52 protein-coding genes and 7 tRNA genes (2 of these 59 only partly in view) are annotated in these 55335 nt (G+C 74.7%); 18 read left to right on the top strand and 41 right to left on the bottom strand.

Going from position 1 to position 55335, the window contains the following annotated elements; all coding sequences use genetic code 11:
* Together NPS70_RS14060 and pgsA are read right to left on the bottom strand one after the other, a co-directional pair.
* On the bottom strand, nt 1–872 hold the 5' portion of the coding sequence (locus tag NPS70_RS14060; protein ID WP_256524543.1) for a phosphatidylinositol mannoside acyltransferase. The gene continues 28 nt to the left of window position 1, outside the view; only the first 872 of its 900 coding nucleotides appear in the window; its start codon is at nt 870–872; the stop codon falls past the left edge of the window.
* Nucleotides 872–1540, bottom strand: coding sequence for a phosphatidylinositol phosphate synthase (gene pgsA, locus NPS70_RS14055; protein WP_256524542.1), 669 nt, complete (start codon nt 1538–1540; stop codon nt 872–874). Before pgsA ends, NPS70_RS14060 begins: the two co-directional genes overlap by 1 nt.
* Before the next feature lie 290 nt (nt 1541–1830).
* Between pgsA and NPS70_RS14050 the strand changes: the two genes are divergently transcribed.
* Together NPS70_RS14050 and NPS70_RS14045 are read left to right on the top strand one after the other, a co-directional pair.
* A complete protein-coding gene (locus tag NPS70_RS14050; protein WP_256524541.1) occupies nt 1831–4032 on the top strand; it encodes an elongation factor G-like protein EF-G2 in 2202 nt (733 codons plus the stop codon).
* Between the two features lie 181 nt (nt 4033–4213).
* Complete coding sequence (locus NPS70_RS14045; RefSeq protein ID WP_256524540.1) at nt 4214–5878, top strand: hypothetical protein; 1665 nt, start codon at nt 4214–4216, stop codon at nt 5876–5878.
* Between the two features lie 62 nt (nt 5879–5940).
* On the opposite strand, the gene NPS70_RS14040 is transcribed toward NPS70_RS14045, so the two are convergent.
* The 4 genes from NPS70_RS14040 to NPS70_RS14025 form a co-directional block, all read right to left on the bottom strand.
* Entirely contained in the window at nt 5941–6498 is a 558-nt protein-coding gene (locus NPS70_RS14040; RefSeq protein WP_256524539.1) for an HIT domain-containing protein, read from the bottom strand.
* A gap of 111 nt (nt 6499–6609) precedes the next feature.
* Nucleotides 6610–8586, bottom strand: coding sequence for a threonine--tRNA ligase (gene thrS / locus NPS70_RS14035; RefSeq protein WP_256524538.1), 1977 nt, complete (start codon nt 8584–8586; stop codon nt 6610–6612).
* A 175-nt stretch (nt 8587–8761) separates the two neighbouring features.
* On the bottom strand, nt 8762–10021 hold the full coding sequence (locus tag NPS70_RS14030; RefSeq protein WP_256524537.1) for a hypothetical protein: 1260 nt from the start codon (nt 10019–10021) through the stop codon (nt 8762–8764).
* Nucleotides 10021–10587, bottom strand: coding sequence for a DUF4365 domain-containing protein (locus NPS70_RS14025; RefSeq protein WP_256524536.1), 567 nt, complete (start codon nt 10585–10587; stop codon nt 10021–10023). Before NPS70_RS14025 ends, NPS70_RS14030 begins: the two co-directional genes overlap by 1 nt.
* A gap of 121 nt (nt 10588–10708) precedes the next feature.
* Here NPS70_RS14025 and NPS70_RS14020 point away from each other — a divergent pair, with 121 nt between their 5' ends.
* Nucleotides 10709–11437, top strand: a complete 729-nt coding sequence (locus tag NPS70_RS14020) for a 3'-5' exonuclease (RefSeq protein ID WP_256524535.1) — start codon at nt 10709–10711, stop codon at nt 11435–11437.
* Between the two features lie 58 nt (nt 11438–11495).
* On the opposite strand, the gene NPS70_RS14015 is transcribed toward NPS70_RS14020, so the two are convergent.
* Both NPS70_RS14015 and NPS70_RS14010 read right to left on the bottom strand, forming a co-directional pair.
* Nucleotides 11496–11567 (bottom strand) — tRNA-Val (locus NPS70_RS14015).
* 39 nt (nt 11568–11606) lie between these two features.
* Nucleotides 11607–12053, bottom strand: a complete 447-nt coding sequence (locus NPS70_RS14010; protein ID WP_256524534.1) for an SRPBCC family protein — start codon at nt 12051–12053, stop codon at nt 11607–11609.
* 117 nt (nt 12054–12170) lie between these two features.
* Between NPS70_RS14010 and NPS70_RS14005 the strand changes: the two genes are divergently transcribed.
* Entirely contained in the window at nt 12171–14615 is a 2445-nt protein-coding gene (locus tag NPS70_RS14005) for an SCO7613 C-terminal domain-containing membrane protein (RefSeq protein WP_256524533.1), read from the top strand.
* 46 nt (nt 14616–14661) lie between these two features.
* Here the strand turns inward: NPS70_RS14005 and NPS70_RS14000 are convergent.
* Both NPS70_RS14000 and NPS70_RS13995 read right to left on the bottom strand, forming a co-directional pair.
* Nucleotides 14662–14733, bottom strand: a tRNA-Val gene (locus NPS70_RS14000).
* A gap of 76 nt (nt 14734–14809) precedes the next feature.
* The gene (locus tag NPS70_RS13995; RefSeq protein ID WP_256524532.1) at nt 14810–15301 is read right to left on the bottom strand and encodes a TIGR02611 family protein; all 492 of its coding nucleotides are present in this window, start codon (nt 15299–15301) and stop codon (nt 14810–14812) included.
* 190 nt (nt 15302–15491) lie between these two features.
* On the opposite strand from NPS70_RS13995, the gene NPS70_RS13990 reads away from it, so the two are divergent.
* Complete coding sequence (locus NPS70_RS13990; RefSeq protein WP_003987206.1) at nt 15492–15905, top strand: SsgA family sporulation/cell division regulator; 414 nt, start codon at nt 15492–15494, stop codon at nt 15903–15905.
* A gap of 193 nt (nt 15906–16098) precedes the next feature.
* Nucleotides 16099–16656: a CGNR zinc finger domain-containing protein gene (locus tag NPS70_RS13985; RefSeq protein WP_256524531.1), complete on the top strand. Its 558-nt coding sequence runs from the start codon at nt 16099–16101 to the stop codon at nt 16654–16656.
* Between the two features lie 15 nt (nt 16657–16671).
* On the opposite strand, the gene NPS70_RS13980 is transcribed toward NPS70_RS13985, so the two are convergent.
* Both NPS70_RS13980 and NPS70_RS13975 read right to left on the bottom strand, forming a co-directional pair.
* Nucleotides 16672–16824 (bottom strand): hypothetical protein, encoded by a 153-nt coding sequence (locus NPS70_RS13980; RefSeq protein WP_256524530.1) that lies wholly within the window; start codon nt 16822–16824, stop codon nt 16672–16674.
* 150 nt (nt 16825–16974) lie between these two features.
* Nucleotides 16975–17409, bottom strand: a complete 435-nt coding sequence (locus NPS70_RS13975) for a hypothetical protein (RefSeq protein ID WP_256524529.1) — start codon at nt 17407–17409, stop codon at nt 16975–16977.
* A gap of 213 nt (nt 17410–17622) precedes the next feature.
* On the opposite strand from NPS70_RS13975, the gene NPS70_RS13970 reads away from it, so the two are divergent.
* Nucleotides 17623–18144 (top strand): DsbA family protein, encoded by a 522-nt coding sequence (locus tag NPS70_RS13970; RefSeq protein WP_256524528.1) that lies wholly within the window; start codon nt 17623–17625, stop codon nt 18142–18144.
* 201 nt (nt 18145–18345) lie between these two features.
* Nucleotides 18346–18834 carry a hypothetical protein gene (locus tag NPS70_RS13965; RefSeq protein WP_374211997.1) on the top strand — a complete coding sequence of 163 codons (489 nt, stop codon included), beginning with the start codon at nt 18346–18348 and terminating at the stop codon, nt 18832–18834.
* Between the two features lie 109 nt (nt 18835–18943).
* Here the strand turns inward: NPS70_RS13965 and NPS70_RS13960 are convergent, their stop codons facing one another.
* The 3 genes from NPS70_RS13960 to NPS70_RS13950 form a co-directional block, all read right to left on the bottom strand.
* Nucleotides 18944–19780 (bottom strand): GNAT family N-acetyltransferase, encoded by an 837-nt coding sequence (locus NPS70_RS13960; RefSeq protein WP_256524526.1) that lies wholly within the window; start codon nt 19778–19780, stop codon nt 18944–18946.
* Between the two features lie 67 nt (nt 19781–19847).
* Complete coding sequence (locus NPS70_RS13955) at nt 19848–20672, bottom strand: aminotransferase class IV (protein ID WP_256524525.1); 825 nt, start codon at nt 20670–20672, stop codon at nt 19848–19850.
* The gene (locus NPS70_RS13950) at nt 20669–21727 is read right to left on the bottom strand and encodes a chorismate-binding protein (RefSeq protein ID WP_256524524.1); all 1059 of its coding nucleotides are present in this window, start codon (nt 21725–21727) and stop codon (nt 20669–20671) included. Before NPS70_RS13950 ends, NPS70_RS13955 begins: the two co-directional genes overlap by 4 nt.
* Before the next feature lie 189 nt (nt 21728–21916).
* Here NPS70_RS13950 and NPS70_RS13945 point away from each other — a divergent pair.
* From NPS70_RS13945 to NPS70_RS13925, 5 genes are all read left to right on the top strand, one after another.
* Nucleotides 21917–21989 (top strand) — tRNA-Gly (locus NPS70_RS13945).
* Nucleotides 21990–22029: 40 nt separating this feature from the next.
* Nucleotides 22030–22103, top strand: a tRNA-Cys gene (locus tag NPS70_RS13940).
* Between the two features lies 1 nt (nt 22104).
* A tRNA-Val gene (locus NPS70_RS13935) sits at nt 22105–22176 on the top strand.
* A 19-nt stretch (nt 22177–22195) separates the two neighbouring features.
* Nucleotides 22196–22267: transfer RNA gene (locus NPS70_RS13930), tRNA-Val, on the top strand.
* Between the two features lie 40 nt (nt 22268–22307).
* Nucleotides 22308–22379, top strand: a tRNA-Val gene (locus NPS70_RS13925).
* 73 nt (nt 22380–22452) lie between these two features.
* Here NPS70_RS13925 and NPS70_RS13920 read toward each other — a convergent pair.
* The 4 genes from NPS70_RS13920 to NPS70_RS13905 form a co-directional block, all read right to left on the bottom strand.
* Nucleotides 22453–22737, bottom strand: coding sequence for a zf-TFIIB domain-containing protein (locus NPS70_RS13920; RefSeq protein ID WP_256524523.1), 285 nt, complete (start codon nt 22735–22737; stop codon nt 22453–22455).
* Between the two features lie 79 nt (nt 22738–22816).
* The gene (locus NPS70_RS13915; protein WP_256524522.1) at nt 22817–23779 is read right to left on the bottom strand and encodes an aminoglycoside phosphotransferase family protein; all 963 of its coding nucleotides are present in this window, start codon (nt 23777–23779) and stop codon (nt 22817–22819) included.
* 174 nt (nt 23780–23953) lie between these two features.
* Nucleotides 23954–24136 carry a hypothetical protein gene (locus NPS70_RS13910; RefSeq protein ID WP_256524521.1) on the bottom strand — a complete coding sequence of 61 codons (183 nt, stop codon included), beginning with the start codon at nt 24134–24136 and terminating at the stop codon, nt 23954–23956.
* A 164-nt stretch (nt 24137–24300) separates the two neighbouring features.
* Nucleotides 24301–24579, bottom strand: coding sequence for a hypothetical protein (locus NPS70_RS13905; RefSeq protein ID WP_256524520.1), 279 nt, complete (start codon nt 24577–24579; stop codon nt 24301–24303).
* A 230-nt stretch (nt 24580–24809) separates the two neighbouring features.
* Between NPS70_RS13905 and NPS70_RS13900 the strand changes: the two genes are divergently transcribed.
* The gene (locus tag NPS70_RS13900) at nt 24810–25985 is read left to right on the top strand and encodes a serine/threonine-protein kinase (protein WP_256524519.1); all 1176 of its coding nucleotides are present in this window, start codon (nt 24810–24812) and stop codon (nt 25983–25985) included.
* 46 nt (nt 25986–26031) lie between these two features.
* On the opposite strand, the gene NPS70_RS13895 is transcribed toward NPS70_RS13900, so the two are convergent.
* The 8 genes from NPS70_RS13895 to NPS70_RS13860 all read right to left on the bottom strand — a co-directional run bounded on the left by NPS70_RS13895 (nt 26032) and on the right by NPS70_RS13860 (nt 37378).
* On the bottom strand, nt 26032–26850 hold the full coding sequence (locus NPS70_RS13895; protein ID WP_256524518.1) for an RNA methyltransferase: 819 nt from the start codon (nt 26848–26850) through the stop codon (nt 26032–26034).
* 55 nt (nt 26851–26905) lie between these two features.
* Entirely contained in the window at nt 26906–28135 is a 1230-nt protein-coding gene (cobA, locus tag NPS70_RS13890; protein ID WP_256524517.1) for a uroporphyrinogen-III C-methyltransferase, read from the bottom strand.
* Between the two features lie 185 nt (nt 28136–28320).
* Nucleotides 28321–32076, bottom strand: a complete 3756-nt coding sequence (cobT, locus tag NPS70_RS13885; RefSeq protein WP_256524516.1) for a nicotinate-nucleotide--dimethylbenzimidazole phosphoribosyltransferase — start codon at nt 32074–32076, stop codon at nt 28321–28323.
* Nucleotides 32077–32434: 358 nt separating this feature from the next.
* Complete coding sequence (gene cbiE, locus NPS70_RS13880) at nt 32435–33685, bottom strand: precorrin-6y C5,15-methyltransferase (decarboxylating) subunit CbiE (protein ID WP_256524515.1); 1251 nt, start codon at nt 33683–33685, stop codon at nt 32435–32437.
* A gap of 177 nt (nt 33686–33862) precedes the next feature.
* The gene (locus NPS70_RS13875) at nt 33863–34492 is read right to left on the bottom strand and encodes a GNAT family N-acetyltransferase (RefSeq protein ID WP_256524514.1); all 630 of its coding nucleotides are present in this window, start codon (nt 34490–34492) and stop codon (nt 33863–33865) included.
* A 211-nt stretch (nt 34493–34703) separates the two neighbouring features.
* Nucleotides 34704–35558, bottom strand: coding sequence for a MetQ/NlpA family ABC transporter substrate-binding protein (locus NPS70_RS13870; RefSeq protein ID WP_256524513.1), 855 nt, complete (start codon nt 35556–35558; stop codon nt 34704–34706).
* 78 nt (nt 35559–35636) lie between these two features.
* A complete protein-coding gene (locus NPS70_RS13865; protein ID WP_256524512.1) occupies nt 35637–36308 on the bottom strand; it encodes a methionine ABC transporter permease in 672 nt (223 codons plus the stop codon).
* Complete coding sequence (locus NPS70_RS13860; protein WP_256524511.1) at nt 36305–37378, bottom strand: methionine ABC transporter ATP-binding protein; 1074 nt, start codon at nt 37376–37378, stop codon at nt 36305–36307. The genes NPS70_RS13865 and NPS70_RS13860 overlap by 4 nt, the downstream gene beginning before the upstream one ends.
* Nucleotides 37379–37950: 572 nt before the next feature.
* On the opposite strand from NPS70_RS13860, the gene NPS70_RS13855 reads away from it, so the two are divergent.
* Nucleotides 37951–38310, top strand: a complete 360-nt coding sequence (locus NPS70_RS13855) for a hypothetical protein (protein WP_256524510.1) — start codon at nt 37951–37953, stop codon at nt 38308–38310.
* A 2-nt stretch (nt 38311–38312) separates the two neighbouring features.
* Complete coding sequence (locus tag NPS70_RS13850; RefSeq protein WP_256524509.1) at nt 38313–38768, top strand: hypothetical protein; 456 nt, start codon at nt 38313–38315, stop codon at nt 38766–38768.
* Nucleotides 38769–38855: 87 nt separating this feature from the next.
* Here the strand turns inward: NPS70_RS13850 and NPS70_RS13845 are convergent, their stop codons facing one another.
* The 4 genes from NPS70_RS13845 to NPS70_RS13830 all read right to left on the bottom strand — a co-directional run bounded on the left by NPS70_RS13845 (nt 38856) and on the right by NPS70_RS13830 (nt 42232).
* On the bottom strand, nt 38856–39359 hold the full coding sequence (locus NPS70_RS13845) for a GNAT family N-acetyltransferase (RefSeq protein WP_256524508.1): 504 nt from the start codon (nt 39357–39359) through the stop codon (nt 38856–38858).
* A 37-nt stretch (nt 39360–39396) separates the two neighbouring features.
* Complete coding sequence (locus NPS70_RS13840) at nt 39397–39963, bottom strand: sigma-70 family RNA polymerase sigma factor (protein WP_256524507.1); 567 nt, start codon at nt 39961–39963, stop codon at nt 39397–39399.
* A 208-nt stretch (nt 39964–40171) separates the two neighbouring features.
* Nucleotides 40172–40876, bottom strand: coding sequence for a hypothetical protein (locus NPS70_RS13835; RefSeq protein WP_256524506.1), 705 nt, complete (start codon nt 40874–40876; stop codon nt 40172–40174).
* A 201-nt stretch (nt 40877–41077) separates the two neighbouring features.
* Nucleotides 41078–42232: a glycerophosphodiester phosphodiesterase gene (locus NPS70_RS13830; RefSeq protein WP_256524505.1), complete on the bottom strand. Its 1155-nt coding sequence runs from the start codon at nt 42230–42232 to the stop codon at nt 41078–41080.
* 283 nt (nt 42233–42515) lie between these two features.
* On the opposite strand from NPS70_RS13830, the gene NPS70_RS13825 reads away from it, so the two are divergent.
* Nucleotides 42516–43187: a 1-acyl-sn-glycerol-3-phosphate acyltransferase gene (locus NPS70_RS13825; RefSeq protein ID WP_256524504.1), complete on the top strand. Its 672-nt coding sequence runs from the start codon at nt 42516–42518 to the stop codon at nt 43185–43187.
* Nucleotides 43188–43302: 115 nt separating this feature from the next.
* Here the strand turns inward: NPS70_RS13825 and NPS70_RS13820 are convergent, their stop codons facing one another.
* The 4 genes from NPS70_RS13820 to NPS70_RS13805 form a co-directional block, all read right to left on the bottom strand.
* Nucleotides 43303–44847, bottom strand: coding sequence for an MFS transporter (locus NPS70_RS13820; protein ID WP_256524503.1), 1545 nt, complete (start codon nt 44845–44847; stop codon nt 43303–43305).
* A complete protein-coding gene (locus NPS70_RS13815; RefSeq protein WP_256524502.1) occupies nt 44844–45395 on the bottom strand; it encodes a TetR/AcrR family transcriptional regulator in 552 nt (183 codons plus the stop codon). Before NPS70_RS13815 ends, NPS70_RS13820 begins: the two co-directional genes overlap by 4 nt.
* Before the next feature lie 171 nt (nt 45396–45566).
* Nucleotides 45567–46994: an argininosuccinate lyase gene (argH, locus tag NPS70_RS13810; protein WP_256524501.1), complete on the bottom strand. Its 1428-nt coding sequence runs from the start codon at nt 46992–46994 to the stop codon at nt 45567–45569.
* A 105-nt stretch (nt 46995–47099) separates the two neighbouring features.
* The gene (locus tag NPS70_RS13805) at nt 47100–48293 is read right to left on the bottom strand and encodes an argininosuccinate synthase (protein ID WP_256524500.1); all 1194 of its coding nucleotides are present in this window, start codon (nt 48291–48293) and stop codon (nt 47100–47102) included.
* 230 nt (nt 48294–48523) lie between these two features.
* Between NPS70_RS13805 and NPS70_RS13800 the strand changes: the two genes are divergently transcribed.
* Nucleotides 48524–49135: a pyridoxamine 5'-phosphate oxidase family protein gene (locus tag NPS70_RS13800; protein ID WP_256524499.1), complete on the top strand. Its 612-nt coding sequence runs from the start codon at nt 48524–48526 to the stop codon at nt 49133–49135.
* 87 nt (nt 49136–49222) lie between these two features.
* On the opposite strand, the gene NPS70_RS13795 is transcribed toward NPS70_RS13800, so the two are convergent.
* From NPS70_RS13795 to NPS70_RS13770, 6 genes are all read right to left on the bottom strand, one after another.
* Entirely contained in the window at nt 49223–49759 is a 537-nt protein-coding gene (locus NPS70_RS13795) for an arginine repressor (protein WP_256524498.1), read from the bottom strand.
* A 7-nt stretch (nt 49760–49766) separates the two neighbouring features.
* Nucleotides 49767–50975 carry an acetylornithine transaminase gene (locus NPS70_RS13790; protein WP_256524497.1) on the bottom strand — a complete coding sequence of 403 codons (1209 nt, stop codon included), beginning with the start codon at nt 50973–50975 and terminating at the stop codon, nt 49767–49769.
* The gene (gene argB / locus NPS70_RS13785; protein WP_256524496.1) at nt 50972–51877 is read right to left on the bottom strand and encodes an acetylglutamate kinase; all 906 of its coding nucleotides are present in this window, start codon (nt 51875–51877) and stop codon (nt 50972–50974) included. Before argB ends, NPS70_RS13790 begins: the two co-directional genes overlap by 4 nt.
* A complete protein-coding gene (argJ, locus tag NPS70_RS13780) occupies nt 51874–53025 on the bottom strand; it encodes a bifunctional glutamate N-acetyltransferase/amino-acid acetyltransferase ArgJ (protein WP_256524495.1) in 1152 nt (383 codons plus the stop codon). Before argJ ends, argB begins: the two co-directional genes overlap by 4 nt.
* Nucleotides 53022–54050, bottom strand: a complete 1029-nt coding sequence (gene argC / locus NPS70_RS13775) for an N-acetyl-gamma-glutamyl-phosphate reductase (protein ID WP_256524494.1) — start codon at nt 54048–54050, stop codon at nt 53022–53024. Before argC ends, argJ begins: the two co-directional genes overlap by 4 nt.
* Nucleotides 54051–54276: 226 nt before the next feature.
* A protein-coding gene (locus NPS70_RS13770; RefSeq protein ID WP_256524493.1) for a barstar family protein crosses the window boundary here: on the bottom strand, nt 54277–55335 show its 3' portion. 36 nt of this gene lie beyond the right edge of the window; 1059 of the gene's 1095 nt are visible here — the last part of the coding sequence; its start codon lies beyond the right edge, outside the window — the gene reads right to left on this strand; its stop codon occupies nt 54277–54279.

Here is a 55335-nt window from a genome sequence, read left to right as displayed (position 1 = left end):
AGCCAGAGACGCTGGAGCATGTGCCAGTCCTCCGGGTGCTCGGCGATGCCGCCCGCGAAGACGTCCGCGAGGGCCTGGGTCATGGCGGCGGTCCGCTCGGCCCGGGTGCCCGACGCGGGCACCTCGACGGCGGGGTGGACGCGGCCCTGTATCACGGGCGTCCCGTCGTACCAGAGGGTGACCGGGAGCAGCAGGGCCCCGGTCTGCTGGGCGAGCAGGGCGGGCCCGGCGGGCATCCGGGCGGTGGCGCCGAAGAAGTCCACCTCGACGCCGGAGGAGGACAGGTCCCGGTCGGCGACCAGGCAGACCAGGCCCCCGTCGCGCAGGCGCCGGGCCAGGGTGCCGAAGGCGGAGCCCCCCGTGTGCGGGAGGACCTCCATGCCGAGGCTCTCCCGGTAGGCCACGAAGCGGTCGTAGAGGCTGTCGGGCTTCAGGCGCTCGGCCACGGTGGTGAAGGGGATGCCGAGCGCGCGGGTCACCCAGACCCCGGCGACGTCCCAGTTGGCCAGGTGGGGCAGGGCCAGGATCACGCCCCGGCCCGAGGCGAGTCCGTCGGTGAGGTGGTGGACGTCCTTGGGGTCGAAGCTGCTGCGGGCCCGCTCCTCGTCCCAGGCGGGCAGCCGGAAGGACTCCATCCAGTAGCGCATGTAGGAGCGCATCCCGGCGCGCGAGAGCTCGGCGAGACGCTCGGGCGAGGCGTCCGGGACCACCCGGGCGAGGTTGGACTCCAGCCGCAGCACGCCCTTGCCGCGCCGTTTCCAGACGGTGTCGGCGATGCGGCGGCCCAGCCGGGCGGCGGCGGGCTCGGGAAGCTTCTTGACGGCGCTCCAGCCCAGTTGGTAGAGGCCGTCGGTCAGGCGGTCGCGCAGCATCAGGCCTCCGCTCCGTCCCGGTGGGCGGGGCCCTCCGCGGCCTCCGCCTCGGCGGACTCCCGGCGGACGGTGACCACCCGCTGGGCGAGGGTGACCAGGCTGCCCAGGGCGACCACCCACAGGGCGACGGGCAGCAGGACGTCGATGCCGGGCACCCCGAAGGCGTGCAGTCCGGCGAGGCCGGCGGCGACCAGCGAGATCACCAGGCGCTCGGCGCGCTCCACCAGGCCGTTGACCGCGACCGGCAGGCCGATCGACTCCCCGCGGGCCTTGGTGTAGGAGACGACCTGGCCGCTGGCGAGGCAGAAGATGGCCACGGCGCACATCAGGTCGTTGTCGCCCGTGCCCGCGTACCAGAGCGCGAAGCCGCCGAAGATCGCCCCGTCGGCCACCCGGTCGAGGGTCGAGTCGAGGAAGGCCCCCCAGCGGCTGGAGGTCCCGGCCTGGCGGGCCATGTTGCCGTCGACCAGGTCCGAGAAGACGAACAGCGTGATGACGACGGTGCCCCAGAAGAACTCGCCCCGGGGGAAGAAGACCAGGGCCCCCGCCACCACGCCGGCCGTGCCGACGAGGGTGACCGCGTCGGGACTCACCCCGCGGCGGAGGAGGAACGCGGCGAAGGGTGTGAGGACACGCGTGAAGAATGCACGCGCGTACTTGTTCAGCATGGTCTTCCCGAGGTCCGGTATGCCGTGTGGCCCCTACGGCCACCGGGTGGACCATCGTAGTCACGCCCCGGGCGGCCCGGTGGCGGGACCCGGGCGCCGCGTCCCCGGGACCGCGGAGGGGCCCGGACCCGGCCCGTCCGCGGGCGCGACCGATGGACGCGGCACGGCGGGGGTGGAAAGCTCGAAGGGACGACCGCGGGCACCGCCGGGACCGCCGCGGACCCACGCCCCGGGCAGGGCCCCGGCCTCCCGCACCCTGCTCGGCGTGCGACGGATCGGGAGGCACGATCATGGGCGACAAGTCGCGGACACACACCGGGGCCGCCGGAAGGGCACCGGCGGCCGACCACCCCGCGTCGGTGCGCAACGTGGTGCTGGTCGGCCACAGCGGTTCCGGCAAGACGACACTGGTCGAGGCCTTGGCGCTGACGGCGGGGGCGGTCGGCCGGGCGGGCCGGGTCGAGGACGGGGCCAGCGTCTCCGACCACGATCCGATCGAGCACCGGCAGGGGCGCTCGGTGCAGCTCTCCCTCGTCCCCGTGGAGTGGGAGGGCGTCAAGGTGAACCTCCTGGACACCCCGGGGTACGCCGACTTCGTCGGCGAGCTGCGGGCGGGCCTGAGGGCGGCGGACGCCGCCCTCTTCGTCGTCTCGGCCGCCCAGGAGGCGGACGCCGTCGACGCCTCGACCCGGGCGGTGTGGGAGGAGTGCGCGGCGGTCGGCATGCCGCGGGCGATCGTGGTCACGCACCTGGAGACGGCCCGCACCGGGTTCGAGGAGCTGACCGGCGTCTGCGCGCGGCTGTTCGGCGGGGACGACCCGGACGCGGTCCTGCCGCTGCACCTGCCCCGCCACGGGCCGCGGAACCCGGACGGCCACAGCCCGGTCACCGGCCTTCTGGGACTGCTCACCCGCCAGGAGCTGGACTACTCCTCGGGGGAGCGCCGCGAGCGCGAGCCGGACGAGGCGCTCGCGGCGCTGATCGAACCGGCCCGCGGCCGGCTGATCGAGGGGATCATCGCGGAGAGCGAGGACGAGACCCTGATGGACCGGTACCTCGGGGGCGAGCAGGTCGACACGGACACGCTCGTCGGCGATCTGGAGAAGGCCGTCGCACGGGGGACCTTCCACCCCGTACTGGCCGCCGCTCCCCCGGCGGAGGGCGGCCGCCAGGGGCTGGGGACGGTGGAGCTGCTGGAGCTGGTCACCCGCGGCTTCCCGACACCGCTGGAGCGTCCGGTGCCCGCGGTGACCGGACCGGACGGCTCGGCGCGGCCCCGGCTGGACTGCGACCCCGACGGTCCGCTGGCGGCCGAGGTCGTCAAGACCTCCTCCGACCCCTACGTGGGACGGATCTCGCTGGTGCGGGTCTTCTCGGGGACGCTGCGCCCGGACGACACGGTGCACGTCTCGGGGCACGGCCTCGCCGACCGGGGCCACGAGGACCACGACGTGGACGAGCGGGTCGGCGCGCTCACCTCCCCGCTCGGCCGGCAGCAGCGGCCGGTGCCGCACGCGGTGGCGGGCGACCTGGCGTGTGTGGCGAAGCTGTCCCGCGCGGAGACCGGCGACACGCTCTCGGCGAGGGGCGCCCCGCTGCTGATGGAGGCGTGGGCGATGCCGGACCCGCTGCTGCCGCTGGCGGTGCGGGCCCACAGCAAGACCGACGAGGACCGGCTCTCCCAGGGGCTGGCCAGGCTGTCGGCCGAGGATCCCACCCTGCGGCTGGAGCAGAACCCGGACACCGGCCAGGTCGTGCTCTGGTGCATGGGCGAGGCGCATGCGGAGGTGGCGCTGGAGCGTCTGCGCGAGCGCTACGGGGTGCAGGTCGACGTCGTGCCGCACCGGGTGGCGCTGCGCGAGACCTTCGGCCGCGGCTCCTCGGGCCGGGGGCGCCATGTGAAGCAGTCCGGCGGCCACGGGCAGTTCGCCGTCTGCGAGATCGACGTCGAGCCGCTTCCGGCGGGTTCGGGCGTCGAGTTCGTGGACAAGGTGGTGGGCGGCGCGGTTCCCCGGCAGTTCGTGTCCTCGGTGGAGAAGGGGGTGCGGGCGCAGGCGGCGCGGGGGGTGCTGGCCGGGCACCCCCTGGTGGACGTCAGGGTCACGCTGCGCGACGGCAAGGCGCACTCGGTGGACTCCTCCGACGCGGCGTTCCAGACGGCGGGGGCGCTGGCGCTCAGGGAGGCCGCGGCCGAGGCGTCCGTGGAACTGCTGGAGCCGGTGGCCGAGGTGCGGGTGGTGGTGACGGACGACTGCGTCGGGGCGGTGCTCAGCGACCTGTCGGGACGCCGGGGCCGGGTGGTCGGAACCGAACAGGAGGACGGCGCCCGCACGGTGGTCCGTGCGGAGGTGCCCGAGATGGAGATCGGCCGGTACGCGGTCGACCTGCGCTCGCTCTCGCACGGCACCGGCAGCTTCAGCCGGTCCTACCTGCGCCACGAGCCGATGCCCCAGCAGGTCGCGGACCGGGTGCGCGCGGCGGCGGCGGACTGAGGGGGCGCCTCCCCGGGGGCACCGCCCGCCGAGGACCCGTCCGGGGGTGCGCCGTGCCGCCCCGGCGCGCCCCCCGCTGTGCACTGACGCGCCGGTGCTGCCCCCGATACGCTGAGGTGCCCAGCTCACCAGGTGTGCGGGGCGCGGCAGTTGGGAACAGGCCGCTGGGAGGCGTGCGGCGATGGGGGCGGCAGTGACAGACGGATTCGATTTCACACCCGGTGCCCAGGTCCCGCTCATGGGGACGGCCGGTCAGACGGCGGCCACCCATGCGCTGGCCTCCGCGGCCTACCGGGACAGCCCGGTGGAGGACATTCTCAAGGCGAACAGCGAGTGGCACTCCTCGGACGTGAAGAAGGGCAGGTTCTCGCTCTTCGAGCCCAACCTGGGCGAGGCGTTCTCGCGCGCGGTGCAGAACCGCATGCTCGGCGGCGGCCGCGGCGCGCTGATCCAGTCCTTCGGCATGGACCCGCAGGTGGTCGTCGAGCACTGCCTGGCCGCGAACCGCATCCGCCGCGAACGGGACGCCAGGCTGACCGTGATCACGCTGCTGTGCGGGGTGCTGTTCCTGCCCGGGCTGCTGCTGTGGATGGGCGTCTTCCAGCTCCGCCGCACGATCGCGGGCGGGCAGAACAAGCGGGCGGGGGCCATGGGCACCGCGCTGCTGGTGGGGCTGGGCGCACTGGCGGTGATCCTGCTGTGGCGGCTGCCGTTCACCGGTTTCTGGGGGCTGTACCTGCGCGGCATGATCGTGGCCCCCGTGCTGGGCTGGGTGCTGGCCCGGCGGATCTGCGAGGCCGGGGCCAAGGACATGCGCGAGCGGTGGAGCAGCCTGCTCTCCGGAGGCGGCCTCGGCGCGAAGGTCCCCGAGGCCGTGCCCGGCAACCCCAACGACGCGGCGCGCGAGCAGCTGCGCCAGGGCCTGCACAAGCTCACCGCCGAGCAGCACTCCAACGTGGTCTTCTACGCCGGGCCCAAGGGGATACTCGGCATGGGCACCCGGTGGGGCAGCTGGCAGATGGCCGAGGAGCTGGTCTCACGGGAACCGGGCAAGGAGATCAACCAGTTCCGCAGCTGGGACGTGGTCCGCGCGATCCACGACCGGCTCAAGCTGCTGGAGCGCGGCCCGCTGAACTCCGGCGGCTTCCCCACGCCGTCCGTCAAGCACTGGGTCGTCTCCCCCGTCGGCGAGAACGCGGGCGCGGTCTCCCGGCCCGAGGGCCAGGAGGTGGAGGCGTACCAGGTCAAGGGCCACGAGATCCAGCGGATCTGCAACCATCAGCAGTTCGGCGGCGGCAACCGCCACTACCTCGGGGTCCAGTTCACCCTGTGGGACGGGCAGCTGGTGATCACCATGATGATCACGGTAACGGTGCTCCACGAGACGCTGCGGGTGGAGGTCACCGGCCATGCGCTGGGCCCGGTGCACTCGCTGTTCACCAGCAAGCCCGAGCCGAAGACGGTGACGGTGAGCAAGACGGTGCGCTTCTGGGAGACGGTGGACCGCACGCTGCCCCTGGTCGACGCCAAGGAGGTCGTGCGGCTGGCCGTGCGGGCCCCGCTCACCTGGTATCCGCCGCTGCTGGACTACCTGGGCGGCAAGCTGGTGCTCCCGGAGCCCTTCGGCCTGCGCCATGCCTGGGCGGACCAGCCGTGGCGGCACCGCTTCATGGCCGACGACGCCCTGCGCGCCGCGACCCCGGTCCTGCGCACGGCGCACGCGGCCGCTCTGAAGGTGCTGGAGGAGAACGGCGTGGACACCGAGCGGTTCGGCAGCCGCTCGCTCCTGGTCGGCGGCGCCGTCCAGGATCCCTCACCCGGCAAGGCGGACGTCTACGACGCCTGAGCGCCACCGCCCCGGGGCCCGTCCCGACCGGGCCGCGGGGCGGGCCGGGGCCCGGTCGGGGCTCAGGCGGGCCAGGCGTCGGCGAGCATCCGCCGGGTGTCCCCGAGCAGCTGCGGCAGCACCTTGGTCGACCCGATCACCGGCATGAAGTTGGTGTCGCCGCCCCACCGGGGGACGATGTGCTGGTGCAGGTGGGCGGCGATCCCGGCACCGGCGGCGGCGCCCTGGTTGATGCCGATGTTGAAGCCGTGGGCCCCCGAGGCGGAGCGCAGCGCCGTCATCGCCTCCTTGGTCAGCCTGGCGAGTTCCACCGTCTCGGCGTCGTCCAGCTCGGTGTAGTCGGCGACGTGCCGGTACGGGACGACCATCAGGTGCCCGCCGTTGTACGGGTAGAGGTTGAGCACCGCGTAGACGCTCCGGCCCCGCGCGACGACCAGCCCGTCCTCGTCGGACTTGGACGGGATGAGACAGAACGGGCAGCCGTCGCCGGACCCGGGGCCGGTGGGCTTGTTCTCGCCCTGGATGTACGCCATGCGGTGAGGCGTCCACAGGCGCTGGAACGCGTCAGGCGTCCCCACTCCGATCTGCTGCTCCGGCTCAGTCGTCATGCGGGCCAGCATATTCGCCGCCGGCGGGGCCGCGGAGCGAGGGCGCCTCCCGCCGCCGGGAGGCGCCCTCGTGCGCCTCCCGGGGACCGGAGCGGCAGGCCCCGGCCCCCGGGGACCGGCGCCTCAGACCTGGACGCGGCGCTCCACCACGTCGGCCAGCTTGGCGAGGGCCTCCTCGCGCGGGATGCCGTTCTCCTGGGAACCGTCGCGGTAGCGGAAGGAGACGGTGCCGGCGTTCATGTCCTCGTCGCCGACGATCACCATGAAGGGGACCTTGGTCCTCTGGTGGTTGCGGATCTTCTTCTGCATCCGGTCCGCGGAGGCGTCGACGTCGACGCGCAGGCCCTTGCGGCGGGCGTCGGCGGCGAACTCCCGGAGGTACTCCACGTGGGCGTCGCCGATCGGGATGCCGACCGCCTGGACCGGCGCCAGCCACGGCGGCATGGCCCCCGCGTAGTGCTCCAGCAGCACGGCGAAGAAGCGCTCGATCGACCCGAACAGGGCCCGGTGGATCATGACGGGGCGCTGCTTGGTGCCGTCCGGGCCGGTGTACTCCAGGCCGAAGCGCTCGGGGAGGTTGAAGTCCAGCTGCACCGTCGACATCTGCCAGGTCCGGCCGATGGCGTCCCTGGCCTGCACCGAGATCTTCGGCCCGTAGAACGCGGCCCCGCCCGGGTCGGCGACGAGCTCCAGGCCCTGCTTCTCGGCCACCTGCCGCAGGGTCTCGGTCGCCTCCTCCCAGACCTCGTCGGAGCCGACGAACTTCTCCGGGTCCTTGGTGGACAGCTCCAGGTAGAAGTCGTCGAGGCCGTAGTCGCGCAGCAGGTTCAGCACGAAGGTGAGGGTGCGGTCGAGCTCCTCCGCCATCTGCTCCTTGGTGCAGTAGATGTGGGCGTCGTCCTGGGTGAACCCGCGGGCGCGGGTCAGACCGTGCACCACACCGGACTTCTCGTACCGGTAGACCGTCCCGAACTCGAAGAGCCGCAGGGGCAGTTCGCGGTAGGAGCGGCCCCGGGCGTCGAAGACCAGGTTGTGCATGGGGCAGTTCATGGGCTTGAGGTAGTAGTCCACGCCCTCGTCGAGCTGCATGGGGGGGTACATGCCCTCGGCGTACCAGTCGAGGTGCCCGGAGACCTCGAACAGCTTCCCCTTGGTGGCGTGGGGAGTGTAGACGAACTCGTACCCCTCCTCCTCGTGGCGCCTGCGGGAGTAGTCCTCCATGACCCGGCGGATGATGCCGCCCTTGGGGTGGAAGACGGCGAGGCCGGAGCCGATCTCCTCGGGGATGGAGAAGAGGTCGAGCTCGCTGCCGAGCTTGCGGTGGTCGCGCTTCTCCGCCTCGGCGAGGAAGTCGAGGTGGGCCTTCAGCTCGTCCTTCGAGGGCCAGGCGGTGCCGTAGATGCGCTGGAGCATCGGGTTCTTCTCGCTGCCGCGCCAGTAGGCGGCCGCGTTGCGCATCAGCTTGAACGCCGGGATGGTCCGGGTGGTGGGCAGGTGGGGACCGCGGCACAGGTCCTTCCAGCACAGCTCGCCGGTCTTGGCGTCGAGGTTGTCGTAGATGGTCAGCTCGCCCGCGCCCACCTCCACGTCCGCGCCGTCGTCGGAGGAGGCCGAGCCCTTGAGGCCGATCAGCTCCAGCTTGTAGGGCTCCCCCGCGAGCTCCTCGCGGGCCGCCTCGTCGCTGACGACCCGGCGGGAGAAGCGCTGGCCGCGCTTCTGGATCTCCTGCATCTTCTTCTCGACGGCCTTGAGGTCCTCGGGGGTGAACGGCCGGTCCACGTCGAAGTCGTAGTAGAAGCCGTCCTTGACCGGCGGGCCGATGCCCAGCTTGGCCTCGGGGAAGAGCTCCTGCACGGCCTGGGCCATGACGTGCGCGGTGGAGTGCCGCAGGATGTCCAGGCCGTCCGGGGAGGAGATCTCGACCGGCTCGACCTGCTCGCCGTCCCGCACGGCGTAGGCGAGGTCCTTCAGCTCACCCGCGACACGGGCGGCGACCACGGTGCGCTCGCCGGCGAACAGCTCGGCGGCCGTAGTGCCCGGCGTCACCACGCGCTCTTCCCGCTCGGAATCGCGTTGGATGATCACACGGACGTCTGACACCGGTCTCTCCTGACTGAAGGTGGGTGTGCGGCCGGGTACGGCACGCGCACCAGGAATCGTACCGAGCCCGGGGGGCCGCCCGCGAAACGGTTCTCTGGCCGCGGGCCGCCCGGACCGGGCACCGGACCTGCCGGGTCGGGCGCGCAGGACCCGGCGCACGGGCGGTGCGCACGGCTCAGGGGCGGCGGCGCTCCTCCTCGCCGTCGCCGCCCTCCTCGCAGCAGTCCGGGCTCTCGTGGAGGGACTTCATCAGCCGGTCCCGCTCGGCGTCGTCCAGGGGCACGGGGACGAGCCCTTCCGCGCCCGCGAGGTTCCGGAAGCCGCCCCGGCTCTCCAGACGGCCCGCCACCCGCACCGGGAGCCCGTCCAGGTGGGCGTGCCCGGCGGTGCGGTACGCCTCCTCGTCGAGCGCCACCCGCACCCGGCCCACCTCGGCCCCGGACAGCACCCGCAGCCGCACCGTGCCCGGCCCGCGGGGGCCGCTCCGGCGCATCCGCACCACCGTCCCGGTGAGCACCACGGGCACGGACGGCTCCGCCCTCAGGTAGCACGCACCCGCCTCGCGCAGGGCGGCCAGGTCACCGGCCGAGAACTCCACGGGGTCCGTGCGCACCCCGCAGCCCCGGGGCACCCCGGCGGCGGGCGACCAGTCCAGGGCGATGCGGGCCCCCTCCGAGCCGCGGACCAGGGCGATCACGGACTCGGTCAGCTCCCGGCTGACGCCCGCGCGGACGGCCGTGTCGAAGGCGTCCATGCCGCCCGCGGCACGCCGGTAGTCGATCGCCTCCCGGGCGGCGTGCAGGGCGTGGCAGAGGCGCACGGCGACGGCCCGCCCCGTGCGGACCGGCACGAAGGCGGTCAGCTCGCGCCCTCCGGCGGCCGGGCCGACCAGCACCCCGGAGAGCGCCGCCCGCGCCTGCCGCCTGCGCCGGGCCCCGTGGTACCCGGAGCGGGCCCGCACGGCGAGCGCCCCCGCCGTCAGCATCTGCCCCACCGCGGAGCGCAGTTGCTCCTGGGCGGCCCACGAGGACACCCCCGAGGGGCCCTCGGGGACCGCGCGCCACCAGCGGATCTCGTCGCTGGGCACGGCGAGGGCGACGAGGACCTCGCGCGCGGAGGGCAGTGGGCTGCGGCCGAGCGCGGTCAGGGCCTCGGCGAGCAGTTCCTCGCTGTCGGGGTACGCCCGGTCCTGCGGCAGCAGCAGGCTGGGGCCCGCCGCCGCGGCGGGCCCGGGGGGCGTCCAGCGGCCGTAGCGGCCGGGGGCGCCGCCGCGGCGCCGCCAGCCGTGCCGGTCGAGCAGGGCCCCGAGGACGGCCGGGTCGACCTGCGCCGGATCCGGTTCGGGGGCACCGCCCCAGGGGGCGGGCAGGCCCACCGGGTGGGGGCGCGGCGGCGGGGCGCCGTCGCCGGTCGCGTCGTCGAAGGGCCGGTGCATCAGGGCCTCCCTCCCGCGCCGACGCGGGTCATGATCTCGCACAGGGCCCGGTCGTCGAAGATCCGGGCGGTGGGGACGCGCACCGTGGTGCGCCGGCGGCCCGTCACCGGATGGCCTGCGAGGTTGGTCCAGTAGCAGCAGTGGCGCAGGTCGAGGCGGTCGTGCCCGGCACGCAGCCAGTCCTCCCGGTCCCTGGGGACGATCATCACGACGAGGATCTTGTGGACGGCCACCGGGGTGCGGGCGAGCTTCGCCAGGTGGTCGTTGTCGAGGGTGAAGGAGAACGACGGCCCCGGCGGCCTGGGCGCCAGCTGGTACGTGGCCTTCAACTGCACCTTGATGGTGACCTCGTCGTCCACGGCGTGCCCGGGCGATCCGTGGCTGACGTGCCAGTCGATCCCGTTGTCCGGGAACGGCTGGGACAGCGAGCACCCGGCGGCGGCCGCGACGGCGTGCAGGTAGCCCACCTGGAGGGTCTCCATGCAGGCGGTGGTGGCCAGTGAACCGCGCACCGGTGCGGGCCGCTGGGCCGGCGGCCCTCCCGGCTCGGGCTGGGCGAGCGCCATGGCAATTCCTCTCCCCGTCACCTGTGTTGTCACCGCCCGGCGTACGGCGCAAACGGTCCGGGTATCACCGCTTCGGGCAGGAGTTGTCGCCATCTGCCAGGCGCGTGCGAGGAGTTCGGGGATGACGTACTGGTTCGACGGCCCGCTGGCCGCATTTGACACGGAGACGACCGGAGTGGACGTCGAGGAGGACCGGATCGTTTCGGCCGCCGTCGTCGTCCAGGACACGCCCGGGGGGCGGCCGCGCACCACGCGCTGGCTGGTCGACCCCGGGGTGCCCGTGCCCCCCGCGGCCACCGCGGTGCACGGGCTGACGGAGGAGCACCTCCACCGGAACGGCCGCTGGCCGTCCCCCGTGATGGAGGAGATAGCCCGGCTGCTCGCCGAGCAGTGCGCGGCCGCCCGGCCGCTGGTGGTCATGAACGCACCCTTCGACCTGACGCTGCTGGACCGGGAGTTGCGCAGGCACCGGGCCTCGTCGCTGACCCGCTACCTGGAGAACGCACCGCTGTGCGTGCTCGACCCCCGGGTCCTCGACAAGCACCTGGACCGCTACCGCAAGGGGCGGCGCACCCTGACCGACCTGTGCGCCCACTACGAAGTGGAGCTCGGCGCCGCACACGACGCGGCGGCGGACGCCCTCGCCTCGCTGGAGGTGGTCAGGGCGGTGGGCCGGCGGTTCGCCGCGCGGCTGGAGCGCCTGTCGGCGGCGGAACTGCACGCCCTGCAGGCCGTGTGGCACGCGGCGCAGGCCCGGGGGCTCCAGGCGTGGTTCGCCCGCAGCGGACAGCCCGAGCCGGTCGACCCGGCCTGGCCCCTGCGCCCGGAACTGCCCGCGGCGGCCGCCTGAGCACCGGGGCCTGGAACGCGCGAGGCCGGTCCGTCTGCGACGGACCGGCCTGCTGCCGTGGGCGATACTGGGATCGAACCAGTGACCTCTTCGGTGTGAACGAAGCGCTCTCCCGCTGAGCTAATCGCCCGGGAACGCACTGAACAATACAGTGCGCCGCGCCCCGGGTTCAAACCGCCGCCAGCCGGGCGGCCAGCCCCCTGCGCCCGGCGCGCATCATCAGGGCGTGGTTGGCCCGGAACAGGGGGCGGCACGGTACCGCCAGCCGCCGCATCAGGGGCCTGCGCACCTCGACCTCCTGCTCGTACACGGCCCGGGTGCCCCCGCCGTGCGGGACGAGCGTCCAGCGCGACCAGCCGTCGAGATCGCCCTCCAGCGCGGCCTCCAGCACACCCGCGCCCCGGTCGTGCCGCCGCGCCCGCACCGTGACCACCAGGTCGTAGGGGAGCAGCGAGCGGAACCTGACCCTGCCTGACGCCCCGTCGACCGGGACGACCTCGCGCACCTGCGGCCACCACAGGGGGTACTCCTCTCCCCGTTCGAGGACGCGGTAGACCGCGCCGGGGGGTGCGGGCAGGTCCCAGACGCAGCGGAAGCGGTAGCGGCACCAGTCCATGCCCCCAGTCTGCGCCGCCCGGGCCGCACCGGTCCCGGGAAGCCGCGCCCGGGTACTCACGCGCACCTGAGTATCCGGCCCCATGCCCCGCGCCGTGACCGGCGCCACACTGCCGCCATGGAGAACGCCCCGCCGCCCGCCGAGGAACTGGCGCTCGTCGACGCCGAGCTGCGCCGACTGGACGCCCGGCGCTCGCAGTTGCTGACCCGCCGCGCCTGGCTGCTCGCCGCGGCGGCTCCGCCGGCCGGGGCGGCCGTGCGGCCCGCTCCGGCGGCGGCCGCCGCTCCGCCCCGCGCCGAGGCGTCGCCCCCCAGGGTGCGCAACGTGCTGCTGGCACTCGGCGGGACGCTGCTGGCCGTCGCGGCGGTCGCCTTCACCCTGCTCGGCTGGGGCAGCCTCGGCATCGGCGGACGCTCCGCCGTGCTGGGCGCCGTGACCCTGGCGGCGCTCGGGGCCCCGCTGCCGCTGCTGCGCAGGGGCATGCCGGCGACCGCGGAGGCGGTCTGCGCGGTGGCCCTGGTGCTCACGGCGCTCGACGCCTACGCCGTGTACCGGGTGGTGTTCCTCGGCGCGGACCCGGTGGCGGCGACGGCGTGCGCGTGTGCGCTACTCGCCGCCGTGTGGACGGCGCAGGGGCTGCTGCTGCCCGCGCTGCGCGCCCCGCTGCCGGCCGCGGTCTGCGTCGCGCAGCCCGCGCTCCCGCTGTGGGCGCTCTCCGGCGCGCCGGGCGCCCCGGAACCGGGCTGGGCCCTGCTGCTGACCGCCGCGGGGGGCACCGCCGCGGCCCTGCTGGCGCGGCGGGGCGCGGTGCGGGGCTTCGCCGGGGCCGCCGCGGCCCTCGCCGGTGCGGGCGCGCTGGCGGCGGGCCTGCGGCACTCGCTCGCCGCGGACGCCCCCGCGGACGCGGCGGCCGCGGGGCCGCTGCTGCTCGCGGTGGCCGCGACGGGCCTCCTCGCGGCCTGGCGGGCCCCGTCGGCCGCCGTCCCGGCCTCCGCCGCCTCCGCCCTGGCGGTGGTGGCCGCGGTGGGCGGGGTGGTTCGCGCCGCGGTACCCGAGGGCTGGGGCGCGCCGGGGTACCTGCTGTGCGCGGCGGTGCTCGCCGTCTCGGTGCGCCCGCCGCTGCCGCACGGCGTGCTGCGGGGTGCCTGCTGGGCCGCGGCGGCGGTGCACGCCCTGGCGGTGCCCGCCGCGGCCGCCGCGCTCGCGGTGGCCCTGGCGGGGCCGGCGGGCCGGGCCGGCGCGATCTGGGAGGGCGCGCCCGCCACGGTCCGCGAGGCGCTGCCCGGGCTGCCGGCGCCGGGCGCGCCGCTCTCGGTACCCGTGGTCCTCGCGTGCGCCGCGGTGCTCCCGGCGCTGCTCGCCCTGCGCCCCCGGGCGCTCGCCGGGTTGCGCCCCGCGGCCGCCGGGCCGTGGCGGGGGGCGGCCGCGGCCGCGGCCCTGGCGCTCGGGTGGGCGGCCCTGGCGGTCCTGCCCTGGGCGGTCGACGCCCCCTACCCGGCCGCCGTGTGCTGGCAGACGGCGGTGGCCCTCGGGGCACTGGCCGCCGGTGTCCGGAGCCGTCCGGTGCCGTCCGGGCCGCGGCACGACGCCGGGGACGGCGTCCCGGCCGCGGCGGCGCTGCTGTGCGCGGCGGCGTCCGCGGTGAGCGCGGTCGCGCTGGCTCTCGCGACCCGGACCGCCACGTTCGCGGTGCTCGGGGTGCTGACCGCGGCGCTGGCGGCGGCGGCGCGCCGGTCGGCCGGGCCGGTACGGCCCGCGGTGCTCGGTGCGGCGGCGGTCCTGGCGGCGTCCGGGCTGGCCGGGGCCGCCGCCGCGGCGTCCGGGCTCCCCGCGCACCGGGCCGCGCTGGTGCTGCTGGCCGTGCCCGCGGCCGCCGCCGGGGTCGGCGCGCGCCTGGGGCGGCACCCGGCGGCCCTGCCGGTCGAGCTCGCCTCCGTGCCCGCCGGGGCCGCGGCGGTGCTGGCCGCCTCGGGGGACGCCGCGTGGGCGTCTTTGGTGCTCGCCCTGTGCGGGGTGGTCGCGGCGGCGACGGCGCTCCGTCCCGAGCGGCGCCCGGCCGCGGCGCACCTGGCCGCCGGGCTGTTCCTGGTGGCCACCTGGGTGCGGCTGTTCGCGGCCGGGACGACGGCTCCGGAGCCCTACACGCTTCCGGTGACCGTGGCGGCGCTGGTGGTGGGCGCGCTGCGCAGGCGGCGCGACCCGGGGACCTCCTCCTGGCGGGCCTACGGGCCGGGTCTGGCCGCGACGGCGGTCCCCGGGCTGCTGTGGGCGCTGGCCGACGGGCAGGGGACCCGGCCGCTGCTGCTGGGCTCGGCCGCCCTGGCCGTGACCCTGGTCGGCGCGCGCCGCCGGCTCCAGGCGCCGCTGCTCCTCGGAGGCGGGGTCCTGGTGGCGCTGGGCGTGCACGAGCTGGCGCCCTACGTGGTGCAGGCGGTCGGGGCGCTCCCCCGGTGGCTTCCTCCGGCGCTCGCGGGGGCGCTGCTGCTCGGGGTGGGCGCCACGTACGAGCAGCGGCTGCGCGAGGTCCGCAGAGTGCGGGCGGGCATCGGCCGGATGCGCTGAACGCCGAGGGCCCCGGGGACGGATGTCCCCGGGGCCCTCGGTTCGGTGGGCGATACTGGGATCGAACCAGTGACCTCTTCGGTGTGAACGAAGCGCTCTCCCGCTGAGCTAATCGCCCGGGCGCACGGCACACATTACCCCATGTCAGAGGGGCCCCGGCACCACCGCCGGACCGGCCGTCCGCCGCGCGGGGATCAGCTCTCGATCCGCCACGGCAGGACGAGGCCGAACGTCCACAGGTAGAAGCCGCACAGGCCCCCCGCGATCACCAGGCCGACCACGGTCAGGATGATGTTGCGGCGCCTGACCCGCGGGTCCAGGGCGCGCTGGGCGGCCTCGGTGACCTTCCGCTTGGTCCAGCGCAGCACCAGCTGCGCCCAGACGAACTCGGTCGCCCAGATCGCCATACCGGCGAAGATCACGACCCAGCCGGGGCCCGGCAGCACGAGCATGGCGGCGCCCGCGCAGACGACCGCGAGGCCGACGACGAAGACGCCGACCTGCCAGCTGATGTGCAGGGTCCTGGATCTCTTGATGAAGTGCGGCGCCCGGGAGCCGAGCGGCCGCTCGTCCTCCTCCTCGGGCGCCTGGGGCGCCGACGCCGCATCCGTGGTCACGTCCCCCGTTGCGGGGCGGCGCGCCGTCATGGCGACAGCCTCGTCCCGCTCGTCACTCTCCGCTCGCATGGGGCCCAACTTACCGGATCGCACCCGATCACCAGGATGGGCGCATTGCGCACGGTAATCCCCCGCCGTACGAGGGACGCGAGGCATCACAAAACGGTCAGAGGGGTTTACAACGGCACCGTAGGTGGCATGTCGATTTCGCCGACGTGCGAATCCCCGAGCGCACACTGAGCGAAAGGCCCTGGCGCTTATGAACACCACGGTCAGCTGCGAGCTGCACCTGCGCCTCGTTGTATCGAGCGAGTCCTCACTGCCTGTACCCGCGGGCCTGCGGTATGACACGGCCGATCCCTATGCCGTGCACGCCACCTTCCACACCGGAGCCGAAGAGACGGTCGAATGGGTCTTCGCCCGCGACCTGCTCGCCGAGGGTCTCCACAGGCCCACCGGCACCGGCGACGTCCGTGTCTGGCCGTCCCGGAGCCACGGTCAGGGCGTCGTCTGCATCGCCCTGAGCTCCCCGGAAGGGGAAGCCCTCCTCGAGGCCCCGGCGCGGGCCCTCGAGTCGTTCCTGAAGCGGACCGACGCCGCGGTGCCTCCCGGCACCGAGCACCGGCATTTCGATCTCGACACGGAGCTCTCGCACATCCTGGCCGAGAACTGAGCCAGGCGTTAGAACCGCCCGGCGCCGTCCGTCTCGGGGAGACGGCGCCGCGCGGATCCTCCCCTGCGGAGGCATTCGGCGCCGTCGCCACGGAATCCACCGTGGCGACGGCGCCGAATGCCGTCCGGGCACGAACCGCTAGAGTCGGCGCAATTCGGCGGGCACCGGCCCGCGGCAGCCCAGGGAGCGAAACGTGCTGATTCCCCACGACACCCGCGTCGCCCTCGACGCGGTCGTCGATCTGGTGAACACCGCGCCCGAAGACGACCGCGAGGACGGACTCGCGGACGTCGCGGCGCTCGACGAGTTCGTCCGCCGGCACAACGTCAGCGACGTGGACCGGCTGGGCCCCCGCGACCTGAGGGCGGTGCAGGGGATCAGGGACGGCTTCGCGGAGGTCTTCGCGGCACCGGACAGCCGGAGCGCGGCCGGGCTGATCAACGACCTGGTGGCCGCGGCGGGCACCACGCCCCAGCTCACCGACCACGACGGCTACGACTGGCATGTGCACTACTTCGCACCCGGCGCCTCCGTGGCCGACCACCTCGCCGCCGACTGCGGGATGGCGCTCGCCTTCATCGTCGTGGCCGGCGAGAAGGAGCGGCTGCGCCGCTGCGAGGCGCCCGGCTGCGGGCGGGCCTTCGTCGACCTGTCCCGCAACCGTTCGCGCCGCTACTGCGACAGCCGCACCTGCGGCAACCGGCTGCACGTGGCGGCCTACCGGGCGCGCCGCCGGGAGGCCGCGGGCTGACGGCCGGGCCGCCGCTCACAGCAGGAACAGGTCATGGAGGGCCGCCAGCAGCAGCAGGACCCCGATCACCGCGAGGAAGATCATCAGGGGTGGCTGGGAGAGGGCGAACAGGCAGCCGCGCGGCTCGCGGGTCGGTGCGGGGGACTGGCCCCGTGAGGTATCGAGCATCTCGTAGAGATCATGACGCAGCCGAGGGGCCGCAGAGCACCAACCCCGTCCTGGAGCACGGGAGTTCACCAGATCCCGTGTCCCTTCGCGCAGATGGCCGCACCCCGGCGGCCGTGCCGGGACGGCCGCCGCGGGTCGCGGCGACGGGTGTCAGATGCCGTGCTTCTTGAGGATCGCCTCGATGTCGCTGAAGTCGTCCTCGGCGGTCTCCTTCCTCCGCGTGCGGCCGTGCGCCTCCGCGCCGGACCCGAGGGACGGCGCCGCGGCGCCGGGCGCCACGGCCCCGCCGCGCGGGGCGGGCCCGGCCGCCGGGGGCACCGCCTTCGCGGCGCGCCTCCGCTCGGTGACGCGGGTGGCGGCGAAGAGCAGCCACGCGCCGCCGAGCAGGCCGAAGCCCGCCCACGCGGAGGGGCTGAAGGCCGTGTCGACGGCCCACTCGACCGCACCGGTGAGCACCAGGCCGAGGGGGACGAGGGAGTAGGCGGCGATACGGGCGGCGGCGAGGAAGCGCCTGCGGTACGCCGTCACCGCGGCGATGCCCAGCCCGGCCGCGGCCACCGCGGAGCAGATGGTCTCGGCAAGCATCCGGTCCTCCAGGGTCGGCGGGACGACGGGTGTCGGTGTCGTCCCTTTCCATCCTGCACCGTCGCCGGGGTCCGGGGCCACGGTGCGGGCCCGCCTCAGGGAGAACTCCGGGGTGTTCTCCTCCTCAGGTCCCGCGGCGACGTGCGCGGACGTACCCCGGCCGGGCCTGCGGGCGGTGGGCGGCGGCCCCGGGGCGGGTGGAAGACTGGGGCCATGAGCGATTCCCCCTCCACTCCCCCGGTCGTCGTCGACGTCTGGTGCGACCTCCAGTGCCCCGACTGCCACCGCGCGCAGGACGACGTCCGCGCCCTGCGCGAGCGCTACGGCGACCGGATCGAGCTGCGGCTGCGCCACTTCCCCCTGGAGAAGAACCGCCATGCCTTCGCCGCGGCGCAGGCGGCGGAGGAGGCGGCCGTCCAGGGGCGGGGCCGGGACTATGCGGAGGCGCTCCTGGCGCGCACCGGGGAACTGTCGCGACGGGGCGAGGAGGTGCTGGTCGAGCTGGCGCAGGAGCTGGGCCTCGATGCCGAGGAGGTCGACACCTCCCTGGTCGACGGGCGGCACATCCTGGTGGTCGACGCCGACCAGGCCGAGGGGAAGGCGCTCGGCGTCACGGGGACGCCGACGTACGTCGTCGACGGGGTCCGCCTGGACGGCGGCGTGAGCCAGGAGGGGCTGCGCGGACGGATCGAGGAGATCGCCGACCGCCTGCTGGCCGCGGCCCCCCGTGCGTAGGTCCCCGGGCGTACCGCCCCGTGGGCCCGCGCGGGCCCACGGGGCGGTCTCCGGCACTCCTTCGGCCGGCGGGGCGGCCGCCGGCGCTGCCCGGGCGCCCGCGGTCGCCGCTCCCGGGAACACTCCGCCCCGCCCCCGTTTCGGCCGGGGGCCGTCTCGGTGATTCCCGCACGGGTACGTACCGGTGCCCCGCTGGCTCTGGTGCTTGCCGCCCTGTCCGGCTGCTCCTCCCACTGGGGCTGCACCGACACGGCCGCGGAGCGCGGTGAGGCCGGTGTCAGGGTGCAGGTCGAGGACGTGTACGGGCAGCGTCTCGGCGTCACCGCCGAGATTGTCGACTGGCGCCTCCGGCCCCACCCGCAGGCGCCGTCCGAAGGCGACGAGGTCCACTTCCGCTATCGCTTCGACGGCGCCGGCCGGACATCCGGCCCGACAGTGGACGCCTGCGCCGTCGACAAGGACCGCGTGGCACTGGGCTGCCAGGCGGTCTACGCGCCCGGGGCGCGGCACGAGCCGGACGGCGCCCTCACGGGCGAGGTCTGGCTCGCGGTCGAGCACCCCGGGCAGGTGGCCGGGGTCCTGTTGATCCCCAACGACCAGTCCTACCGCCGCCCCTCGTGCAAGCAGGACATCAAGGACGGTGGTGGGACGCATCCGCCGAAACCGGCCGGCACGGGGGACCAGCTGTAGGGCGGCCACCGCGGCCGAGCGCGAGACACCGGTCCGCCGGCGCCCCGGCGACCCCGCCGCACGGTGGTCCGGCGGTGCCCCTCGCCCCGCCGGGCCCCCGCCGGGCCCGTCAGAGCAGCCGCTTGGCGAGGTTGCGGTGGGTGGTGCGGTACCCCAGGGACTCGTAGAGCCGCAGGGCGGGGGTGTTGCCCTCGAAGACGTTGAGCCCGACGCGCTCCAGACCGGCCTCGCGCGCGGTGCGCTCGGCGAGCAGCATCAGGGTCCGGCCGTGTCCGCGGCCGCGGTGCGGTTCCGCCACCTCGACGTCGAGGACGAAGGCCTCCCGGGCGCCCCGGCCGGCGTCGCGCTCGGCGACCCAGATCCGGCCGACGCACTCCCCCGCGGCGTACAGGCACAGGATCCGGGTCCCGGGGGTGGCGAGGCCCTCGGGGAGGAGCCCGGCGTGCGCCCGCTCGGAGTGGGCGAGGGCCGCGGCCTCGGGGAAGCCCTGGGCGGCCAGGGTCCTGGCGAAGGAGCCGACCGCCGCCCGGCGCCAGCGGTCGTAGTCCGCCGGGTCCAGGGGCCGGGCCTCGGCGCCGTCGGACGGGGCGGGCGGCGGTCCGCCCGTCTGCTTGGCCATCGAGCGGGCGCGCGCGGTGTAGCCGAGCGCACCCGCGAGCCGCAGGGCGGGCTCCGCCCCCTCCTCGACCGCGATGCGGACCTCGGCGCAGTCCCAGCCGCGCAGTACCTCCTCCGCGGCGAGGGCCGCGACCGTGCCCCTGCCCCGGCCGCGGTCGGGCGGCTCGACGTGCAGCGAGAGGATGCGGCCGACCGTGATCCCGGGCCCGGGCTCGGCGGCCAGGGCGACCGCGCCCACGGGCCTGCCGTTCACGCACACGTCGTAGTCCCGGGCGAGCGCGCCCTCCGACCGCCGTATCGGCCCGGTGGGCCGCAGTGTCGTCGTCATCGAGGTGTTTCTACCTGCCTCCGGGGCGCCCGACACCACCCAATTCCGCCGAGCCGGTGCCGCCGGATCAGCGGGGGTCGGGCTCGGCCGCCGCGCGCTCCCGGAAGATCCGCATGGCCTTGGCGGTGACGGGCCCGGGGGCCGTCCCCGACTCCCTCCCGTCGATCCGGACCACGGCCTGCACGTCGCGGAGGGTCGAGGTGAGGAACACCTCCTGCGCGCGGTGGAGGACGTCCATCGGCAGGTCGGTCTCGCGGGCGCCCGTCCACTCCGCGGCCAGGGCGCGGGTGATGCCGGCCAGGCAGCCGGAGGCGAGGGGCGGGGTGTGGATCTCGCCGTCGAGTACGACGAAGACGTTGGAGCCGGTGCCCTCGCACAGCCGCCCGACGGTGTTGGCGAACAGCGCCTCGGAGGCGCCCTGCTCGTGGGCGCGGGCGAGGGCGACCACGTTCTCCGCGTAGGAGGTGGTCTTCAGCCCGGCGAGGGCACCGCGTTCGTTGCGGGTCCAGGGCACGGTGACCACGGCGGTGGTGTCGGGGCGCTCCGCCGTCGCGCCGAGGGCGACCACCAGGGTGGGGCCGTCGGTGCCGCGGTCCGAGCCGAGCGGGGAGAGGCCGCCGGTGTAGGTGATGCGCAGGCGGCCGAGCGGCATCGGGTTGGCGTCCAGGACCGCCGCGCAGGCGTGCCGGATCTCGTCGTGGTCGGGCTCGGGCAGGCCCAGCCCGTGCGCGGACCGGGTGAGCCGCTCCAGGTGGCGGGTGAGGGCGAAGGGCCGCCCGCGCACCGCCTTGACGGTCTCGAAGATCCCGTCGCCCACGGTCATGCCGTGGTCGAGCACGGACACCCGGGCGTCCTCGACGTCCCGGAGGCCACCGTTGACCCAGAGCCTCATCCCGCAGTCCTTCCGCTCGCCTGGTACGCGCCCGACGCTATCGCGAGCAGCCGGGAGGCCTTCAGCTCGGTCTCCTCCCACTCCCGGTCGGGGTCGGAGCCCCAGGTGATCCCCGCTCCGGTGCCGAAGCGCAGGCGGGGTCCGCCCGGGGCGCCGCGGTCGATCCAGAAGGTGCGGATGCCGACGGCGAGCGAGGCGGTGCCCCGGTCGGCGTCGACCCAGCCGATCCCGCCGCAGTAGGGCCCCCGGGGCGCGGTCTCCAGGGCGTCGATGATCCTCAGGGCGCTGGACTTGGGCGCCCCGGTGACGGACCCCGGGGGGAAGGCCGCGGCCAGCAGCTCGGGCCAGCCGGCTCCCGGGGCGAGTTCGCCCCGGACCGTGGAGACCAGGTGGACCAGGCCCGGGTGCGGTTCCACGGCGCAGAGCGCGGGCACCGTCACGGTCCCGGTGCGGCAGACGCGCCCGAGGTCGTTGCGGACCAGGTCCACGATCATCACGTTCTCGGCGTGGTCCTTCTCCAGCAGGTCCTCGGCGGTGCGGCCGGTGCCCTTGATCGGGCCGGACTCCACCGTGCGACCGGTGCGGCGCAGGAAGAGCTCGGGGGAGGCGCTCGCGATCTCCACTCCGTGCGCCGGAAGCCGAATCGTTCCTGCATAGGGGGCGGGGTTGCCCTGCGCCAGCAGGGCGGCGAGCGCGTCGACGTCGCCCGCTCCGGGCCCCGGCAGCGGGGCCGACAGCACCCGGCACAGGTTCGCCTGGTAGACCTCGCCCGTCGCGATGTGCGCCCGGATCCGGCGCACTCCGGCGGTGTAGGCGGCGCGGTCGAGCGAGGAGGTCCACTCCCCGGCCGCCGGGCCGCGCCAGCGCCCGGGTTCGGGGGCGGGGACCGGCACCGACCGCACGTCGCCGAAGCGCGCGCAGGTCAGCCCGCCCTCGAAGTCGGCGGCCACGGCCCAGAAACCCGAGGAGTCGAGGGCCGCGGGGTCGCTGGTGACGTCCCTGAGGTCGGTGGCGAGGAGGGGGCCGAAGCGGGCCAGAGGAGCGAGGTCGTGCACGTCTGCGAGTGTAGGACCGGCGCCGCCCGGGGTGCGGAAGGGCGGGCCCGAGGGGGCCGGGCACCCCCCGTGACCGGGGGCGACGGGCACACACGGCAGCACGCTGCACAAACGCGTTTTTGTACTGGCCCGGGAATCCGCTAGAGTTCAACACGTCGCCGGGACGCGCAAGCGGGCCGGAAACGACAGGCGGACGTGGCTCAGTTGGTAGAGCATCACCTTGCCAAGGTGAGGGTCGCGAGTTCGAATCTCGTCGTCCGCTCGAGAAGGGGGATCGGGATCTTCCCGGACCCCGCACTCCGGGTGGAGTGGCCGAGAGGCGAGGCAACGGCCTGCAAAGCCGTCTACACGGGTTCAAATCCCGTCTCCACCTCCACGGACGATTAGCTCAGCGGGAGAGCGCTTCCCTGACACGGAAGAGGTCACTGGTTCAATCCCAGTATCGTCCACTGGTCCGCAAGGACACCCGCGCGATTAGCTCAGCGGGAGAGCGCTTCCCTGACACGGAAGAGGTCACTGGTTCAATCCCAGTATCGCGCACGCACCACACCGTCCCCCGGGTCGCCCCGGAGGTCGTCCCGCGCGATTAGCTCAGCGGGAGAGCGCTTCCCTGACACGGAAGAGGTCACTGGTTCAATCCCAGTATCGCGCACCGTCCGAAAGCCCCCGGCCCTGCGGCCGGGGGCTTCGCCGTGCTCCGGCCGCCGCACCGGCGGCCGGGACGCTCAGGAGGAGAACAGCATCCGCCCGAAACCGCGGTTGCGGTGGTGCTTGTGGTGCCCGCCGTGGTGCGGGGCGCCCCAGGCCGGTGCGGCGGGGGCGGGAGCCGCCGGGTAGCCGCCGGGGGCGGGCGGCGGCGGTGCCTGCTGCACCCACTGCGACTCCAGGCGCGTCAGCGCCTCCAGCTCCCCGTAGTCCAGGAATATCCCCCGGCAGCCGCTGCACTGCTCGATCTGGACGCCGTTGCGGTTGTAGGTGTGCATCGCCGCATGGCACTTGGGACACTGCATCGTCTGCTCTGCCTCTCCTCGTGTGGAAGGAAACGGCCACCGCGCCCCGGTTCCGGGCGGCGACGGCGCCGATCTCACCCTACGACGGGGCGCCTCGTTCCAACTCGGGTGCCAGTGTCCCGATTCGGGTACAAGCGTCCAGCACCGCCCGCTCCACCTCGTCGGGCTCGCGTCCGGCCGCGGCGGCCCGCGCCAGGGCGAGTGCCGCGGTCTGCACGGTCAGGGCGCGGGCGGGCGCGTCGAGGGTGCGCCAGGGATCGGCGGGATCGGGGACGGCCGGTCCCCCGGCGTCGGTGTAGGCCCCGAGGAAGCGCAGCCAGACGTCGGGGGCGAGCAGTCCCGCGGCGAACCAGGCGGCCGGGCGGGCCAGGTCCCACGCCGGGTCTCCGAGCCCCAGGTCGTCGACGTCGATCAGCACCCAGGGGCCGTCCGGCGCGGGGTGGCGCACCAGCTGCCCCAGGTGGAGGTCGCCGTGGCACAGGGCGGCGGGCACCGGGGCGCGGCCGCCTGCGCCGCGGACCGTCCCGGGCAGCCCCCGCCATGCCCTGCGCACCTCGGCCGCGGCGGGGTGGCCGCCCGCCTCCCGCTCCATCCGCGCAAGGGCCGCGGCGAGCTTGAGGGGACCGCGCATCGGCGGCAGCGGCCCGGGGAGCACCCCCGGGTCCACCCGGTGCATCCGGGCGAGCAGGACGGCCGCCTGCTCCCAGGGCGCGGCCTCGGGGTCGGCCGGGTCGACGGGGCGTCCGTAGGGCCAGGCCGACAGGGGCCGGCCCGCCGGCCCGGTGGCCCGCTCCGGCAGGGGCGCGAGCAGGACGCCGGCGAGCGCCGGGTGCCCGGCGACGGCCAGGCGCACCGCGTGGGGCCCCGCCTCGGTGCCCGGCGCGTGGGCCTTGGCGACCGCGTCCCCGTGGCGGACCACGGTGCCGTCGGGCCGGTCGGCGAGGGTCTCGTCGGCCGATCCGCAGGCGGGGCAGGCGGGTGCGGCCGGATGGGCCGCCGTACGGGCGAGGCGGGAGAGGCTGCGGACGAGGGCGGCGGTCACGGCGCCGAGCGTATCCGCCCCCGCGGGGCCTCCGCCGCCGGGGCACATGCGCGTTCGGCCGGCCGGCTCCCCAGCCGGCCGGCCGAACGCAGCCGTCCGCCGCACCCCCGTCCCCACGGGGCTGTCGGCCCGATGTCCCCGGCCCGGACCGCTCTTCCGGGCCCGGGGCGCCGATCAGCGCCCCAGCATCACGCCCACGGACGACGCCTGTACGACCACCGCGTCCCAGCCGCCGAAGGCGACCACGAGCAGTGCCGCGAGAGGGAGCACCATCGCCGTCGCGACCAGCGGGTGGCGGGTGCCGGAGGGGCGGACGCCGAGCCCCGCGTGCGACGTGCGCGACGTCGTGTCCGCCATGTCCCTCTCCTGTTCCTCGTGTCGGCAGCGGCGGGTGTCTGACCTCGGGGGACGAGTGCTGCACCCGCCGCTTGGAACCAACACTAGGGAAGGCCGGGGCCGCGGTCGTCATGCCCGCGTACCGCTTGCCCGGCCTCCCGGAGGATGACCCCCCGCGCCCCGTACTACTCCGCTGGGTGGAGACCGGGGCCCGGCTGCCCCGGGTCATCCCGGAGGGGGGCGGGGGCCTCGACCTGCACGGGCTGCTCGACCAGCGCCAGGACCCGGGCGGCCATGAACCGCGCGGTGCGCACCACGGTGCCCGACCTGGTGACTTCGCTCACTTCCACCACCCCTCTGCGGACGGCCGTCTCGACCCTGCGGCCCGCCCGGGCCGCCACCACCTCGTAGGTGCGGGTGGTGTCACCGGCGTCCACCACGATCTCCACCCGATCGCCCTTCATCGATCCAATCCCCCTTCTGCGATTGACCGTTGAGATCTCGCACGGCCGAGCGGAGCGGGATCCGCACTCCCCTGACCACCGCTCAATTCTCCCACCGGGCACTGACAATCGATCCGTGGGAGAGGGCGCGGCCTCTGCGCGCCCCGCCACACGGATACGTAAGCTGTGGCCCGTCAGACCGATGACCGGGCAGCAGGGGTGGGGCCTCCCACCGAGGTAGGGGACGGACGATGGCGATGATGCGGCTCCGGCGCGAGGACCCGCGTGTCGTCGGCTCGTTCAGGCTGCACCGGCGGCTTGGGGCCGGCGGGATGGGTGTCGTCTACCTGGGGTCCGACCGGAAGGGCCAGCGTGTGGCGCTGAAGGTGATCCGGCCGGACCTCGCGGAGGACCAGGAGTTCCGCTCGCGGTTCGCCCGGGAGGTGTCCGCCGCCCGGCGGATCCGCGGCGGATGCACGGCCCGGCTGGTCGCGGCGGACCTGGAGGCGGACCGCCCCTGGTTCGCCACCCAGTACGTGCCGGGTCCCTCGCTGCACGACAAGGTCGTCGAGGAGGGCCCGCTGCGGGCCGCCGACACCGCAGCCGTCGGTGCCGCCCTCTCGGAGGGGCTGGTCGCCGTCCACGAGGCCGGTGTGGTGCACCGCGACCTGAAGCCCTCGAACATCCTGCTGTCCCCGAAGGGGCCGCGCATCATCGACTTCGGCATCGCCTGGGCGACGGGCGCGAGCACCCTCACCCACGTCGGCACGGCCGTGGGCTCGCCGGGCTTCCTCGCACCCGAGCAGGTGCGGGGCGCGGCGGTCACACCCGCGACGGACGTCTTCGCGCTCGGTGCGACCCTGGCCTACGCGGCCATGGGGGACTCCCCCTTCGGCCACGGGAGTTCCGAGGTGATGCTGTACCGGGTGGTGCACGAGGAGCCGCAGCTGCACGGGGTCCACGACGCGCTGGCCCCGCTGGTGGCGGCGTGCCTGGCGAAGGCCCCGGAGGAGCGGCCCAGCACCCTCCAGCTGTCCATGCGGCTCAAGGAGATCGCCGCCCGGGAGGCGCAGGGACTGCACGACGCCCGCCCGCCGGCTCCCCGGGAGCGGGTGGAGCTCAGCCGGCCCACCGCGCGCTACACCGAGCGCACCGAGCACGCGGAGCGGCGCACGGGGGGGTCCTCCGCACCGCGGCCGCACTCCACCGGCCACCCGGTCCGCGGCACGCGGCGCCGGCCGGCGTCGCCGCGGACCGGCGGCGGCGCGTCCACCACCGGGCGGCGGGGCGGCACCCGTCCCGGCGTGCGCACGACCTCGACGGGGCTCAGGCCCGCGAACCCGCGGCTGCTGCGGCAGCGGATCGTGGTCTTCTTCGTGGTGACGCTGATCGTGGCCCTGGGCATCGCGGCGGCGCAGAAGCTCTGACCCGCGGGACACCGGCCGGTGCGGCCCGGCGGTCCCGCCGGAGCGCTCAGCCGCCGGAGCGGCCCGCGGTCACGGCGTAGAAGGCGACCGCCGCCGCGGCCCCCACGTTGAGCGAGTCCACTCCGTGCGCCATCGGGATGCGCACCCGGGTGTCGGCCGCCGCGAGCGCCTTCGGCGACAGTCCGCTGCCCTCCGCGCCCAGCATCAGGGCCACCCGCTCCAGCCGGTGGGGCGCCACCTCGTCCAGCGGGACCGCCTGCCCGTCCGGGGTGAGGGCGAGGAGCCGGCAGCCCGACTCCCGCAGGGCCGCCAGGCCCTGGGGCCACGGGGCGAGCCGTGCGTAGGGCACGGAGAACACCGCGCCCATGGAGACCTTCACGGACCTGCGGTAGAGGGGGTCGGCGCAGTCGGGAGAGAGCAGCACGGCGTCCATCCCGAGCGCCGCGGCGCTGCGGAAGATCGCGCCGATGTTGGTGTGGTCGTTGACCGACTCCAGCACCGCCACCCGGCGCGCCGCGGCCAGCAGCTCCGCGGCGTCGGGCAGCGGCCTGCGCTGCATGGAGGCCAGGGCTCCGCGGTGCACGTGGTAGCCGGTGACCTGCTCGGCGAGGGCGGGCTCGACGAGGTAGACGGGGGCGTCCACGCGCTCGACGACATCGGCCAGGGCGTCGAGCCACCTGGCGGACAGCAGCAGCGAGCGCATCGGGTAGCCCGCCTGCAGGGCGCGCCGGAGGACCTTCTCGCCCTCGGCGATGAACAGGCCCTCGGCCGGCTCGCGCCGACGGCGCAGTTCGACGTCGGTGAGTCCGGTGTAGTCGGACAGACGGGGGTCGTCCGGATCGTCGACGGTGAGGACGTCGGCCACGGGTGCCTGCCTTCCGGTGGTGCGGTGCGAGGGGTGCCGGTCCGCCGGGGCGGGCTCAGCCGCGGGCGGGGGTGCCGACGCCGACGACGTCCCCGATGACGATGACGGCGGGCGGGCGCACCTCGTGGGCGCGGACGGCCTCGGCCACGGTGCCCAGGGTGGCGTCCACGCGGCGCTGGGCGGCCGTGGTGCCCTCCTGGACGAGGGCGACCCGGGTCTCCGGCGACCGGCCGTGGGCGACCAGGGCCGCGGCGATGGCGCCGATCTTGTCGACCCCCATGAGGACGACCAGGGTGCCGGTCAGCCTGGCGAGGGCGGCCCAGTCCACCAGGGAGCGCGGGTCGTCGGGGGCCACGTGCCCGCTGACGACGGTGAACTCGTGCGCCACGCCCCGGTGGGTGACGGGGATCCCGGCGGCCGAGGGCACCGAGATGGAGCTGGAGATGCCGGGGACCACGGTGCAGGGGATGCCGGCCTCGGCGAGCGCCTGCGCCTCCTCCATGCCGCGCCCGAAGACATAGGGGTCGCCGCCCTTGAGCCGCACCACGGACCTGCCCGCCTTGGCGTGCTCGACCAGGGCGTTGTTGATGGCCTCCTGGGCCATGAAGCGGCCGTAGGGGATCTTGGCCGCGTCGATGACCTCGACGTGCGGGGGGAGTTCGTCGAGGAGGTCGCGCGGGCCGAGGCGGTCCGCGATCACCACGTCGGCCTCGGCGAGCAGCCGCCGGCCGCGCACGGTGATCAGGTCGGGGTCGCCCGGGCCGCCGCCGACGAGTGCGACGAAGGGCTCCCGGGTGCGCCGGTGCGGGGCGGCCAGGGTGCCGTCCCTGAGCCCCTCGACGACGGCGTCCCGCACCGCCGCGGACCGGCGCGGGTCGCGACCGGTGAGCACGGCGACGGTGACGCCCTCGCTCCGCCCGGTGGCGGGCGTCCAGGCGGTGGCGGCCTCGGCGTCGTCGCTGCGGACGCACCAGGTCTTGGTCCGCTCGGCCTCCGCGGAGGCGCGCTCGTTGGCCTCCGGGTCGCTGGTGGCGACGAGCGCGTACCAGGCGTCGCCGATGTCGCCGTCCTCGTAGCGCCGCCGGAGCCAGGTGATCTCGCCCGCGTCGGCCATGGCCTCCACGGACGGGGTCGCCGAGGGGGAGACCAGGGTGACGAGGGCACCGGCCGCGACCAGGGCGGGCAGGCGCCGCTGGGCCACCTGGCCACCGCCGAGGACGACGACTCGGCGCCCGGACAGGCGGAGTCCGACAGGGTACGCGGGGTGCTCGGCGGGCTCGGGCATGGCGGTGCGGCTCCTCGTGCGGGTGGTGCGGGGACGGGGCCGCTGCGGCGGTGGAGCGGCGGTGGGCCGGGGCGGGCTCCGCCGCCGGGCGGGGCACCGGTGACCAGGGTACGGGCCCCGTTGCCGGCCTGGCACCGGGCCCGGGCCCGGCCGTGCGGCGGGGTCCCGGGCCCGGTGCGGTGCGGCTACTTCTCCGAGACCCCTGCGGAGTCGAAGGTGGCCACCTCGTGCATGGCGCGGGCCGCGCTCTGCACGAGGGGCAGGGCCAGCAGGGCGCCCGTGCCCTCGCCGAGGCGGAGGTCCAGGTCCACCAGCGGGCGCAGGCCGAGCTTGCCGAGGGCCGCCACGTGGCCGGGCTCCGCGCTGCGGTGGCCCGCGATGCACGCCGCCAGGGACTCGGGGGCGATGGCCCGGGCGACCAGGGCCGCCGCTCCGGTGCTCACACCGTCCAGGATGACCGGCGTGCGCAGGGAGGCGCCGCCCAGGATGAGGCCGACGAGGGCGCAGTGCTCCAGGCCGCCGAGGGCGGCGAGGACGCCCACCGGGTCGGCCGGGTCGGGCCGGTGGAGTTCCAGGGCCCGGCGGACGACGTCCACCTTCCGGGCGTGCATCTCGTCGTTGATGCCGGTTCCGCGCCCGGTGACCTCGGCGGGGTCGGCGCCGGTGTAGACGGAGATCAGGGCGGCGGAGGAGGTGGTGTTGGCGATGCCCATCTCCCCGGTGAGCAGGGCCTTGTTCCCTGCGGCCACGAGGTCCCGGGCGGTCTCGATCCCCACCTCGACGGCGGCGAGCACGTCCTCGCGGGAGAGCGCCGGGCCCGTGGTGAAGTCGGCCGTGCCCGGGCGCACCTTGCGCGGCAGCAGGCCCGGGGTGGCGGGGAGGTCGGCGGCCACACCGACGTCCACGACGCAGACCTCGGCACCCACCTGGCCCGCGAAGGCGTTGCACACCGCTCCGCCGCCGAGGAAGTTGGCGACCATCTGGCCGGTCACCTCCTGGGGCCAGGCGGTGACGCCCTGGGCGTGCACCCCGTGGTCGCCGGCGAAGATCGCGACGGCGGCGGGCTCGGGCACGGGCGGCGGGCACATCCGGGACAGGCCGCTCAGCTGTGCGGAGATGATCTCCAGCATGCCGAGGGCACCGGCCGGCTTGGTCATGCGCTTCTGCCGCTCCCATGCCTCGCCGAGCGCCTTGGCGTCCAGCGGCCTGATCGTGGCGACGGTCTCCTGGAGCAGGTCGTGGGGCTCCTCTCCGGGCAGCGCCCGTCGGCCGTAGGTCTCCTCGTGGACGACCCACGACAGCGGGCGGCGCTTGGACCAGCCCGCCTGCATCAGTTCGGGTTCTGCGGGGAACGCGTCGACGTACCCCACGCAGAGGTAGGCGACGACCTCCAGGTGCTCCGGAAGGCCGAGCGTGCGGACCATCTCACGCTCGTCGAAGAAGGAGACCCAGCCGACGCCGAGGCCCTCGGCACGGGCGGCGAGCCAGAGGTTCTCGACGGCGAGCGCGGAGGAGTAGGGCGCCATCTGCGGCTGGGTGTGCCGCCCCAGGGTGTGGCGGCCGCCCCGGGTGGGGTCGGCGGTGACCACGATGTTCACCGGGGTGTCGAGGATGGCCTCGATCTTCAGTTCCTTGAACTGCTTGGCGCGGCCCTTCGGGAGGGTGGAGGCGTACGCCTCGCGCTGGCGCTGGGCGAGTTCGTGCATGGTGCGCCGGGTCTCCGCGGAGCGGATGACGACGAAGTCCCAGGGCTGGGAGTGTCCGACGCTGGGCGCGGTGTGGGCGGCCTCCAGCACGCGCAGCAGGACGTCGTGGGGAATCGGGTCGCTGCGGAAGCCGTTGCGGATGTCCCGGCGCTCGCGCATGACGCGCAGGACCGCCTGGCGCTCGGCCTCGTCGTATCCGGGCGCGGGCGGGCCGGCGGGGGCCGCGGGCTGCTCGGGGGACGCGGGGGCCTCCGGGGCGGCGTCGGCCGCGGGCTGCTCGGGGGCGACGGGGTCCGTGGCGGGCGCGGCCGGGGCGCCGTCGGCGGAGGCTGCCTCGGTTCCGGCGTCCGGGGCGACGGGCAGGGCACCCGCGGGAACGGGCCCGGCGTCCAGCGGGGCGTCGGCGGGGGCGGGCCCGGCGTCGGCGGGCGCGTCGGGGGCTTCCGCGGTGGGAGCCGCGATCACTGCCGGGGCTTCGGTCTCGGCGGGGGTCCCGGCCGGGGCCGGACCGGGGTCCGCCGCCGGGGCGGCGACCGCCTTGCCCTCTCCCCCGTCGGCCGCCACCGGACCGGCCACCTCCGCCACCGGCGCACCGGCACCCTCGGCAACCGGCTCCGGGGCTCCCTCCTCCTCGGGGACCGACTCGGGCGCACCCACCGGGTGGACGGCGACGGGAACGGGCTCCACCCGGGCCGGAACCTCAACCGGAGTCCCGGCCGGAACCTCCGCGGGGGCCTCGGCGGAGACTTCGGCGGGGGTCCCGGCCGGAGCCGGACCGGGGTCCGCCACCGGGGCGGCGACCGCCTCGCCCGCTCCCCCGTCGGCCGACACCGGACCGGCCACCTCCGCCACCGGCGCACCGGCACCCTCGGCAACCGGCTCCGGGGCTCCCTCCTCGGGGACCGACTCGGGCGCACCCACCGGGTGGACGGCGACGGGAACGGGCTCCACCCGGGCCGGAACCTCAACCGGAGTCCCGGCCGGAACCTCCGCGGGGGCGGTTCCGGCCTCGGGAGCGAGGGGTGCCGCGGCCGGGACGGGCTCCGCCTGCTGCGTCGCGGCCTCGGGAGCCTGCTCCTCGGGCAGTGCCACACTCCCGGCCGGGGAGGCCGGGGCGGTCGCCGTCTGCCCGGCGGGTGCCACGGGCCCGGCCGCACCGCCCGGCGCCTCCGGGGCGGCGGCGGCCTCCGGGGCGGAGGGCCCGGCGGCCGCTTCCGGGGCGGAGGGCCCGGCGGCCGCTTCCGGGGCGGAGGGCCCGGCGGCCGCTTCCGGGGCCTTGGGCGGCTGCGGCGGCTGGGGGTCCCAGGGAGCCCCGGCCTGCGGCGGGATATCCGCGAGCTGGGGTGCGGGCAGCCCGGCACCGGCCGTCCCCTCGCGGGGAACGTCCAGGTACTCGACACCGGTGCCCGGCGGGGTGGGGGCGCCCGCCTGCACGACGAACGGGTGCGGCGGGGTGGCGCCCGCGGGGCCGCGGTCGGCAAGGGAGCGCACGACGGAGTTGGTGGCCTCGGGCATCGGGGGTCCCATGTGCAGGGGGCGGCGTGCGGGCGGCGGCGTCGGCATGGCGGTGGTGGCGGCCGCGGGCGTGCGCACGGCCCCGAGGTCGACGGCGCCGGAGTCCCGGCCTCCCGTCTCGTGGGCGCCGGGCTCGTGGGCGTCCTCGTCGGGAAGGGCGGGAGCCGGGTGCGGCGCCTGCGGGACGGCGTCCGCCCCGGGCGGGAAGGCGGCTGCCGCAAAGGCGGTTCCGTCGCCCCCTGAAGGGTCTCCGGGCCCGGGGTGGGTGTGCTCCGCGGCGGTCGGCTGCTCGGGCGGGAGCTGCTGCGGCGGGCCCGCGGGGGCGGCTGCGGCCGTTCCGGCGGACTGCGGGGCGACGGGCGCCTGCCCGCCGGCGGCGGCCGGGGCGTGGCCGTATGCGGCGCTGGGGGGAGCCGGGGCGTACCCGCCGCCGTGCGAGGCGTCGGCAGGCGCCGGGTGGTGGGGCTGCTGAACGGGAGCGCTCGCGGTTGCGTACTGCTCGGCGACGGGGGCGTGCGCCGGCGCGGGAGCGGGCGCGGCGGCGGAGTGCTCGCTCCACGCGCCCTGGGCACCCGGCATGAGCAGGAGGTCGTCTTCCTCTGATGGCTGCGCGGTGGGTTCGAGGTAGGGGTAGGCGCCGGGGGCGGGGACGCCCGGCTGCTCCGCCGTGCCTGCGCCCTCCGGCAGCCCCTCGCCCGGGACCTGGCCGGTGTCGGTCATGCGTACCCCTCGCCCATCGGTTCTGCTCCTTCGCCCATCACCCGGGGCGTCCGACCGGCACACCTGACGCCCGTGAACACCTAACGAGCATGTGCGCCGCGCGGCACGATCGACTCCCGACCCCATGCTCGGTCGCCGTCGACCGGCACCGCGGCGGCGCGATCCGCCACGGTCCGCTGTGGGCTGCGCCACGTCGCGCGTCCCCCCGGTTCCGACATACCACAAACGGGAGCCAAAGCGACTCCCTTTTCCGGGCATTGAAGAACAAATCGAAGAACGCCCGCCTGCGGTACAACGATCGGCCAGCCTACCGCGCGAAGGCCCCCGAAGGGGGTTCGGGCCCGAGGTGTGAGGAGCGCTACGCGCCCGTGGCGCCGGGACGGGAGTCGGCGGGATCGGGGTGCCGCCCGCAGAGCAGGAAGACGACGGCGCGATCCTTCTCGGTCCAGTCGCCGGGGTCGAGTTCGACGGACTGGAGGAGGGTGCACTCGACCTCGTAGCCCCCCGCGGCGAGTGCGGCGCCCACGGCCTCCGCGCGGTCGCGGGTGGAGGCGTGGGTGACGATCCGCTGGGGGCGGCGGTCGGCGACGGCGGTCACGACGGCGGCCCCGCCGCCGCCGATGCGGACGACGTCCGGTTCCGGCAGGCGCTCCAGCACCTGGGGGGCCCTGCCCTGGACCACCTGGACCCGGACGCCGAGGCGCCGGGCCTCGGCCTCGGTGCGCCCGCAGGCCGCGGGGTCGGCGTCGACGGCGATGACCGCGGCGCCGAAGCCCGCTGCCTCGGCCGCCAGTGCGCCGCCGCCGCTGCCGATGTCCCAGACGAGGTCGCCGGTCCGGGGCCCGAGGCGGGCCAGTTGGGCGGCGCGCAGTGCAGGGGACTCGCCCTCGTCCGCCGGGCCGGGCCCCGGCTCGGCGGGCGGGAGGGCCCAGCCCCGCCGCGGCGGCGGGTACCCCGCCTCGTGGCCGGCGATCCAGCCGGTGGGCGCCGGCCCCGCGGAGGGCGGGGCTCCCCCGACGACGATGACCACGTTGGGGTCGCGCCAGACGTGGTCGGCGGCCTTGTCGGAGGTGAGCACGGTGACCTGCTCCCGGTCGGTGCCGAGTTCCTCGCAGATCACGAAGGTGCGGTGCACCCCGTCGAGCAGCAGGGCCAGTTCGGCCGGGCCCGCGCCGGGCGAGGTCAGGACCGCGACCTTGCCGTGCGCCCGGCAGACGTTGACCGCGCGGCGCAGGGTGCGCCGGTGCGCGACGACGATCCGGGCGTCGTCCCACGGCATCCCGGCCCGGGCGAAGGCCGCGGCCACCGAGGAGACGGCGGGGACCACCTCGACCTCCAGGCCGTGCTCGGGGGCGCGCAGGGTCCGCACGACGCCGAAGAACCCGGGGTCGCCGTCGGCGAGGACCACGGCGCTTCCGCGGTGCCCGGCGATCCGCCGGGCGGCGAGGTCGAGGCTGCCGAGGCGGATGCGCTCGGCCCCGGCGGGGACCTCGGGCAGGGCGAGGTGGTGGGCGGCGCCGGCCACGAGGGTGGCGGCGGAGAGTGCGGAGGTGGCAGCACGGGTCAGGGGCGAACCGTCCCACCCGATCACCGTGACCCGGTCGGCCATCTCGTCAGTCTCCTGAAGTTGTTGCAGGTCGGGGGCGTGCGTGAGGCGCAGGGCAGTTCCGCTGGGTGCAGCGTACCGGTCCGCCGCGAGCGCGGTCCCCGGATACGGGGCGCCGGCCGCGGTCCGGGTGCGGGCGCCTCGCGGACGGGTGGGTCCGTGCGGCCGCGCGGAGGGAGCTCAGTTCCAGTCGGCGCCGGAGGAGTAGCCCGCGTCGGCCAGACGGTCGGCTTCCAGGTCCTCGGGGAGCAGGCTCCACACGATCAGGTCGGTGCGGAGCTCGCTCCAGCCCCCGTCCGGCCCGGGGGCGCGTACGGTCCAGGCGTTGCGCAGGACCCCCTCGCTGAGGCAGCCGGCCTTCTGGGCCACCTGCTGCGCGGCGGTGTTGTCGGCCGCGGTGCGCAGCTCCATCCGCTCGAAGCGCCGGTCCCGGAAGAGCCACTGCGCGACGCCGAGCACGGACTCGGTGGCATAGCCCTCGCCCCGGGCCCAGGGAGCGGTCACATAGGAGACCTCGGTGGCGCGGGTGCGCCAGTCGGTGTTCCCCAGCGCCACGCAGCCGACCAGCCGATGGGTGAGGAACTCGGTGACCGCAAAGACGATTCCTCGCCCCGAGGTGCGCTCCTCCGGCGCCCTGCGGTGCACCCAGTCCCCGGCGTCCCGGGCGGTGTAGGGGTGCGGCGCCGAGGTCCAGGCGGCGGTCATCTCGTCGTTCATCATCTCGGTGTGCGCGGGGATGTCGGCGTCCTCGTAGGGGCGCAGCACCAACCGCTCCGTGCTGATGGACACGTCCGGGAAGGTGTGAGTCATGCGCTGCTCCATGCCGTGACCGCCGTGGGGTCGTTGCCCGTTGCTCGTCTGCTCGCCGTGGTGCGGGGTGCGCCGCGCGCGGGCGCCGTAGCCGCAAAGGCACAGCATGCAACATCGGGCGCGGGCCGCGCATGGCCGGGTGCCGGCGCGACGCGGCCCCGCGCACCCAGCGGGGTGCGCGGGGCCGTCGTCGGGCCGTGGGCCGGAAGGGCTACCCGGCCGGGTCGAAGGCCGCGACGACCGAGCCCTGGTACTCGTCCGCGATGAAGTCGGCCACCTCGGCGGAGTGCAGCAGTCGCACCAGCTTCGCCACGCGCGGGTCGTCCTCGTCGCCCTTCTTGACCGCGAGGAGGTTGGCGTAGGGGTTGCCCTCGGCCTTCTCCAGGACCAGGGCGTCCCGGGCGGGCCGGAGGTCGGCCTCGATGGCGTAGTTGCCGTTGATCACGGCCGCGTCGACGTCGTTCAGGGCTCGGGGCAGCGTCGCGGCCTCCAGCTCCTTGAACGTCAGCCCCTTGGCGTCCGCGATGTCGGCCAGCGTGGCGTCGGTGCCGGCACCCTCCTTGAGGGTGATCAGGCCGTTGTCGGCCAGCAGGTGCAGGGCGCGGCCCTCGTTGGTGGTGTCGTTGGGGACGGCGACGGTCTGCCCGGCGGTGATGTCCTCGAGGCTCCCGGCCTTCCCGGCGTAGAGGCCGAGGGGCTCCAGGTGCACGTCGGCCACGGGGACGAGGGTGGTGCCGTTCTTCTCGTTGAAGTCGTCCAGGTAGGGCTTGTGCTGGAAGAAGTTCGCGTCGACCTGGCCCTGCTGGGTGGCGGTGTTGGGCAGGACGTAGTCGGTGAACTCCCTGATCTCCAGGGTGAGCCCCTCCTTCTCGGCCAGGTTGTCCTTCACGAAGGCGAGGATGTCGGCGTGCGGGGTGGGGGAGGCGGCGACGACCAGGGGGGCGGAGCCGTCGGCCGCGGCGCCGGAGGAGGCGCCCGGGTCGGAGGAGGTTCCGCAGGCGGTGAGCCCGAGGGCGAGGGCGGCGGTGGCCGCGGCGGCTGCGGTGGCGGTGATGTTCCTACGCACGAAAAGTGCCTCTTTCTCAGGTGGTGCGAGGCCCGGACAAGGAGTGCGGGCCGTGGGGTGGAGCGTGCTCCCGTGCGGTCACGCCGCGGCGCGGCCGCGGCGGACGAGGAGCCGTACGGTCCCGTCGCCCAGGAGCTGGACAATGCTCACGAGGGCGACCAGGATCACGACCGTGACCAGCATGAACTCCGTCTCGAAGCGCTGGAATCCATAGGTGACGGCCTTGGAGCCGAGCCCTTCGCCGCCGACCGCCCCGGCCATGGCGGAGTAGCCGATGAGCACGATGACGGTGGTGGTGACGCCCGACACGAGGGAGGGCAGGGCCTGCGGGAGCAGGACCTTGCGGACGATCACGGGGATCGATCCGCCCATGGACTGGACGGCCTCGACGAGACCGGCGTCCACCTCGCGGACGGCGGTCTCCACGAGGCGCGCGAAGAAGGGGATGGCGCCGATCGCCAGCGGCACGATCATGGCCGTGGGGCCGATGAAGGTGCCGACGACCAGGGTGGTGAAGGGGATCAGGGCGATCAGCAGGATGAGGAAGGGCAGGGAGCGGCCGATGTTCACGACCGTGCCGACGACCTTGTTCACGGGGGTGTTCTGGAGTAGTCCGCCCTTGTCCGTGAGGACCAGCAGCACGCCGAGCGGCAGACCGCCGGCCACGGTGACGAGGGTGGACCACAGCACCATGTAGAGGGTGTCGAGGGTTCCCTGGGTGAGCAGGGGCTGCATCTCGGACCAGGTCACGTGGCCACCGCCTCGGCGGCGCGCGTCCCGGGGAGCACAGCGGCGGGCGGCCCGGCGGCGCCGGTGCCCCTGTCGACGACGTCGATCTGGAGGCCCTGCTCGCGCAGGAAGCCGATCGGCACGACGTTGTCCTCGTAGCGGCCGGGCAGTTCGATGCGCATCCGGCCGATCTGGCGGCCGCCGACGGTGTCCATGGCGGCGCCGAGGATCGAGATGTCGACGTTGTAGGTGCGCGAGAGCCGGGAGATCACCGGCCGGGTGGCCGTCTCGCCGTGGAAGGTCACGTCGAGGACGGTCCGGTCGGGACCGGAGGGCTCGCCGCCCACGGGGAACAGCTCGTGGGCGAGTTCGGAGCCGGGGGTCGCGAGCAGTTCGCTCACCGTTCCGGATTCGATGATCTTCCCCTTCCTCATCAGGGCGGCGGAGTCGCAGACGGACTTGACGACGTCCATCTCGTGGGTGATGAGCAGGACCGTCAGGCCGAGCTCGCGGTTGAGGTCCCGCAGCAGCCGGAGGATGGAGCGGGTGGTCTCCGGGTCGAGGGCGCTGGTGGCCTCGTCGGAGAGGAGGACCTTGGGGTCGCCGGCGAGGGCGCGGGCGATGCCGACGCGCTGCTTCTGCCCGCCGGAGAGCTGACCGGGGTAGGCGGCGGCCTTGTCGGCGAGGCCCACGAGGTCGAGGAGTTCGCGCGCCTTGCGGGAGCGGTCCGCGCCGGAGGCGCCGAGGATCTCCAGGGGGAGTTCGACGTTGTCCTGCACGGTGCGCGAGGAGAGCAGGTTGAAGTGCTGGAAGACCATGCCGATCCGGGTGCGCGCGGCGCGCAGGTCCCGGGAGGCGCGGCGGCCCCGGCCCGCGAGGGCGGTGAGGTCCTGTCCCGCGACGGTCACGGTCCCGGAGGTGGGGCGCTCCAGGAGGTTGACGCAGCGGATGAGCGAGGACTTCCCGGCACCGCTCTGTCCGATGACGCCGAAGACCTCTCCCTCCCGGACGTGCAGGTCGACGCCGTCCAGGGCGGCGACCTCGCGGCCGCGTGCTGAATAGACCTTGGTCAGGCCCGTAGTGGTGATCACAGGGTTTCCGTCACTGTCGAGTGCGCGGCGCGGTGTCCGCCGGGCACGGGGCGTTTCGGTGCGGACGGCGTTCGCGGGCACGGCGGTTCGGCGCGGTGGCCGGGTGCGTGCGCGGGGCGGGCCGGTCCGGGCGTCCCGCTGCGGGCGGGTGCCGGACGGGCTCGGGCCGTCGGTCTCGCTTCGGGGCGCGAGGCTCGGTCGGGGACCCTCAGAAGGCGCACATTCGACACATACAACGAGCACCGGGCGTCGTGATCGCCTCGGTCGCAAGGGTGCGGCTGCTCGTCGTGGTCATGGCTGCAAGTAAAGCAGACGGTGGGGTCGCCCTCGGGCGCTTGTCCGTTATTCGGACAGCCGCTCTACGGTATGTGGACAGGCCCGAGGTGGCCGACTCCCCGGCCGAACCGCCCTCCACCTGCACCGATGCACCGTCGGGCAGCTCGGCGCCCCGGGCCCCGGAAGCACACCGGTGCGTCGGCGCTGTGGCCGGGACCACGGGAGACGGACGCTGCCGCCACCGGCGGACCGGCCCGGCGGCCGTCGGGCCGGGTGGCCGTAATACGCTCGGCCCCATGCTCGACGCCCTGACGATCGCGGTGGCCGCCACCGCGCTCGCCCTCGCCGCCTGGTGCGGCCTCGCCGCCTACCGCGACCTGCCCACCAAGGACAGGCACTTCATCGGCATGGCCGTGGTCTCCGCCCTCGCCCTCGTCCAGCTGGTGGTGGGCATCGTGCAGCTGGCCCGCGGCGAGCGGCCCGGCGAGGGGGTGGCGATCTTCCTGGCGTACCTCGTCGGCTCGGCGCTGGCGGTGCCGGCCGCGGGCTTCCTCTCCCTCGCGGAGCGCACCCGCTGGGGTTCGGCGACCGTCGCGGCGGGGGCCGTGGTACTGGCGGTGCTCGAGGTCCGGCTCCACGACGTCTGGGGAGGCTGACGATGACAGGGACCGGGCAGGCGCGGGAGGGCGCGGAGGACACCGCGGTCGCGGGAGCCGGGCGCACCCGGCTGGTGGCGGGCCCCGGACTGCTGCTGGTGTGGCTGTACGGCGTGATGTCCGTCGGGGCGGTCTCCCGCTCCGTCTACCAGATCCTCACCGACTTCGGCAGCGCCCCGCTGGCCCACACCCTCTCCGCGGTCGCGGCCGTGGTGTACGCCTTCATCACCTACACCCTGGTGCGGGGCGGGGAGGCGGCCCGCCGGGCCGCGCTCGTGTGCTGCGGCGCCGAACTCGCGGGCGTGCTGGTGGTGGGGACGTGGACGCTCGCCGACCCGTCCGCCTTCCCGGACTCCACGGTGTGGTCGGCGTACGGGATGGGGTACCTGTTCATCCCGGTGCTGCTGCCGGTGACCGGCATGGTCTGGCTGCGGCGCTCGCGCTCCACCGGGGCCTGAGGGCCGTGCCCCGGCGGGGCCGCCGGAGCAAGGGCGCGGGAGGGCGTCCCGGGCGCGGGAGGGCGTCCCGCGCCCGGCCGGCCCGGGTCAGGCGCTGGCGGCGTAGTCGCCGGGGGCGGACTCCTTCTCCAGGGTGACCACGGTCAGCCGGGGGCCGACCTGCTCGGTGCCGACGGGGGCGTAGCCGCGGCTGCGGTACAAGCGGAGGTTGCTCTCGCTGCGGTGGCCGGTGAAGAGGCGGAAGCGCTTGGCGCCGCCCTCGGCGGCGCAGCGCAGTTCGATGGCGTCGAGCAGGCGGCCGCCGAGCCCGTGGTGCTGCATCCGGGGGTGCACGATGAGCTTGGCGATCCGGGCGGTGCCGTCCCCTTCGACCGTGCCGCGCACGGAGGCGACCACCTCGCTCCCGAGACGGGCGACCAGGGCGTGACCCCGGGCGAGTTCGGCGCGCAGGTCGGCGAGGCTCTGGGTGAGGGGCTCGATGCCGTAGTCGCCGTAGAGCTCGGCCTCGGCCTGGTAGCACAGATACTGGAGCTTGAGGATGTGCTCGGCGTCCTGCTCCGTCGCCGCTGAGATGGTCACGCTCATGCCCATGTGCGCATGCCTCCCGCTCACCTGATACACCGGTTGTCTACCGCTCCCTTCCCCGATGGCCGGGAGCTGCAACCTCTGCCGCGAGCATTCTGCGCAGACATCCCAGGCAACGGGAACGCATCGGCCCCAGACTGCCCTGTGAGATACCCAACGCCCCTGCGATTTCTCGGTAGGTGAGGTCTTCCGGTGCCAACATCGCAGAAAGCAGCCGGGGGCAGCGCCCCGGAGTCCCGGCCACGGCGCGGCGCACTGCGCGGCGCCGTTCGGCGTGCAGCGCCGCCCGCTCCGGCCCGGCGGACGAGGCGGCCTCGGCGAAGGGGGCGGCCGGGGGGTCGCCGCGGAGGGGACGCTCCCGCGCGGCGGTCCTGCGGGTGCGGCGCGCCTCGGCGCGCACCGCCGAGCGGATCCAGCGGGCGGCGTCCGGCGGAAGGACGCCGTCCCCGTCGAGCCGCTCCAGCAGCCGGAGCCAGACGGCCTGTTCGAGGTCGCCGGCCTCGGCGGCGGCGCCGGGCGCCTCGGCGGTCGCCTCGGCCGCGACGAGGGCGCCCAGCGCGCCCACCACCGCGGCGGGCGGGGTGGGGATGTCTTCCTCGGGGACGGTCACGGTGCACGGGACGCCCGCCCTTGGCGCGCCGGTTTCCCCGAAGCAGCGGGTCCACCCGTACGGGGGAACGGCCCCGGGGGGCGTCACCGCCCCGGGGAGGCGGCCTCCCCGGGGCGGTCGGGAGCGCCGGGCCCGGGCCGCCGGAAGCGGTCCCGGCCCCGGGCGTCCGGCCCCTGTCGGCGAACCGCCGGCGGCGGCCCGCCGGGCCTCACGGGTGGTACGGCGTGTCGCTGCGGTGCAGTTCGGCCATGAGGGGGCCGGCGACCCGGTAGACCGCCGTCCGCCGGATCGTCACCACGGCCGCCGGGTCCGCCTCACCGCGGGTGAGGTAGACGGCGGTGGCCCGCGCGGGGGGTGCCGCGGAGACGGCCACGGACTCCACGGGCGTCCGGTCCCCCAGGGACACCGCGGCGGCGGGGACCGGGGTCCCGCCGTCGTTGCGCCAGGTGACCAGGGCGTAGAACCGGCCGGTTCCGCCCGTCGTCACCTTGACCGCGGCCACCGCGTCGTGCGCCGGGTCGCCGGTCATCTGGCCGACGGCGCACTGCGGCTGGAGTTCGACCACGACGCCGCCGCCCTCCCAGCGGCCGTCGGTGAACGCGATGGCCCCCGGCGGGGCGTCCGGGATGCGGAAGGCGGAGGTCTGCAGTTCCGCGTCGCGGAGCTGCTCGCAGGTCAGCGCGGCGGACGCCCCGCTCCCGCCGGGGTCGTCCGGGGAGCCCGGAACGGGGGTGGCGGGCTCCTTGCCGCCCTCCTCACCGGGGGTGGCGCCGGACGGCTGCGAGGAGACCTCCGCCGCGGGAGGAGCCGCTCCCGGGACGTCACCGCCCTTGCAGCCCACCGCCGTCGAGGCCAGAGCGAGCGGGGCGATCAGCCACGCCCCCCGTCTCGCCCAACCGGTCGATCCACCCATGGCACGACCCCCGTCCTGTCCGTGTCACCGGTTCGCGGGCGCGGCCGGCACAGCCGAGGACGCGGTGCCGCGGCCCTGCGGTTGCGGGCCGCGGCGTCCTCGCCGGCACCGCTGCCGGCGGGGGCCGGTGGCGGACGCCGCGGAGGGCGGCGGCCCCCGGGAGCCGCGGGGCCCTCCCGCCGCCCCCGAGCCGCCGGACCGTCAGACCTCCTCGGCGGCGAGCAGCCCGGTGTCCGGCATGTCGGTGAAGATGCCGTCGATCCCGGTCGCGAAGTAGGCGCGGTAGGCGCCGAAGGCGTCCCCGTAGGCGGTCGGGTCGGTACCCCGCCGGAAGTCGGCCGGCAGGAAGGCGTTCTCGTTGCGCAGGGTGTAGGGGTGGAGCAGCAGCCCGCGCGCGTGGGCGTCGCGGACCAGGGTGGTGGGCTCGGTCAGCCGCCCGGCGGCGTCCTTCGGGACGACCAGGTCGAGGGTGGGGCCGATGCCCTGGGCGAAGGAGGCGATCCAGTCCAGCCCGGCCGGCTTCACCAGGTCCGCCACGGTCCGCGGGTCGCCCGCCTCCACGAAGTCCCAGGGGCGGGAGGCGGGCCCGGACAGCAGCACCACCCGGGGGGTGGCCACGAGGCGGGCCATGCGCTGCATGCTGCTGGGCTCGAAGGACTGGAGGAAGACCGGGGAGTTCGCGCGGTGGCGGCCGTAGCGCCGCAGCAGCCGCGCCAGGCGCTCCTCCAGCCCGAGGCCGAGAGCCCGGAAGTAGCTGGGGTGCTTGGTCTCGGCATGGAGCCACACCGGGTGCCCGCGGCGGCGGCCCTCCCGCTCCGCCCAGCGCAGCACCTCCTCGAAGGTGGGGACCGTCCAGCGGCCGTCGTAGAGGGTGTTCTCCTGGCGGATGGCCGGGATGCGCTCCTTGGCCCGCAGGGTCTTCAGCTCGGCCAGGGTGAAGTCCTCGGTGAACCAGCCGGTCAGGGAGGTGCCGTCGACGGACTTGGTGGTCCGCCGGGAGGCGAACTCGGGGTGGTCCGCCACGTCGGTGGTTCCGGTGATGTCGTTCTCGTGGCGGCACACGAGATGGCCGTCCCGGGTGGGGACCAGGTCCTGCTCGATGACGTGGGCGCCCATGTCGAGCGCGAGCCCGTACGAGCCCAGGGTGTGCTCGGGCCGGTAGCCGCTCGCCCCGCGGTGTGCGATCACGGTGGGGACCGGCAGGCCCCGGTACCCCGGCCCGCCGCCGCGCCCCTGCGTCCTTCCGGCCGCCCGGGCGGCCCCCGCCCCGGCGCCGGTCCCCAGCGCCGCGCCGGCGGCGACGGCCGCCCCGATCACCGCACGGCGTGCCGGACCGCTGCTCGCACCCTGTGTCATGAAACGTTCCTCCATGTGATCTTCCGCACTGTTCCGAACGTCGCCCGATGGTAGGCAGGCACCCCCTCTCCAGGGCAGACCGCGTCCGAACAGCGCGGGAACGCGCGTCAACAGTGCGTATCGGATGCGTGAACCCGACGTGCGCGGGGGCACGGGGCGCGAGTATGGTCCTCACCTGCACGGACCCCAGCTCCCGAACCCGCCCGCAGACCCCCCGGCCGAGACCGCACCGGCGCCCGTCGACGTCGCACCCCACGGCACGTCCCACGACTCGGAGGACCCGTTGTCCCGCTTGACCCTCATCAAGGCCGTGCTCGGGCCGTTCCTGCGCCTGATGTTCCGCCCCCGCGTGGAGGGGGCGGAGAACATCCCCGGGAGCGGACCGGTGATCCTCGCCGGGAACCACCTGACCTTCATCGACTCGATGGTGCTGCCGCTGGTGACCGACCGGCCGGTGTTCTTCATCGGCAAGGACGAGTACGTCACCGGCAAGGGCCTCAAGGGCCGGGCCATGGCGTGGTTCTTCACCGGTGTCGGCATGATCCCGGTCGACCGCGACGGTGCGAACGGGGGCGTGGCGGCGCTGATGACGGGCCGCCGGATCCTGGAGGAGGGCAGGGTCTTCGGCATCTACCCCGAGGGCACCCGCTCCCCCGACGGGCGGCTGTACCGGGGGCGCACCGGCATCGCGCGCCTGACGCTGATGACGGGCGCGCCGGTGGTCCCCTTCGCGATGATCGGCACGGACAAGCTCCAGCCGGGGGGCGCGGGCCTGCCGCGGCCCGGCCGGGTGACCGTGCGCTTCGGCGAGCCGATGGAGTTCTCCCGCTACGAGGGCATGGACCGCGACCGGTACGTGCTGCGGGCCGTCACCGACTCGGTGATGACCGAGGTGATGCGGCTGTCCGGCCAGGAGTACGTCGACATGTACGCCACCAAGGCGAAGGCGGCCTGAGGCCGCCCGTCCGGCGGATCCGCGGGACGGGCCGCGGTAGACGACGGCGCCAGGCCGGGGCGGATCCGCCCCGGCCTGGCGCCGTCGTTTACCGCCCCGTGCCCGGGGCCGCGGCTCAGTGCCCGGCGCGCTCCTCCAGCCGCTGGCCGCGCAGCAGGAACCAGGCGGCGACCGCGGTGGCCAGGAGCACGGCGGCCCCCACCCCCGCGGCGAGGCGCAGTCCCTCGGTGAAGGAGTCCTGGGCCGCGGCCACCAGGGCGCCCGCCTGGTCCCCGGGCAGGCTGCCGGCCACCTCCACGGCGCCGCCGAGCGATTCGTGGGCGGCCCGGGCCGCCTGGCCGGGGACGCCCTCGGGTATCGGGAAGCCGCGGTAGACACCGGTGACCACCGAGCCCAGCAGGGCGATACCGAGCGCCGCGCCCAGTTCGTAGGCCGTCTCGGAGACCGCGGAGGCGGAACCGGCCTGCTCCTTGGGGACGCTGGAGAGGATCACGTCGGCGGTGACGGTGAACGAGAACCCCGCCCCGGCACCGACGACCAGCAGCGCCGCGCCGAGCAGCGGGTAGCCCGTCGAACGGTCGACGACGGTCAGGACGGCCAGTGCGAGGCCGACCGCGGCCAGGCCGCCCGCGACGACGGAGCGCACGGAGAACCTGCGGGCCACGGTCCCCGCCACCAGGCCGGTGACCACGGCGCCGAGCGCGGCGGGCAGTTCGGCCAGCCCCGCCTCCAACGGGCGCCGCTCCTGGACGAGCTGGAGGAACTGGGAGAGGAAGAAGACCAGTCCGGACAGGCCGAGGATGGTCAGCAGGTCGGCGAGGACCGCGCCCGAGAAGCCGCGGTGGCGGAACAGCCTCATGTCCAGCAGCGGGGAGGTGAGCGTCAGCTGACGCCTCACGAAGCCGTACAGGGCCAGCACACCGACCACGGCGGCGGCACCGGCCACCGCGCCGGGGCCGTGGCTCGCCGCTTCCTTGATCGCGTACACGACGGCGACCATGCCGACCAGGGACAGGCCGACGCTCGGCAGGTCCCAGGGACCGGGGGCGGGGTTCTTCGACTCGGGCAGCAGCCTCACGCCGACGACCACGAGCACCGCCATCACCGGCAGGTTGATCAGGAACACCGATCCCCACCAGAAGTGCTCCAGCAGGAAGCCGCCGACGACGGGGCCGACAGCGGCGCCCGCCGAGGCCATGGCACCCCAGATGCCGATGGCGATGCTGCGCTCCCGCGGGTCGTGGAAGATGTTCCGGATCAGGGCGAGCGTGGAGGGCATCAGGGTGGCACCGGCGACCCCGAGCAGCGCACGGGCCACGATCATCGTCTCGGGTGTGCTCGCGTAGGCGTTCAGCACGGACACCGCACCGAAGGCCACGGCGCCGGTGAGCAGCAGCTTCTTGCGGCCGATGCGGTCGCCGAGGCTGCCCATGGACACCAGCAGCCCGGCGATCACGAAGGAGTACACGTCGCCGATCCACAGCAGCTGGTTGCCGGTCGGCTCCAGGTCCTCGCTGAGGAACGGCGTGGCGAGGCCGAGGACGGTGGCGTCGACCGCCACCAGCAGGACGGCCAGGACGAGGACCGAGAGCGCCAGCCAGCGGCCGGGCCGGTACAGGGTCTCGTCCGCCCCGGTCGCGGGCCGGATGGTGCTGCTCATGTCTCCACACTCCGTCGGACGCCGCCGAGGATCAGCTCGGCGGTCATGAGGGAAAAGTCGTTCTTGGCCACCCGGCCGTCCATGACGGCCCAGGCGCACGCCCCGATGAGCGCGTAGAGGGCCTCGGTGAGCCATGCGGGGCTGAGGTCGATGCGGAACTCGCCGCGCTCCTGCCCCTGCCGGAAGAAGGCCGAGATGCGGGCGTCGAGCCGCGCCCAGCCCGCGTTGACCTGGTCCCCCTCGAAGAGCTGGTTCTCCGTGTAGAGGAACGCCAGCAGGTCGGCGGAGGGCTGGGCCTCGGCGACGAGCCGGCGCAGCGCGTCGGCGCCGCCGCCCTCGTCGAGGCGGGCGCGGGCGAGCGCGGCCTCCAGCTCCTGGATGCCCAGCTCCTCCAGGGCCCGCACCAGCGCGTCCCGGCCGGCGAAGTGGCGGTGCAGGGTGGCCCGGCCGACGCCCGCCGCCCGGGCGACCTCGTCCATCGTGGCGGTCGACTTCCGGGACAGCAGGGCGGCGGCATCGCGCAGCACCTGTTCTCGATCCATGGCCATGAAACAAGCGTACCCCACATGAGACACAGATGTCTCATTCAATATAGGAGAGTCCCTTGCGGGGCTCCGGCCGCGCCACCCGGCGCGGACGTCGCACGCGGCGCGAAACCGGCCCCGGGCACACGGAAACCGCCCCCGCCGTCAGGGCGGGGGCGGTCGGGGTGCGGCGGGTCACTGCTTGGCCGAGGCCCAGGCGTGCTGTATCACCAGATCGGCCTTGAGCTCGTTCAGCTGCACGGCCACGGCCGAGGGGGCCGTGCCGCCGCGGCCGTTGCGGGAGGCCAGCGCCCCGGGCACGTCGAGCACGCTGCGCACCTCGGGGGTGAGGTGCCGGGAGATCTTCGCGAACTGCTCGTCGGTCAGCTGGTCCAGCTCGACGCCCTGCCGCTCGCACTCCTTGACGCACTCCCCCGCGACCTCGTGCGCCACGCGGAACGGGACCCCCTGCTTGACCAGCCACTCGGCCACGTCGGTGGCGAGCGAGAAGCCCGCGGGCGCCAGCTCCTCCATCCGCTCGCGGTGGACGGTGAGCGTGGCCATCATCCCGGTGAAGGCGGGAAGCAGCACCTCCAGCTGGTCGCAGGAGTCGAAGACCGGCTCCTTGTCCTCCTGGAGGTCGCGGTTGTAGGCCAGCGGCAGGGCCTTCAGGGTGGCCAGCAGGCCGGTGAGGTTGCCGATGAGGCGGCCGGACTTGCCCCGGGCCAGCTCGGCGATGTCCGGGTTCTTCTTCTGCGGCATGATCGACGACCCGGTGGAGAAGGCGTCGTGCAGCGTGACGAAGGAGAACTCCTTGGTGTTCCAGAGGATGACCTCCTCCGCGATCCGGGAGAGGTTCACGCCGATCATCGCGGTGATGAAGGCGAACTCGGCGACGAAGTCCCGGGAGGCGGTGCCGTCGATGGAGTTGCCCGCGGAGCCGCGCTCGAAGCCCAGGTCCCGGGCCACCGCCTCCGGGTCGAGCCCGAGCGAGGAGCCCGCCAGGGCGCCCGAGCCGTACGGCGAGACCGCGGTGCGGGTGTCCCACTGGCGCAGCCGCTCGGCGTCCCGGGAGAGCGACTGGACGTGCGCGAGGACGTGGTGGGCGAAGAGCACCGGCTGCGCGTGCTGGAGGTGGGTGCGGCCGGGCATGGCCACGTCCGGGTGGGCCTCGGCGAGCGACACCAGGGCGTCCTGGAGGTCGGCGAGCAGGCCCCCGATGATGCGGGCGTGGTCGCGCAGGTACATCCGGAACAGGGTGGCGACCTGGTCGTTGCGGGAGCGCCCGGCGCGGAGCTTGCCGCCGAGGTCGGGGCCGAGCCGCTCCAGGAGGCCGCGCTCCAGCGCGGTGTGGACGTCCTCGTCGGCGACGGTGCCGGTGAACGAGCCGTCGGCCACGTCGGCCTCCAGGCGGTCGAGCCCTTCCAGCATGCCGGTCAGCTCGTCGTCGGTGAGCAGGCCCGCCGTGTTCAGGACGCGGGCGTGGGCGCGCGAGCCGGCGATGTCGTAGGGCGCGAGGCGCCAGTCGAAGTGCACGGACGCGGACAGCTTCGCCAGCGCCTCGGCGGGGCCGTCGGCGAAGCGGCCGCCCCAGAGCCGGACGTCACCGTTGTTGCTGCTCACAGCTGCTGCTCCTTGAGGGGTTCGGAAGGTGCGTCCGCCTCCCGCCGCCGCGGTGTGCGCGGCGGCGGGAGGCGGCCTGTACAACGCACGGGCGCCGGGGTGGGGTTACGCGAGGTCCCGCTTGGCGGCGATCTTCTGCGAGAGGCCGAAGATCTCGATGAAGCCCTGGGCCTTCGACTGGTCGAAGGTGTCGCCGGTGTCGTAGGTGGCGAGGTTGAAGTCGTAGAGCGACTGCTCGGACCGGCGGCCGGTGACCACGGCACGGCCGCCGTGCAGCGTCATCCGGACGTCGCCGGTGACGTGCTCGCTGGCCTCGTCGATGAAGCCGTCCAGCGCCCGCTTGAGGGGGGAGAACCACAGGCCGTCGTAGACCAGCTCGCCCCAGCGCTGCTCGACCTGCCGCTTGTACCGGGCGAGTTCGCGCTCGACGGTGACGTTCTCCAGCTCCTGGTGGGCGGTGATGAGCGCGATGGCTCCGGGGGCCTCGTAGACCTCGCGGGACTTGATGCCGACGAGCCGGTCCTCGACCATGTCGATCCGTCCGACGCCCTGGGCGCCGGCCCGCTCGTTGAGCTGCTGGATGGCCTGGAGGACGGTGACGGGCTTGCCGTCGACGGCGACGGGGACGCCGGCCTTGAAGGAGATGACCACCTCGTCGGCCTCCCGCGGGGCGGCCGGGTTGGAGGTGTACTCGTAGATGTCCTCGATCGGCGCGTTCCAGATGTCCTCCAGGAACCCGGTCTCGACGGCGCGCCCGAAGACGTTCTGGTCGATCGAGTAGGGGGACTTCTTGGACGTCGCGATGGGCAGTTCCTTCGCCTCGCAGAAGGCGATGGCCTTGTCCCGGGTCATCGCGTAGTCCCGGACGGGGGCGATGCACTTCAGGTCCGGGGCGAGGGCGACGATGCCGGCCTCGAACCGCACCTGGTCGTTGCCCTTGCCGGTGCAGCCGTGGGCCACGGTGTCGGCGCCGTGCTTCTTGGCCGCCGCGACGAGGTGCTTGACGATGGTCGGCCGGGAGAGCGCCGAGACCAGCGGGTAGCGGTCCATGTAGAGGGCGTTGGCCTTGATCGCGGGGAGGCAGTACTCCTCGGCGAACTCGTCCTTGGCATCCGCGACCTCGGCCTCGACCGCACCGCAGGCGAGCGCGCGCTTGCGGATGACGTCCAGGTCCTCGCCGCCCTGGCCGACGTCCACGGCAACGGCGATGACCTCGGCGCCCGTCTCCTCGGCGATCCAGCCGATGGCGACGGAGGTGTCCAGGCCGCCCGAATAGGCGAGTACGACGCGCTCGGTCACGGGTTTCTCCTTAGGATGCATTCACTGATGGGTATAACTATGCAGTGGACCGTATGTTTTGTCAATCGGCGGTGAATGCGCAGGTCAGCGTGTATGCATGGCCCGGGCTCCCCGATCCTCCCCGGCCCACCGGGAGCCCGGCCCCCATCCGCCGGCACCCGAAAGCCACCCCCGCTGCCGTGCCGGGGGCACCCCGCCGGGGGCGCGGGGCCATGGCGGACAATCGCCGTATGGGGAAGACGTACGAACGCATCGAGGGCCGGATCCGTGCATTCATCGAGGAGCAGCCGGTGTTCTTCACCGCGACCGCACCGCTGACGGGGGACGGCCATGTCAACGTCTCGCCGAAGGGGAGAGCGGGGTCGCTGATCGTGGTGGACGCCACGACGCTCGCCTACCTCGACTTCGGCGGCAGCAGCGCGGAGACGCTCGCCCATGTCCGGGAGCCCGGCAACGGGCGGATCACCCTGATGTGGTGCGCGTTCTCCGGGCCGCCGAAGGTGCTGCGGGTGCACGGCCGGGGCGAGGTGGTGCTCCGGGACGACCCGCGGTGGGGCGAGTGGATCGGCCGCTTCGCCCAGGCCGACGGGCCCGGCGCCCGGGCGGTGGTCGTGGTGCGCGCGGTGCGGGTCTCCGACGCCTGCGGCTTCGCCGTCCCGTTCATGGAGTACACCGGGGAGCGCACCCAGCACGCCGAGTACTTCGGGCGGAAGTCCGAGGAGGAGTTCGCGGCCTACTGCGAGAAGAAGGACCACGTCGGGGTGAGCCTGGACGGCCTCCCCGCACTGCCCCTGCCACTGCCGCCGCGCACGGACACGGGCGGCGGCACCGGGGGGAGCTGACGGGACGCGGCTCCCGCCGGGCCGCGGAGGCCGGCACCGCCGGGCGGGGCGGGGCCGCCGTGGCGCCCCGGCCCGTCCCGGCCCGCCTCAGCGGTCGTTCTGCGCGAGCCGCAGCAGATGGTCGGCCAGCGCCTGGCCGCCCACCGGGTCCCTGCTGATCAGCATCAGGGTGTCGTCCCCGGCGATCGTGCCGAGGACGTCGTGGAGTTCGGCCTGGTCGATGGCCGAGGCCAGGAACTGCGCCGCACCCGGCGGCGTCCGCAGCACCACCAGGTTCGCCGACGCCTCCGCGGAGATGAGGAGTTCACCGGAGAGGCGCCGCATACGCTCCTCCTTGGCGGACTCCCCCAGCGGGGCCTGCGGGGTGCGGAAGCCGCCCTCGCTGGGGACCGCGTAGATCAGCTCGCCGCCCGTGTTGCGGATCTTCACCGCGCCCAGCTCGTCGAGGTCCCGGGAGAGCGTCGCCTGGGTGACGCTCAGCCCGTTGTCCGCGAGAAGCCTGGCCAACTGGCTCTGGGAGCGCACCGGTTGCCGGTTGAGGATGTCCACGATCCGGCGGTGGCGGGCGGTGCGGGTCTGCGGTACGGCCGGGCCGCCGTGCTCGGTCTCCTGGCCCTCGGTCATCGTCGTCTCACTCTTCGGCTCGTCCTTCACCCTTGCTCGCGTCGAGGATGGCCGGAAGGGCCCCGAGGAACGCGTCTGCCTCGGCGTCACCGATGACCAGTGGCGGCATCAGCCGGACGACATCGGGGGCGGGGGCGTTCACCAGGAAACCGGCACCCTGGGCCGCCTGCTGCACCCGGGGTGCGTACGGCCCGGTGAGCACGATACCCAGCAGCAGGCCGCTGCCGCGGACATGGGAGACCAGCGGGTGCCCCAGGGACTCGATTCCGTCCCGCAGCTTCTCGCCCAGGCGCTTCACCTGGTCGAGGACACCGCCCTCGGCGAGGGTGTCGATCACGGCGATCCCGGCGGCGCAGGCGATGGGGTTGCCGCCGAACGTCGAGCCGTGGTGGCCGGGGCGCAGCAGGTCCGCGGCGGGGCCGAAGGCGACGGTGGCGCCGATCGGCAGCCCCCCGCCCAGCCCCTTCGCCAGCGTCACGACGTCCGGCTCGACTCCCTGGTGGGCCTGGAAGCGGAACCACTGGCCGGTGCGCCCGATGCCGGTCTGCACCTCGTCCAGGACGAGGAGGGTGCCGGTGGCCCGGGTGATCTCCCGCGCCGCCTCCAGATAGCCGGGCGGGGGGACGACGACGCCGTTCTCCCCCTGGATCGGCTCGACGACCACGAGCGCGGTCTCCTCGGTGACCACGGCGCGCAGGGCGTCGGCGTCCCCGTAGGGCACATGGGTGACCTCGCCGGGCAGCGGCAGGAAGGGGTCCCGCTTGCCGGGCTGGCCGGTGAGGGCGAGGGCGCCCGTCGTCCGGCCGTGGAAGCCGCCCTCGGTGGCCACCATGTGGCGCCGTCCGGTCAGCCGGCCGATCTTGAACGCCGCCTCGTTGGCCTCGGCACCGGAGTTGCAGAAGTAGACCCTGCCGGGACGGCCCAGCAGCCGCACCAGCCGCTCGGCCAGCGCCACCGGCGGCTCGGCCGCGTAGAGGTTGGAGACGTGGCCGAGGGTGGCGGCCTGGCGGGAGACGGCCTCGACGACCGCCGGGTGGGCGTGGCCGAGGGCGTTGACGGCGATGCCTCCGACGAAGTCGGTGTAGCGGTTGCCGTCCTCGTCCCAGAGCGAGGCGCCCTCGCCGCGCACGAGCGCGAGCCCCGGGGTGCCGTAGGTGTCGGCCATCACCTTCCCCCACCGTGCGCCGACGGCGGTGTCCTGCTGCTCGGCGGTCACTGCTCCCCCTGTCCGTCCGGCACCACCATGGTGCCGATTCCCTCGTCGGTGAAGATCTCCAGCAGGATCGAGTGCTGCACCCGCCCGTCGATGACGCGGGCGGTGGTGACGCCGTTGCGGACGGCGTGGAGGCAGCCCTCCATCTTGGGTGCCATGCCGCTGGAGAGCTCCGGGAGGAGCTTCTCCAGCTCGGTGGCGGTGAGGCGGCTGATCACCTCGTCGCTGTTGGGCCAGTCCTCGTAGAGGCCCTCGACGTCCGTGAGCACCATCAGCGTCTCGGCGCCCAGCGCCGCGGCCAGCGCCGCGGCGGCCGTGTCGGCGTTGACGTTGTAGACGTGCCCGTCGTCCTCGGAGCGGGCGATGGACGAGACGACCGGGATACGGCCGTCGGCGAGCAGCGCCTGGATCGCGCCGGTGTCGATGGCGGTGATCTCCCCGACGCGCCCGATGTCGACGAGCTCTCCGTCGATGCGCGGCCGGTGCTTGGTGGCCGTGATGGTGCAGGCGTCCTCGCCGGTGAGTCCGACGGCGAGCGGCCCGTGCTCGTTGAGCAGGCCGACCAGCTCGCGCTGCACCTGGCCGGCCAGCACCATCCGGACCACGTCCATGGCCTCGGGCGTGGTGACGCGCAGCCCGGCCTTGAACTCGCTCACCAGCCCGTGCCGGTCGAGGGCGGCGGAGATCTGCGGGCCGCCGCCGTGCACGACGACGGGCCGGAGCCCGGCGTGGCGCAGGAAGACGACGTCCTGGGCGAAGGCCGCCTTGAGCTCCTCGTCGACCATGGCGTTGCCGCCGAACTTGATGACGACGGTCCTGCCGTGGTGGCGGGTCAGCCAGGGCAGGGCCTCGATGAGGATCTGGGCCTTCGGGAGCGCGGTGTGCTTCCGCGTGGCGCTGCTCATGAGCTGTACGCGCTGTTCTCGTGGACGTAGTCCGCGGTGAGGTCGTTGGCCCAGATCACGGCGGACTCCGAGCCCGCGGACAGGTCCGCGGTGATCGTGACCTCGCGGTAGCGCATGTCGACCAGGTCGCGGTCCTCGCCGACGGATCCCTCCCGGCACACCCACACGCCGTTGATGGCCACGTTGAGCCGGTCGGGCTCGAAGGCGGCCCGGGTGGTGCCGATGGCGGAGAGCACCCGGCCCCAGTTCGGGTCCTCCCCGTGGACGGCGCACTTGAGCAGGTTGTTGCGCGCGATGGAGCGGCCGACCTCGACGGCGTCGTCCTCGGTGGCGGCGTTCACCACCTCGATGCGGATGTCCTTGCTGGCGCCCTCCGCGTCACCGATCAGCTGCCGCGCGAGGTCGTCGCAGACGGTGCGGACCGCTTCGGCGAACTCGGCGTACTCCGGGGCGGTGCCGCTGGCCCCGGAGGCCAGCAGCAGGACCGTGTCGTTGGTGGACATGCAGCCGTCGGAGTCCACCCGGTCGAAGGTCAGCCGGGTGGCCTCGCGCAGGGCCTTGTCGAGCGAGGGGGCGTCGACGTCGGCGTCGGTGGTGAGGACGACCAGCATGGTGGCCAGGCCCGGGGCGAGCATGCCCGCGCCCTTGGCCATGCCGCCGACGGTCCAGCCCTGCCCACGCGCCACCGCGGTCTTGTGGACGGTGTCCGTGGTCTTGATCGCGATGGCGGCCTTCTCGCCGCCGTGCTCGGAGAGCTGGGCGGCCGCCTGCTCCACGCCGGGCAGCAGCCTGTCCATGGGCAGCAGGACGCCGATCAGGCCCGTGGAGGCCACCGCGACCTCGCCCGCGCCGACGCCGAGCACCTCGGCCGCCTTCTCGGCCGTGGCGTGGGTGTCCTGGAAGCCCTGGGGGCCGGTGCAGGCGTTGGCCCCGCCGGAGTTGAGGACGACGGCGGCCACCTCGCCGGACGTGAGCACCTGCTCCGACCACAGGACCGGTGCGGCCTTGACGCGGTTGGAGGTGAAGACGCCCGCGGCGGCGCGGCGGGGGCCGGTGTTGACCACCAGGGCCAGGTCCGGATTGCCGTTCTCCTTGATTCCGGCCGCGATGCCCGCCGCCGTGAACCCCTGTGCCGCTGTCACGCTCACGGCGCAACTCCCATCGTGGAAAGTCCGGTGTCCTCGGGCAGCCCGAGGGCGATGTTCATGCTCTGCACCGCGCCGCCCGCGGTGCCCTTGGTGAGGTTGTCGATGGCGCTGATCGCGATGATCCGCCCGGCGGCCTCGTCGAGGGCGACCTGCACCTGCGCGCTGTTCGACCCGTACACGGAGGCGGTGGCGGGCCACTGCCCCTCGGGGAGCAGCCGGACGAAGGGCTCGTCGGCGCAGGCCTTCTCGTAGGCGGCCCTCAGTTCTCCGGCAGTGGTGCCGGGCCGCGCCCTGGCGGAGCAGGTGGCGAGGATGCCCCGCGGCATCGGGGCGAGGGTCGGGGTGAAGGAGACCGTGACCGGCTCCCCGGCGGCCGCGCTGAGGTTCTGGACCATCTCCGGTGTGTGGCGGTGGACGCCGCCGACGCCGTAGGGGCTCATGGAGCCCATGACCTCGGAGCCGAGGAGGTGCGCCCTGGGGGCCTTGCCGGCTCCGGAGGTGCCGGACGCGGCGGTGACCACGGCCTCGGGCTCGGCGAGTCCGGCGCCGTAGGCGGGGGCGAGGGCGAGGGTCACGGCCGTGGGGTAGCAGCCGGGCACCGCGACGCGCCTGGACCCCTCCAGCGCGGCGCGGGCGCCCGGCAGCTCGGGGAGGCCGTACGGCCAGGTGCCGGCGTGCGGCGAGCCGTAGAAGCGCTCCCAGTCGGCGGCGCTGCGGAGCCGGAAGTCGGCCCCCATGTCGATGACGAGGACCTCGTCGCCGAGTTCCTCGGCGACCGCCGCGGACTGCCCGTGCGGGAGGGCCAGGAAGACCACGTCGTGACCGCGCAGCACCTCGGCGCCGGTCTCCGCCAGCACCCGGTCGGCCAGCGGCGGCAGGTGCGGCTGGAGCACGCCGAGCCGCTGACCGGCGTTGCTGTTGCCGGTCAGTGCGCCGATCTCCACGCCGGGGTGGGCGAGGAGCAGGCGGAGCACCTCGCCACCCGCGTATCCGCTCGCCCCTGCGACTGCTGCGCGTACTGCCATCGGACCCTCCTCGGTGATGGCATGACTATACGCAGGTATGCACGTTTATGCAATGCGCTCCGGCGCTCGTACGCGGAGGCGGTGGGACTGTGCAGCCGATCCGGCGGGTCCGAACAGCTCGGACGGCAGGCAGGGCATCGGCCCCGTCCCTCCACCGTGCGGCCTTTATCCGAAGACCTCGACCGAGAGCGTGAAGAGCGGGTCCCCACCGGGGTGGCGGCCATTCTCACGTGAAGGTCACATGCATCCCGCCCTCGGTCAGGACTTCGATCACCAGGGCGACCAGGTCATACTCCTCGCCCTCCGGCGCCAGGACGCAGGACAGGCAATCACGCGCAGTCGCAGCGTCCCGCCAGACCAAGGTTGCGGGGGCGGAGTAGCCGAAGCCGCCGCGCAGACAGTCCACGAGGGCGTCCAGGCAGCCGCCGAAGTAGCCGCCCGGCCCGTTGACGGCCTCGCCGAGTGCCAGGTAGAGGCCCGGTTCATCGGTGATGTGCCGGCCGTCCAGCTCGTACGCCTGCCCAGCCTGCCGGTCCTGGTGTTCGAGCCGACAGCCCCGCTCCCGGACGAGGTCGAGCCAGGCCCCACGCTGACGGGTATCGAGCGCGGCCCAGGCGCCGGGGGCCTCCGGCGGGCCGGCAAGCCAGCGCTCCCAGATGGGCCGGGCGTACCCCGGTACGGGGGCGAGGTATCCGTCGAGTTCCAGATCAATCAGGTCCGTCCCGCGGGAGGACGGCTGCCAGGTACGGACTGTGGGGCGAAGCAGCCGGTCGGTGAGCGGTTCGCCCCGGTCGTCCCGTATCTCCAGCCAGACCTCCTCCAGGTCCAGCGTGCGCCGGGTGCCCGTAGCCAGGGCCTGCCGTAGCCGATCACTCGGGGCGATCCCCCGCAGGACGAGCGGAGGCTCGGCGTGCTCGGGCGGCAGGATGCGGGCGAACTCCCGGCAGGAGCCCACCCACCGGTACCCGTCGTGCAGTCGGACAGGAGCCTGATGTCCCTCGGGCAGGCTCTCGTAGTCGTCCACACCGGTGAGCACGAGGCTGCTCGTTCCCGGGTACCGTCCGGGGCTCTCCACGTCCTCCAGCAGCCAGGCGTCGAGCGGCCCGTCCTCCGGCACCAGCCACACCCGGCTGCCGACCCGGCCGCGCACATCGGCTCCGTCCGGAACCCAATCGAACAGTTCGTACGTGTCACGCCGGGGTTCCCTGAACAGTCCCTCCGCCTCGGCGCAGACGCCCCAGACGTGGCCGCTTCCTGTGTCCGTCAGCGTGTACCTTCTCCGCCC

Source organism: Streptomyces sp. C10-9-1 (assembly GCF_024497955.1).
GTDB lineage: Bacteria > Actinomycetota > Actinomycetes > Streptomycetales > Streptomycetaceae > Streptomyces > Streptomyces sanyensis.
The sequence above is the reverse complement of the archived record's forward strand: the minus strand, read 5'-3'. Positions and strand labels throughout refer to the sequence as shown.

What these genes read in the sequence shown, in the direction of transcription:
- NPS70_RS13905 (WP_256524520.1), bottom strand. Translation starts at nt 24,579, where the DNA reads ATGAAGGGCGATCGGGTGGAGATCGTGGTGGACGCCGGTGACACCACC.
- NPS70_RS14040 (WP_256524539.1), bottom strand. Translation starts at nt 6,498, where the DNA reads ATGCTGGCCCGCATGACGACTGAGCCGGAGCAGCAGATCGGAGTGGGG.
- NPS70_RS14020 (WP_256524535.1), top strand. Translation starts at nt 10,709, where the DNA reads ATGACGTACTGGTTCGACGGCCCGCTGGCCGCATTTGACACGGAGACG.
- NPS70_RS13995 (WP_256524532.1), bottom strand. Translation starts at nt 15,301, where the DNA reads ATGCGAGCGGAGAGTGACGAGCGGGACGAGGCTGTCGCCATGACGGCG.
- NPS70_RS13835 (WP_256524506.1), bottom strand. Translation starts at nt 40,876, where the DNA reads ATGGGTGGATCGACCGGTTGGGCGAGACGGGGGGCGTGGCTGATCGCC.
- pgsA (WP_256524542.1), bottom strand. Translation starts at nt 1,540, where the DNA reads ATGCTGAACAAGTACGCGCGTGCATTCTTCACGCGTGTCCTCACACCC.
- NPS70_RS13900 (WP_256524519.1), top strand. Translation starts at nt 24,810, where the DNA reads ATGGCGATGATGCGGCTCCGGCGCGAGGACCCGCGTGTCGTCGGCTCG.
- NPS70_RS13815 (WP_256524502.1), bottom strand. Translation starts at nt 45,395, where the DNA reads ATGGCCATGGATCGAGAACAGGTGCTGCGCGATGCCGCCGCCCTGCTG.
- NPS70_RS13855 (WP_256524510.1), top strand. Translation starts at nt 37,951, where the DNA reads ATGCTCGACGCCCTGACGATCGCGGTGGCCGCCACCGCGCTCGCCCTC.
- NPS70_RS13975 (WP_256524529.1), bottom strand. Translation starts at nt 17,409, where the DNA reads ATGCTTGCCGAGACCATCTGCTCCGCGGTGGCCGCGGCCGGGCTGGGC.
- NPS70_RS14010 (WP_256524534.1), bottom strand. Translation starts at nt 12,053, where the DNA reads ATGGACTGGTGCCGCTACCGCTTCCGCTGCGTCTGGGACCTGCCCGCA.
- argC (WP_256524494.1), bottom strand. Translation starts at nt 54,050, where the DNA reads ATGGCAGTACGCGCAGCAGTCGCAGGGGCGAGCGGATACGCGGGTGGC.
- NPS70_RS13800 (WP_256524499.1), top strand. Translation starts at nt 48,524, where the DNA reads ATGGGGAAGACGTACGAACGCATCGAGGGCCGGATCCGTGCATTCATC.
- NPS70_RS13910 (WP_256524521.1), bottom strand. Translation starts at nt 24,136, where the DNA reads ATGGCGGACACGACGTCGCGCACGTCGCACGCGGGGCTCGGCGTCCGC.
- argB (WP_256524496.1), bottom strand. Translation starts at nt 51,877, where the DNA reads ATGAGCAGCGCCACGCGGAAGCACACCGCGCTCCCGAAGGCCCAGATC.
- NPS70_RS13875 (WP_256524514.1), bottom strand. Translation starts at nt 34,492, where the DNA reads ATGACTCACACCTTCCCGGACGTGTCCATCAGCACGGAGCGGTTGGTG.
- NPS70_RS13850 (WP_256524509.1), top strand. Translation starts at nt 38,313, where the DNA reads ATGACAGGGACCGGGCAGGCGCGGGAGGGCGCGGAGGACACCGCGGTC.
- NPS70_RS13980 (WP_256524530.1), bottom strand. Translation starts at nt 16,824, where the DNA reads ATGCTCGATACCTCACGGGGCCAGTCCCCCGCACCGACCCGCGAGCCG.
- NPS70_RS13830 (WP_256524505.1), bottom strand. Translation starts at nt 42,232, where the DNA reads ATGACACAGGGTGCGAGCAGCGGTCCGGCACGCCGTGCGGTGATCGGG.
- NPS70_RS14030 (WP_256524537.1), bottom strand. Translation starts at nt 10,021, where the DNA reads ATGCACCGGCCCTTCGACGACGCGACCGGCGACGGCGCCCCGCCGCCG.
- cbiE (WP_256524515.1), bottom strand. Translation starts at nt 33,685, where the DNA reads ATGGCCGACCGGGTCACGGTGATCGGGTGGGACGGTTCGCCCCTGACC.
- NPS70_RS13955 (WP_256524525.1), bottom strand. Translation starts at nt 20,672, where the DNA reads ATGAGGCTCTGGGTCAACGGTGGCCTCCGGGACGTCGAGGACGCCCGG.
- NPS70_RS13820 (WP_256524503.1), bottom strand. Translation starts at nt 44,847, where the DNA reads ATGAGCAGCACCATCCGGCCCGCGACCGGGGCGGACGAGACCCTGTAC.
- NPS70_RS13970 (WP_256524528.1), top strand. Translation starts at nt 17,623, where the DNA reads ATGAGCGATTCCCCCTCCACTCCCCCGGTCGTCGTCGACGTCTGGTGC.
- NPS70_RS14050 (WP_256524541.1), top strand. Translation starts at nt 1,831, where the DNA reads ATGGGCGACAAGTCGCGGACACACACCGGGGCCGCCGGAAGGGCACCG.
- NPS70_RS13920 (WP_256524523.1), bottom strand. Translation starts at nt 22,737, where the DNA reads ATGCAGTGTCCCAAGTGCCATGCGGCGATGCACACCTACAACCGCAAC.
- cobA (WP_256524517.1), bottom strand. Translation starts at nt 28,135, where the DNA reads ATGCCCGAGCCCGCCGAGCACCCCGCGTACCCTGTCGGACTCCGCCTG.
- NPS70_RS13795 (WP_256524498.1), bottom strand. Translation starts at nt 49,759, where the DNA reads ATGACCGAGGGCCAGGAGACCGAGCACGGCGGCCCGGCCGTACCGCAG.
- NPS70_RS13990 (WP_003987206.1), top strand. Translation starts at nt 15,492, where the DNA reads ATGAACACCACGGTCAGCTGCGAGCTGCACCTGCGCCTCGTTGTATCG.
- NPS70_RS14045 (WP_256524540.1), top strand. Translation starts at nt 4,214, where the DNA reads ATGGGGGCGGCAGTGACAGACGGATTCGATTTCACACCCGGTGCCCAG.
- cobT (WP_256524516.1), bottom strand. Translation starts at nt 32,076, where the DNA reads ATGACCGACACCGGCCAGGTCCCGGGCGAGGGGCTGCCGGAGGGCGCA.
- NPS70_RS14005 (WP_256524533.1), top strand. Translation starts at nt 12,171, where the DNA reads ATGGAGAACGCCCCGCCGCCCGCCGAGGAACTGGCGCTCGTCGACGCC.
- NPS70_RS13845 (WP_256524508.1), bottom strand. Translation starts at nt 39,359, where the DNA reads ATGGGCATGAGCGTGACCATCTCAGCGGCGACGGAGCAGGACGCCGAG.
- NPS70_RS14025 (WP_256524536.1), bottom strand. Translation starts at nt 10,587, where the DNA reads ATGGCGCTCGCCCAGCCCGAGCCGGGAGGGCCGCCGGCCCAGCGGCCC.
- NPS70_RS13960 (WP_256524526.1), bottom strand. Translation starts at nt 19,780, where the DNA reads ATGACGACGACACTGCGGCCCACCGGGCCGATACGGCGGTCGGAGGGC.